The sequence below is a fragment of the Ensifer sp. LC384 genome, from assembly GCF_001695865.1.
Taxonomy (GTDB): domain Bacteria; phylum Pseudomonadota; class Alphaproteobacteria; order Rhizobiales; family Rhizobiaceae; genus Ensifer.
Genome location: NZ_MBST01000002.1, coordinates 1 through 57,198, shown reverse-complemented (window position 1 = coordinate 57,198; position 57,198 = coordinate 1). Strand labels below are relative to the sequence as shown.

Below are 57,198 nucleotides of genomic sequence, written 5' to 3'. Positions count from 1 at the left end.
CTGGCCGCCAGCCGGGCGCATCCCGCGCCAATCCCATCCGCCTCCACTGGCGGCTGACAGACCGTGCGTGACAGATGTCGCGCCGACCTAAGCCCGTTCACTAGGAAAATTCGATGCGTTGCGCCTCCCACGCGACGCGATTGCGCGACTTTGCATGTCGCGTGCCGAGGATCGACAGACATGAAATCGTCTAGGCAAATCGCAGAAACTGCGACATTTCAGAGCTTCGCCAACTGCTATCTCAGGGAGGTCAATCCCGGGGTACCAGTGATGCACCGAACTGCTGGCGGATCCTGCGACAGCATCGAATGGTCGCTTGCCAGCCAGCAAATGATGCTGCGCGTGGAGGTCACCTCATCGTCCGTTTGCGGGCCGCTTCACTTCGGCAGGGCCTGGGCGCGCCATGTCTCCGATCCGTCCTGGCGTCCGATCGAGCTGATGTCCGTGCTTCATATGTTGGTCCAGGCCGCCTATCGCCAGGACGATGCGGGGCAGCCAGATGCGTTGCGTAGCTTCGAACTTGAGCTTCTGATCCGGGTGCTCGAAAGCTATCAGCAGACCGCCCTCTACATTGACAAGGCGCCGCCGGATCCGGAGGACGCCGGCGAATTTCTCGAGGCCGAACAGTCGCTTGTCTTCGGGCACTGGCTGCACCCGACGCCCAAGAGCCGGCAGGGCATGACCTATTGGCAGCAGGAGAGCTATGCGCCCGAACTGCGCGGCCGGTTCAAGCTGCATTATTTCGCAGCGAAGGCGGAGCACGTCAGGCACGCTTCCGCCCGCTCGGCACAGGCGCCGGACATCGTCCGCTCGCTGTCGGGGCTCGATGCGGAAGACTTGGGCCTCGCCGGTGACGAGTGCCTGCTGCCGATGCACCCGCTGCAGGCGGAAGCCCTGCTCCTCGACCCCGGCATCCAGGCGATGCAACGGGCGGGCATCCTGCGTCACCTGGGCCCGGCCGGTTCACTCTTCAGCGCAACATCGTCAGTCCGCACGGTCTATGGCGCTGCGGAAGACTGGATGCTCAAGTTTTCGCTGCCGGTGCGCATCACCAATTCCGTCCGTCTGAACCGAAAGCAGGAACTGGAGGCCGGCGTCGCGATGGCCAAGCTGATCGACCGGATCGGCTTGGCCAAGCGCTCGGCAAACTTCCGGATCATCCAGGACCCGGCCTATATCACGCTCGATCGGCCGGGCCACAGCGAGAGCGGCTTTGAAGTCATCCTGCGCGAAAACCCCTTCGCCCATGGCAAGGGACAAGGCGTCATCACCGTAGCGGCCCTGACCGCCGACCCACGTCCGCAAACGCCGTCGCGGCTCGAAAAGCGCCTGCGCACACTCGCCACCAGGGATCGAGAGCCTCTCGCCGACGTCGGCATCGCCTGGTTCCAACGCTACCTCGCCTGCGCCGTCGAACCGCTGATCCGGCTCTACGACGACTACGGCGTCGCACTCGAAGCGCATCAGCAAAACAGCCTGCTCGATATCAGCGCCGGCTACCCCTCGGTGAGCTACTACCGCGACAACCAGGGTTTCTACCTCTCCGAACGTTATCGCAGCCTGCTGGTGAGCCACGTCCCGGAAACCGAGACGATCCCGTCGCTCTATTTTCCCGAAAGCGAGATCCGCGACCGCTTCGCCTACTACCTCATCGTCAACCAGGTCTTCTCGGTCATCAGCCGCATGGGGCATGACGGGTTGTGCGACGAAGGCACGCTTCTGCGGGTGCTGAGGAACCACCTGGAGCAATGCGCGCTCGGGATGACCGCCGCTGGACGGGATTTTGCCCGTCACGTCCTGGACCTGCCGACGATCGCGTCGAAGGCCAACCTGACCACCCGGCTGTTCAATGTCGACGAACTGCAATCCGACCACGCGCCGATCCTTTATCGCCCCGTGCCAAACCCTTTGCGCGCACCGGCAGCCCTGACTGTCTCGAGGACAAGCCATGCCATTGCCTCTTGATCTCCAGGGACGCCCCGACGACCGGGTGCTTCGCCAGCTTGTCGCCGCTCTTCTGTTCGAAGGCATCATCGAGGCGCATCAGAGCGACGGCGATGGCGCGACGCATTTTCACTGGACGCTCGGCGGCCGCGATTTTCGGTGCGACGCCGTGGTCGGAGCATTCGGACGAATTCGCCCATTGCCGGGATCGGTGCAGATGCGGACGAGCGACGACTGCTGGAGCGAGGCGTCGGTCTCGCTTGTGGTTTCAGCGCTGCCCGGCAGCGGCATCACCCGCGGCAAGCTCTTGAACGAGATGAAGCAGACGATTGCTTTTTCCGAGTGGAACGACCGCCATCTTATCGCCCGTCCCCGGCGGGAGATGTCCTTTGCCGAACTCGAAGGCGCCATTGACGAGGGGCACCCCTACCACCCCTGCTACAAGGCCCGCACCGGCTTCTCTCATGCCGACCATGCTTTCTTCGGTCCGGAAGCCGGTCAGTCGTTCCAGCTCGTCTGGCTGCTCGTCGCGCGCCAGCACCTGCGCCAGGCGTTGCCCGACAGCGAAGAGACGTTCTGGCAGGCCGAACTTGGCGAGGAAACCTGGGCGCACCTTCAAGGCATGCGGCAGCAGCTCGGTCTCTCCGCCGATGATTTCGGACTCGTACCCCTGCATCCGTGGCAATGGCGCAATCTCAGCGAGACGCTCCTTGCCGGCTGGATCTCGGCCGGGCAAGCCCATTGCCTCGGCCCTGTGGGCGATCGCTACACGGCGACCCAGTCGGTGCGTTCCCTCATCAACCAGGACCGGCCGCTCGCGGCAAGCGTCAAGCTGCCGCTCAACATCGTCAACACGTCCTCTCGGCGCATCCTGGAGCCACATTCGGTCTCAACCGCTCCGGTCATCTCCCACTGGATCGGCGAGATCGTCGCTTCGGACCCGCTGTTCCGCGAACAGTATCCGCTGACGATTCTGCAGGAATATGCCGGGATCATCGCCGATGCGGACGAGCCGCTGGCCGGGCAGGTCGGGGCGATCTGGCGCCAGAGCGCGCAGGCGACGCTCGAAGCCGGAGAAGCCGTCGTTCCCTTCACGGCGCTCATGATGATGGAGACGGACGGGCGGCCCTTTGCCGACGACTGGATCAGGCGCTTCGGCCTTATGCCATGGATCAACCGGCTGCTCGAGGTCGCCGTGCTGCCCGCCTGGCATCTGCTCGTCCATCACGGCATCGCCGTCGAGGCACATGGCCAGAACATGCTGCTCGTGCACCGTTACGGATGGCCGGTACGGCTGATCCTGCGGGACTTCCACGAGAGCATCGAATTTTCGCCGGGCTTCCTGCGCGAACCGGAAAAGGCACCCGATTTCCTATCCCTGCATCCGCTCTATCGGGATGCCGAGCCGGACCAGTTCTACTGGACGGACAATCTGGATTCGTTGCGCGAACTGGTGATGGACACCCTGTTCGTCTACAATCTGAGCGAGATCAGCCACCTTCTCGACCATTGCTACGATCTGCGCGAGCCGCTGTTCTGGCAGCGGGTCGAGCGCCTGCTGTCGTCCTATCCGCACAGCCGCGCAATGGCGGCTCGGCAGGCACAATTGGGCCACGACCGGCCCGAAATTCTCACCGAATCCCTGATGACGAGGAAGCTCTTCGCGCGCAAGCCGGAGTACCACCACGTGGTGCCCAATGCCTTGGCCGCGGACCGGCTTCAACGAAGGAGAAAGCCATGATCCGTATCGACAACAGGCTCTATGATCGCGCCTATTTCGACGAAACATCCGCACACCTGGCCGGGCAGATCGGCCTGAAAGACCGCGACGACGGACGCTACGCGGTCTACTTTGCCGAAACCGTCGATTGGCTGGCGCTGTTCTTTGCCATCCGCAGGGCCGGCGCCAGTGTATTGCCGATCCACCCGGGCACGCCCTATTCGGCCGCGCGAAAGCTTGCGGTCGGGGCCGGCTGCGACCGGCTGTTTTACAACAGCCTCACGGCCGAGGTGCTGGAACGGCCGTCGAACGCCTCGCCGGCCGGAACGCTTCTCCAGATGAGCTCGGGCACGACAGGCGCACCGAAATGCGTGGCGCGAAGCTGGGTGGATATCGACGCCGAGATCGAAAGCTATATCGGCACCTTCCGCGAGCCGGAAGACATGACCCCGGTCATCGCCTGCCCGACGACCCACTCCTATGGCCTGATCTGCGGCATCCTCGTGGCGCTCAGGCGTGGCCAGACGCCGGTGGTCGTCAGCACGGCCAATCCGAAATATCTCATGAAGGTTCTGCGCGAGGTCGGGCGGCCGCTGCTCTATTCGTCGCCGGCGATCCTGCACACGCTTGCCCGGCTCCTGCCGGAAGGCAAACAGATCCATGCGACGATGACGTCGGGTACGCTGCTGCCGGATCCCTGGTTCGTCCAGATCAGGGCCAAGAGCCGGCACATGTTCCAGCAATATGGCTGCTCCGAAGCCGGATGCATCGCCATCAATCCGGATGTCACTGCCGCCGGACACATGGGGCTCGTGCTGCCGCATCTTCTCCCGCAAACCGGAAGCAGTGTCGAGGATACGGGCGAGATCGTCGTGACGAAGGACGATGGCATCGCCATCCACACCCGCGATCTCGGCTATCGCCGCGATGACGGGATGTTGGTGTTCGTGTCGCGCATGGACGACATGATCAATGTCTCCGGTCTCAACGTCTATCCCAGGGATGTCGAGGATGCGGTGATAGCGATGGCGGGCGTGAGCGACGCCGTTGCCTTCCGCATGGGCGACCGCTTTGCCGGAGAGCGTGTCGCGCTGCTGTTCAGCGCCAGCGAAACCATCGCGCCGCAGGCGATCCGCGCATGGTGCAGCCTGAACCTCGCCAGCCACCAGCTGCCGATGGACATCCGCCAGGTCGATACCATCCCGCGCCAAGCCAACGGCAAGATCAGCCGCCGCGAGGTTGCCGCCCGGCACGCCGCCGGCGAGTTTGCCAAACCGATCGCCGGAGCAGCGTCATGACGAACGACGAAACCCTGCAGGCGATCCACAAGGTCCTCAGCGAACATATGATGCACCCGCATCTCGACGGCTTCGGTCCGCAAGCTCGCCTCAACGAGGACCTCTATCTGGATTCCGTGCTGATCCTGCAGATCTTTCTCAATCTCGAGCTGGAATATGGGCTGAGCGTTCCCGAAGAAGCGATCGCCCGGCAGGATGTCCAGACCGTCGCCGACCTCGCCGCGCTCTATGAACCGAAAGTGGCCGCGTCGATCGTCCCGTCGTTTCCGCTGACCGGCGGCACGACCGACGAAGGCGTTCATGGCGAAGCCTATTACGACATCAAGGTCCATTGCTTCGTCAGCTGCGTCTGCGACGGGCTGAAACGCCAGGGCCTGGATCACCGGCCGTTCTATTTCGGCGTCTGGGATGCGAAATTTGCCCTCAGCGATCGTTTCCAGCTTCTCTACCACGCACCCGAGATCAGCCAGGAATTCTTCCGCGGCTGGTTTCAGCGGCTATACGGCGTCACCGTGCGCGAATGGTACGACCCGGATTTGAGCAAGAACGAAAATCTCGCCGTGCTGCTCGATCTCGTCAGCCGGCGCGTAGATACCGGTTCCGTCATGGTCATGCTCGACATGTTCCATCTGCCGGAGCGCGAAAACAAGTTCAACCAGAACCCCTTCCCGCATTACCTCATGCTGCGGGAGACCGCCGATCCCGACACATGGTTCGTGCACGATCCGGATTATCGGTGGGAGGGTGAGATCGCGCGGGACAAAGTGATCCATGCGGTCATGCAGCCGACCGTTGGGGGCGGTTATGTCTTCGACAACGCCGAAGCCCGGCCGCCTGCCGCCGAAGACCTCAAGGCCTATTTCGAGGCTTGCTTCATCAGGAACAGCAATCCGCTGCCTGATACCGTGCGCACAATCGTCACGGCTCATATCGAGGGAGGCGGCGGCATCGATCTCGCCGATCTGACCAAAGCCGTGCGCGAGCTGCCCGTCATCACCATCCGCAAATACGCCTACGAGCATGGCTTTGCCTTCTTCTGGCGGGCGTTGAAACTGCCGGCGGCCGAGTTCGAAGGCTGGTGCGAAGAGATCGAGGCCCTCGTCCAGGCGCTGAAAACGCTGCACTACGATTGCATGAAGCTGAGCCAGACCGGCGACCGCGCGTTGGCCGCCCCGGTTTTCGAGCGGCTGGCGGAAGCCGACCGGCTCGAGACGAAGCTGAAAGGCAAGCTGGCAGAGATCTTCGATCTCTGGTGCGACCGGAACATAGCCGCTGACATTCCCATGCTGAAGAGGCCCATGCTGAAAAGGGTTGCGCGATGAACATATCGCTGTGCACGATCACGTTCCGACATCATCTGATTTCGCTCGGCGAAATCGCCGCCTGGGCGCAGTCGAACGATTTCCAGGGCATCGAGCTTTGGGGCGCGCATGCGCGCAACCTGGTGCAACAGCCCGACCGCAATGCCGATTGGCTCGACACCTTTGGGCTGAAGGTGCCGATGATCAGCGACTACCTGCCGCTCGATGGCGATCCGGAGACGCTTAGGCACAAGACTGTCGAACTCTGCAGGCTCGCGCGCCGTTGGCGAACCCGCAAGATCCGCACCTTCGCCGGCAATTGCGGTAGTCTCTCCGTCTCCGACGAAGAGCGGCAGCTGATAGTGGAGCGGCTGAAGGAGATATGCGCAATCACCGCCGGCTATGGCATTCAACTGCTGGCGGAGACGCATCCGAAGACGCTGGCGGATACCGCGGCTTCGACGCTGCGTCTCATCGACGAGGTCGACCATCCCGCCTTTGCGATCAACTTCGATACGCTCCACGTCTGGGAGGGCGGCGACGACCCCATCATCGTGCATCGCCAGATGAAGCCGCACGTCCGCCACTACCACCTGAAGAACATTCATGACCGGTCGGACCTCGCGGTTTTCGAGCCGGCAAACGTCTATGCCGCCGCCGGCCGCCGCGACGGCATGACGCCGTTGTTCGAAGGCACGCTCGATTATGTCGGTTTTCTCCTGGAGATCGCGGGCGACGGCCAGTCCGATGCATCGCTGGAATGGTTCGGCAATGATTGCCTCGATATCCTGCGCCGCGATCGCAGGCAGGTTCGCCGCGTGATCGAGGGGCGTGCGCCCGTTCGCAGAACAGTCAACTTTTAGTGATCGCCTTTGGCGGCGTCATCGGCCCGTGCCGGTGCGCCCCATAAAAAAATGGCCCTAGCTGTACATGCCGGGGCCCATTTTTTGTTTTTGTTTTCGTCTTGCAAATGCCTATCGATATAGTGTCGGAGCACCGAAATACTGCCTCGTTCGCGGCTTAGCTCATTTTTGACTTGAAGCGGACGAGCTGTGCTCTACCCCACCACTTTGGCGATCTTGCAACCGAAAATCAATCAACTTTTATGGGTCTATTTTTGGCTCCGCATCGTGCTGGAGCATGGGAGGTCATCGCGGTGTTTGCGAGCCCCCTTCCCCCTCGGCGAATGACTGAATAAGCATCTGCCGCCACGGCGGCCAGCGGCAAGGATCAAGGCGGACGATGAGTTTAACAGCAGTGTGGTCGGTCAGGCTCGCCAACGAGCGCAACGTCAAATCAAGGGGGCCGGTGCTTGCCGGCGGTGCCGTCTACCAACTGTTCCATTATGACAAGCGCGACTTCTTCGAAAGCAGGTTGATGGCGCTGGCATTGGCCACGGGCGAAGAGCTCTGGAATACGACCGTCGATCATGTCGCCAATCGCCCGGCAATCGGCGCGGACGGCACCGTCTTCCTGAGCAGCTTCGATGGAGCCGTGGCAGCCTATGATCCGAACGGCAACCAGATCTGGCGGTGCGACGCAATCGAGAGCAATATCGGTCCGCCCACGCTGGCAGGCAGCGACCACCTCGTTCTGGCGGAAATCCATGGCAGAGCCCGGCGAACCTGGTGCCTCGACGCCCGCACCGGGGCCGTTCTATGGACGTTCGACAACGGCGGGCACAGCTACACGCTGGCGGCAACGCAAGACGTGGTCGTTCACGCGACCGTCGTCAGCGGCGCGAACTTCGGCGAAAGCACCGTTCGCCTGTTTGCCCTTTCGGCATGGGACGGCTCTGTGCGTTGGTCGGTGACCCATACCGAATACATGTTCGTGCCCGTCATTATCGACGACACGGTCGTCGTCGGCGCCCGCGGCGCGGTGTTGGGCTACGATCTGGCGAGCGGCAAGGAGCGCGCGCGCCTCGCCTTGCCCGAGGGAACAGCCGCCATGCATCTGTTGGCACTCCCGGAAAACAGCATGGCCGCTGCCGACGATGCGACGACGCTCAGGTATCTGGAGCTACAGCGCCAAAGGCGTTTCTTTCGCAGCAATACGAAGCTGATGGAGCGCTGGGCAAGCCCCCTTTCCAACCCGGCTGTCGGCGGGCCGGTCGAACTCGGCGCCTCAGTTTCCATTCTGACGGAGAGCGGGCAGTTGGAGATGTTCGATGCGCGACAGGGTCACAGGACCGGCGCACTGGATCTGCGCACCGGCCATCACCAGTCCGGTGGTGCCGCGCGGTCCGGTGAATTCCTCGCTATTGCCCATGGCCGCACCGTGTGCGCCTACCGATACTGAGGTATCGGCTCGCCACCCTCCGTTGTTCACGTCGATCGCTAAAGAATCTGACAGCGACGCCAGCGTGCAGATGGTCTTCTCTGATGGTCGAAACCACGACCAAGAGGAGACGAAGACGATGAGCCAGAAAACCTGTGCGGCCTGCGACTGTGAGCTCGATCAGAACAGCATCAAGGTCAAGTTGGGCGGCAAGACGGTGGAAGTCTGCTGCGAGGAATGCGCCGCCGCCATCGGCGAAGCGGAAGCCGCAAGGACGGCTGCCACTTCAGCCGGAAAGTAAACGGGAGACCGGCCGTCACGGCGACCGGTCTCCGACCATAAGTCGGCGCCCTGAAGGTCGCCGTAACACTTTGAATTTCTGCATAATTTTTCCCTTGAATCGATTCCGATTTAAGGAATTATGCAGTAGCGCTCAGTGCCCCTTGAGCGCGGCAATTTCGGCCTGAAGCGCCGCGACAATCTCTTCCAATGTCTGCACGCGCTGCTCCAGCTCGGACAATCCGGTCCCGACAAAGGAGGACGTGCCCGGTGCGGCGGCAACCGTCTGATCGACCTCGCCACACAGCAGATGCGCAAACCGGTCCTCGCGCTGGCCGGCGCCACGGCTCAGCTGGACGATGAGCGGAGGCCGGCGCCCGATCATCAGATCGAGGTTGTCCTTGAGATCCTCCACCGATTGGAACCGCGCCATGCGCTCGCTGCGCGACCAGAGCTCGTAGGCGGTCTGCGGGCCGCGCAGCAAAAGCAGACCCAGCACGGCGATCTGCGGCGACGTCAGCGAAAAGCGGTTGGCGGCCAGATGTTCATAACGCTCGACACGCGACGCGAAGGCCTGCCGGACCAATCCCTTCTGGGTGAGCGAATTGAGCGCACGGTGCACCTCCATCTGTTCCAACGCCATGACCGGATCGCGCGCCGTCTTTTGGTTGGCGGCTGAGTGGAGGGAGTTGAGCGTCAGCGGATAGACGTCAGGCGTGGTTTCCTTCTTCTCGATCAAGCAGCCAAGAACGCGGGCTTCGATCGCATTGAGTTCGGGGAAATCGGTGTCTGGATTGGTGTTCATAAGGCTCACTCTTCTCGGCAACGCGTCCAACGGCAATCCGGGGTTCCACGACCGGATTGATCTTGCCCAGATCGTCCAACCGTCTTGGGGCGAACGTTCCGAAATCTCCAGCCAGCCGAACCGCGTCCCTCGATAAACCGTTGCGCGACCAAGGCCAAGTTGCTTTGCGCTTGCTGAGGTCGATATGTGGTCTGCTGTGACCGCCGCCAGGCGACAGGCCGAGGCCCATACGTCGCCTCGTTTTATTTCATCGACCACGGTCGGGGGCGCCCGGTCGATCACGATTGCGCCGCAGTTCGCGTCGATACGGTGCCGGTCAATTTCAAGCTGATTCCACCCACTGCCCTCCCTTGCCTCACGTCGTCACTTGCGCAGCTGTCACTCCATCCGGATCACCGCCGCGTCGATGGCCGACAGCTCTCGAAAACCATCATCACAGAAGCCGCCCATGTCCCGTATCAAAAAGAGGGTCGTACTGCATTTTCCCGGCTTTGAGCCCTTTGACGCCGAGGCACACCGCTTGCGTTACGCACGTTCTGCCCAACAGAGCGCCGAGGTATGGGACTTTAAGTCCGATATCGGGCCCTTGGTGAGCACGGGCGCTGCGGCGCATTTCGATGTCGATTGCGCCGGGTCGGATTGGCAGACGTCAAGCCGCATCCATCTCTTCGATCACGACGTGCTCGTCGACACCCTGAGCCGCCGGTCATTCGTTCGACGGCTGGCCGGGGGTTTTGCGAGCGCGCTGCATGTGGCGTTCAACGGCGGGCTCTGGGGTTACTTTCGCCACGCTTGGCGCTTCGCGCTGTTTTCCCTATTCCCCTTCCTGATGGCGAGCCTGATGACGGCAGCCACCCTCGTCGTCGCGTTCTTGCCAAACTGGCTGAACCTATCCAGCTGGAACCTGCTGTGGAGCCTGCCGCTTGCGGGTCTTCTGATGCAACGGTTCCTGCTGCCACTGGCCAGCAAGTTCCATACGCTGCATCTGTTTGCCGACTGGGAAATGGCCGTTGCGTTGGCGCGGCTGGATCGGCCCGAATTCAACCGGTGGCTCGACAGCTGTGTGAATGCTGCCCGCGAGGCGTTCAACGAAGAGGCGGACGAGTATCTGATCAGCTCGCACAGCATGGGCTCCAGCGTCGCCGCGCATGTCATCGGCATGCTGCTGGAGCGGCAGCCGGATATTCTGGCTGGCAAGCGGGTGGTCTTCGCAACACTTGGCGGCGCGATCCTGCAGTGTGCGCTGATGAGGCCGGCGCAGGCTCTTCGGGCCCGCGTCGGGGCAATCGCGCGCGCCAGGGAGATCTTCTGGTTCGAGGTCCATTGCCTGACAGATGTCGTCAACTTCTACAAGACGCGTGTCGTAACCCTGTCCGGGCATTCGAGGGAAAAACAGCCGCCCATCGCCTATATCAAGGTGAAACATCTGCTTTCGCCTGACCGCTACCGCAGGATCAGGCGCAACTTCCTGCGCGTTCATCGGCAATATGTGCTCGGCCCGGACGTTCGTGCATCCTTCGATTTTACCCTGATGACCGCAGGCCCGTTGCCTGCCGCGGCATTCGCGGATTTTTCGCGAACAAACATGCCGACGCTTTGATCCGAGGCCGGTGAAGGTCTACGGCCGGGCGCCTGCAGACGGGATGGGAACGCCGGAAGAGTTCGACGGCAACCACGATCGAAGGCGCATTGCGGTGGCTGGCAAGAATATCGCCGATCGTGTCGATCGTCCTTGCGGAAGTCTGATCGCGCTTACTGCATAATTCCTTAAATCGGAATCGATTTAAGGACGAAATTATGCAGCAACTCAAAGTGTTACAGCGACCTTTGCGCGTCTAAATAGACGCGCGGCGCTGTAAAGTGCCGCCCGTGCCGGTCATTGCCAAACGACGCCAATTTCCGGGAAACGACGCGATCCAAACCAGTGTCTATGCAGAGTTGATCCGACGCGCGGCGAGAAGTATTCATGGTGTCGACAAAAGGATTCTTGCAAATGACCGATACCGATTCCAGCCCGACACTCGAACGCAAGCGCGGTTCCGGCGTGAAGATGGTCTACGACCTCCTGCGCGACGAGATCCTCGACCTGGTGCTGCCGCCCGGCAGCCCGATCGATGAAGTACAGCTGGCCGAGCGCTTGAAGATGTCGCGCACGCCGATCCGCGAGGCGCTGGTGCGTCTCGCTGGCGAAGGGCTGATCGACACGCTGCCGAACCGCTCGACGATGGTGGCGAACATCGACTTCCTCAACCTGAACCCCTTCTTCGACGCGCTGGTGCTGATGTACCGTGTCACCACCCGGTTGGCGGCACAGAACCACAGGCCGGAAGATCTTTCTGTCATCCGCGGCTTCCATGAGGACTATGCGGCGGCCGTCGTGACGCGCGACGCGCTGGCGATGATCGCCACCAATGCCGCCTTTCACGCGGCCATCGCCGAAGCCGGTCGCAACCCCTATTTCACCAGCCTGTTCCGCCGATTGCTGGACGAAGGGCGCCGAATTCTCCGCCTCTATTATCAGTCCTACGAGGAACAATTCCCGCAGCGCTTCGTCGATGAACACGCGGCAATCATCGCCGCGATCGAGGCCCGCGACGTCGAGACCGCCGACCGTCTTGGCAAGGCACATGCCGAGCAGATCGTAGCGCAGGTGCAGAAGCTTTTTGCCCGCAACAGCAAGCTCGACATCGCCCTGTAGCGCCACTTGTATTTTTCTTGTCGACAAATAAAATACAAACAGCTATTGTCCTGATCAAAGGCATGGGAGACGTGCGCTGGCGACAGCGCGCAGGCCTCATGTCCTCGTGACAAGCCAAGAGGAGTTTCAAATGAAGGCGAAGATTTTCTCCGGCGTCATCCCCGCGCTGATGACCCCCTGCAAGGACGACCGCAGCCCCGATTTCGACGCGCTGGTGCGCAAGGGCCAGGAGCTGATTGCCCAGGGCATGTCCGCCGTCGTTTACTGCGGCTCGATGGGTGACTGGCCGCTCCTGACCGATGCGCAGCGCATGGAAGGCGTCGAGCGCCTGGTCAAGGCCGGCATCCCGGTCATCGTCGGCACCGGCGCCGTCAACACCGCTTCCGCCGTCGCCCATGCGGCTCACGCCCAGAAGGTCGGCGCCCAGGGTCTCATGGTCATCCCGCGCGTGCTTTCGCGTGGCTCGGTCGTCGCCGCCCAGAAGAACCACTTCAAGGCCATCCTCTCGGCCGCTCCGGACCTGCCGGCTGTCATCTACAACAGCCCCTACTACGGCTTTGCCACCCGCGCCGACCTGTTCTTCGCCCTGCGCGCCGAACATCCGAACCTCGTCGGCTTCAAGGAATTCGGCGGAGCCGCCGACATGCGCTATGCGGCCGAGAACATCACCAGCCGTGACGATGGCGTCTCGCTGATGATCGGCGTCGACACGGCCGTGTTCCACGGCTTCGTCAATTGCGGTGCGACCGGCGCGATCACCGGCATCGGCTGCGTGCTGCCGAAGGAAGTCATCCACATGTGCAACCTGTCGCGGGCAGCCGCCGAAGGCGATGTCGATGCACGCCTGCGCGCGCTGGAACTGGAACAGGCACTCGCCGTGCTCTCCTCCTTCGACGAAGGCCCGGACCTGGTCCTCTACTTCAAGCACATGATGGTGCTGAAGGGCGACAAGGAATACACGTTGCACTTCAACGAGACCGACGTGCTCTCGGACAGCCAGCGCGGCTATGTCGAAGCCCAGTTCAAGCTGTTCAACACCTGGTACGCCGAGTGGAGCAAGCTTCCGGGCGCAGTGCAGACATACAAGGCCTAATCATTGGTTGACCGCGCGCTAGAAAGAAGGCCCTCCCGTCCGGGAGGGTCCTTAGCTAAAGTGTGGAATTTTAGGTGAAGCTCCTGCCGAACCCCCTACGCCGCAAGGACTTAGGGGGTTCTTTTTGCTTAAATTTTTGAAGGAAGCGAGAACCAGCGTCTGTTCGGCCCTAAAGTTCGTGTCCCAGCGACGTCTGAGTTCGAATGATCGACGTTAGCTGCTCGGCACAGATCTTCAGGGGTGTCACGGACTGGGATGCCTTCGCCATCGCCATCGCACCGGAATAGGTTGCCACGACCAGGGTTGCCATAGCCTCAGAATCGAAGTCGCGAACGGGAGCCGCACGAAGGTCGGCCCGCAGCTTTTCGGCGATGGCGGTCCTCCAGCGTATGAAGATCGCCTCGATCGCGGCTTGGAAATCCTCGTCCTCACGCGACAGTTCAAGTGCGAGATTGTTCAGCGGGCAGCCCGAGACGGCCCCCTTCCGCTCCAGTTCGGAAATGATGGCTGCGAACACCGCCTGGATTCCATCGGCCGTTGTAGTGGCAAGATTGACTGGCGTGATCCACGTCAGCTCGACGGCTTCCGCAACACGATCCTGAATAACAGCAAGACCGAGGGCCTTCTTGGTGGGGAAGTGATGGGCGAGCGCGCCCCCCGTGACGTCCGCATCGCGTTTCAGGTCATGCAGGCCACTGGAATGGTAGCCGCGGGTCGAGAATGCCGCGTAGGCCGCATCCACAAGCCGCTGCCTTAGTCCTTCGGGATCGTTCACGCGCCTATGCGACGAGGTAGGTCGTTCCGACATGGGTCCTTCCTTTCCTCCGCGTTATAGCAGGTTGACAAAACAGGACAACTGTCCTGTAGTCAAAACGGGACGGTTGTCCTGTTTTGTAGAGGGGATGCACATGACGTCAATCACAATGGACAAATCAATGCCGCAGGCTGCGCACGATAGAACCAACTCGATCATTGAGCTGCGGCGGTATCGGCTTCGACCGGAAGCCAGGGAGACTTTGATCGACCTGTTCGACCGGGAGTTCGTCGACCCCCAGGAAGCACAGGGAATGAGCGTAATGGGACAATTCCGCGACCTTGATGATCCCAACAGCTTCGTATGGCTGAGAGGCTTTCGCGACATGCCGTCTCGCGCAGCGGCGCTGAACTCGTTCTATACCGGTCCGGTGTGGGCCGCTCACCGCGACCAGGCGAACGGTACGATGATCAATTCGGACAACGTTCTGCTCCTGCGGCCCGCATCGGCCGATGTCGGCTTTGCACCGTTGCGCACGATGCGCCCCGCGTTTGGCGCGGCGGATGTACGGCACGGTCTTGTGGTTGCGACAATCTGCTATCTCGCGCCACGCACGGACGACGAGTTTGCCGGATTCTTTGAAGCCGTTGTCAAGCCGCATCTGCAGCAAGCCTCGGCCACAGTGTTGGCCGCTCTGGTCACCGAGCAGAGCCCGAACACTTTCCCCAGGCTGCCTGTCCGCGAAGGCGAGACAGTTTTCGTCTGGTTCTCCGCTTTCCCCAGTTTGGCAGCGTACGAGACCCACCTGGCAGAGCTTGCGCGCTCCGAGACCTGGGCGACGGAGGTCGTTTCGGAGATGGAGCAGCGGACGTGGAGGCAGAACGAAGTGCTGCGCCTAACGCCAACGGCGCGATCACTGCTGCCGTGATCGCATTGTGCCGGACAGCGCATTGGCTGGTCTTCTTGCGAGGGTCGTAGAGATCTCCTGGCGGCTGCTACCGGATGCCCGTTCGATAAACCCGAACATCAGCAGAATCTGAAAATGTGGAACCAGAGCAACCTGGTTCCACATTTTGGTCGACGCCAGGCCCTCCGCGAGGGCCTTTCGTTTCGCCGAATGCCAGAAGGGACTGGATGCCCCGGGCTCAATTCTTACGCCACGGCATCCAGCCCAAGCGCGTAGAGCCGGTCGAGCTGCTCCATCTCCGCCTTGTTAAGGACGACGCCCTCGGCTTCCGACTTGGCGCGCGCCACGAAGCGCCGCTGCGAGGGAAGACGGGCGCCCTGGCCGACGATCGCTTCGAACAGCATCTCGGCACGTGCGAACGGGTCGCCCGGCCGTCCGGCGGCGAATTTCGCCGGCGAAAACGCGATTATCAACTCGCCATGGAACGGCGCCAGCGTCGTGGTGCCGAGATAATCGAGCACTTCAGGGCTCGTCAGGTCGCCGATCATGATGCCTGCGAGAAGTTCGACCATCGTACCGATCGCCGAGCCCTTGTGTCCGCCGAACGGCAGCATGGCGCCGGCAAGCGCCGCTTCCGGATCGGTCGTCGGATTACCCTCAGCATCGATCGCCCAGCCCTCCGGCAGCGGCTTGCCTGCGCGGCGGTGCAGCTCGATCTCGCCGCGCGCCGCAACAGAAGTGGCGAAATCGAAGACATAGGGTGGCTTGCCTTCGCGCGGCCAGCCGAAGGCGAAGGGGTTGGTGCCGAGCAGCGGCTTGTTGCCGCCCGTCGGCGCCACGGTTGCATAGCTCGGGCACATCACCAGGCCGGCAAGCCCCTCTCCGGTCAGCCCTTCAACTTCGGGCCAAAGCGCCGAGAAGTGGGTGCAGTCGTTGATGACAAGGGCGGCAATGCCGAGGGAACGCGCCCGTTCGGCGAGCACCGGCAGGCCAAGCTCGAAAGCCGGGTTGGCGAAACCACCCTTGGCGTTCACCTTGACGATGGCCGAACCTTCCTGCCGATCCACTTCAGGCACCGCGTCCGGCTTCACCTTACCGGCCTTCACTGTCCGCAGTGCCCCTTCGATGCGGTAGACGCCGTGCGATTTGCAGGCATCGCGCTCGCCGGCGACGATCACGCGCGCGAGCGCTCCAGCCTGAACGCCATTGAGCCCCGCCTTGCGGAAGATCGCCTCGACGCGCTCATAAAGCGCTCCGATCGTCAAGGTGTTGGTCTCGCTCATCTCTCTCCCTCTCAAAATCCGCGCCTGATCCCGATAGGCCAGTCAGGCGATTGATGTTCTGCATACATATAGTATACAAAGAACCGACAAGTGCAATTCAGCCATGACCCCCTCTGCCACAAAAGGCAATGCGGGATCGAGAGAAAGGATCGGCAGATGACCTTCACCCCCAAAGGAAAACACTTGGTTGCAGGCGAATGGCTCGACGGTGTCGGCACCTTCGCATCGACGCCTGCCCACGGTCCGGTCCATCAGTTTGCCGCCGGGACGGTAGAACTGGTCAATCGCGCTGCCGAAGCCGCCGAAGAGGCTTTCCTGAGCTACGGCTATTCGACGCGGGCCGAGCGCGCCGCATTCCTGCGTGCCATCGCCGACGAGATCGAGGCGCGCGCTGAGGCGATCACCGAGATCGGCAGCCAGGAAACCGGCCTGCCCGAGGCGCGGCTGCAGGGTGAACGCGGTCGCACCACCGGCCAGCTGCGGCTTTTCGCCGACCATATCGAGAAGGGCGAGTATCTCGATCGTCGTTTCGATGCAGCCCTGCCCGAGCGCCAGCCGGCGCCCCGTCCGGAGATCCGGCTGATCCAGCGGCCGATCGGCCCGGTAGCCGTCTTCGGCGCCTCGAACTTCCCGCTCGCCTTCTCGACGGCCGGCGGCGACACGGCAGCGGCGCTCGCCGCCGGCTGCCCGGTAGTGGTCAAGGGCCATTCGGCGCATCCCGGCACCGGTGAGATCGTCGCTGAGGCGATCGAAGCCGCCATTCGCAAGACCGGCGTTCACCCGGGCGTCTTTTCGCTGATCCAGGGCGGCAGCCGTGACGTCGGCCACGCACTCGTCAAGCACCCGCTGATCAAGGCCGTCGGCTTCACCGGCTCGCTGGCCGGCGGACGGGCGCTCTTCGATCTGTGCGCCGCCCGTCCCGAACCGATCCCGTTCTTCGGCGAACTCGGTTCGGTCAACCCGATGTTTCTGCTGCCCGAAGCGCTCGGCGCCCGCGCTGAAACACTGGGCCAGGGCTGGGCCGGATCGCTGACCATGGGCGCCGGCCAGTTCTGCACCAATCCCGGCATCGCCGTTGTCATCGATGGCGCTGCCGCCGACCGCTTCACGGCGGCTGCCGTCGAAGCTTTGGGTAAAGTCGCGCCGCAGACGATGCTGACCGACGGCATCGCCAAGGCCTATCACGACGGACAGGCGCGCTTCGAAAGCCGCAACGCCGTCAAGCCGCTGCTCACCACCCAATCCTCCGGCCGCGCCGTCTCCCCGAACCTGTTCGAGACAACGGGTGAGCAGTTCCTCGCCGATCACGCGCTTGGCGAAGAGGTCTTCGGACCGCTCGGCCTTGTCGTCCGCGTCGGCTCGACGAGCGAAATGGAGCAGCTTGCCCGCGGCTTCGAAGGCCAGCTGACCACCACCATCCACATGGATGAGGGCGATCTCGAAACGGCCCGCGGTCTGCGCCCGATCCTCGAGCGCAAGGCCGGCCGCGTGCTCGTCAACGGCTTCCCTACTGGCGTCGAAGTGGTGGATTCGATGGTTCATGGCGGACCCTATCCGGCCTCGACCAACTTTGGCGCAACCAGCGTCGGGACCCTGTCCATCCGGCGCTTCCTGCGTCCGGTCGCCTACCAGAACATGCCGGAAGCCCTGCTGCCCGAGGATTTCCAGGGCTAAGGACGCGACAGATCGCTTCGCAGGGGACCCGTTTGGCGAAACAAATGGGAACCCTGCGGGCGTTTCGCGTTCGGATGATATACTTTTTGTATACTAATTGTATTTTTCTGTTGATTTACGCTCTCCAACGCGGAATAGTGTGTCAGCCGTCAAACGGCACATCACTTCAGGGAGAGAGATAATGAAAACCTCGATGCTCGCGCTCGGCCTCGTTGCCGCCACCGCTCTGACCAGCCCGGCCCATGCCGACAAGCTGGATGATATCATCGGCTCGGGTACGCTGCGTTGCGCAGTGGTTCTCGACTTCCCGCCGATGGGTTCTCGCGACGAGAACAACAATCCGGTCGGCTTCGACGTCGACTACTGCAACGACCTGGCAAAGGCGCTTGGCGTCACGGCCGAGATCGTCGAGACCCCCTTCCCCGAGCGCATTCCCGCGCTGATGTCCGGACGCGTCGACGTCGGCGTCGCTTCGACCTCCGACACGCTGGAGCGCGCCAAGACCGTCGGCATGACCGTTCCTTACTTCGCCTTCGAAATGGCCGTTACCGCCAATGACAAGACCGGCATCAAGTCCTTCGAGGACATGAAGGGCAAGGTTGTCGGCGCCACCGCCGGCACCTTTGAAGCCATCGCTCTGGAAAAGCAGGTCAAGGAATGGGGTGCGGGCGAATTCCGTCCTTACCAGACGCAGGCTGACGTGTTCCTCGCCCTCAGCCAGGGCCAGATCGACGCAACCGTATCGACCTCGACCGTGGCGCAGGCCAATGTCAAGACCGGCAAGTTCGCCGGCATCTCGGTCGTCGGCAAGGCGCCGTTCGACACCGACTACGTGGCTCTCTTCACCAACCGCGAAGAGTACGGCCTCATCAACTATCTCAACCTCTTCATCAACCAGCAGGTCCGCACCGGCCGCTATGCCGAACTCTACGAAAAGTGGGTCGGCGGCGAGCTGCCTTCGCTGGCGGTGAACGGCGTCTACCGCTAAACTGTCCGTTTCTCTGACGGCGCGAGGCAAACGCCTCGCGCCGTTACTCATTTTCGTAAAGGTGAGACGGCAATGTTCAATTACACCTTCCACTGGAACCAGGCGCTGAAAGCATTGCCGCAAATGCTTGACGGCGCGCTGATCACGCTGCAGATCGCGCTGCTGTCGATGCTCATCGGCGTGGCTTGCGCGCTCGCCCTGACGGGGTTTCGCCTGTCCGGCAACCGCGTCCTCAGCGGCTTTGCCACCACCTGGATCGAGATCGCGCGTAACACGCCCGCGCTGTTCCAGATCTACATGGCCCATTTCGGCCTCGGCAATTTCGGCATCCATCTGAGCCCCTACACGGCGCTGCTCGTCGGCATTGCCTTCAACAATGCGGGTTATCTGGCCGAAAACTTCCGCGGCGCCCTGAAAGCGATACCGGATACGCAGACCCGTGCCGGCCGTTCGCTCGGCATGACGGCGCTGCAGGCCTTCCGGTTCATCGTTCTGCCGCAGATGCTGCGTGTCGCCTTCCTGCCGACGACCAACCAGATGGTCTGGGCAATCCTAATGACCTCGCTCGGCGTCACCGTGGGCATGAACACCGACCTTGCCGGCGTCACCCAGGAACTGAACGCCCGGTCGTTCCGCACCTTCGAATTCTTCGCCCTGGCCGCCGTGATCTACTACGTGATCGCCAAGGCCGTGACCCTAGCTGCCCGAGCAATCGCCTCGCGCATGTTCCGCTACTGAGAGAGGTGAGAGATGTTCAATACCGCCCTCACCTGGAGTGATCTCGCCTTCCTGGCACAGGGTGCGGCGATGACGCTCGCCGTCACCGCCGTCTCCGTTACCGCCGGTACGTTGCTCGGCATCCTCTTTGGGGTGATCCGCGTTCAGGCCGGCACCTATTGGTCCGTGCCGCTGACCTTCGTGCTCGACGTGTTTCGCTCCGTTCCGCTCCTGATCCAGCTCGTGCTGGCCAATGCCTTCCAGTCCATCGCCAAACTGGGCTGGGGTCCGTTTTCGACCTCCTGCGTGGTGCTGTCGCTCTACACGGCCGCCTATTGCACCGAGATCGTGCGCGGCGGCATCTCGTCCGTGCCGGCAACCACACGCCGCGCGTCGCGGTCGCTCGGCATGACCTGGTGGCAGGACATGCGTTACATCGTGGCGCCGCTCGCCACCCGCGTTTCGCTTCCGTCCTGGATCGGCCTCACGCTCGGCGTCATGAAGGATTCCGCGCTCGTGCTCTGGCTCGGCCTGATCGAGCTTCTGCGCGCCTCGCAGATCCTCGTCACCCGCCTGCAGGAACCGCTTTTCATTCTTCTGATCTGCGGTGCAATCTATTTCCTCATCAGCTTCCCCATCGCCCGGCTTGGTGGGTATCTCGAAAAACGGTGGTCCCCCAATGATTGAGATTGAAAACGTCCGCAAATCCTTCGGTACGCTGGAAGTTCTGAAAGGCATCGACCTCACCGTGAAGAAGGGTGAAGTCGTCACCGTCATCGGCGGTTCCGGTTCCGGAAAATCGACCCTGCTCACCTGCATCAACGGACTTGAGCCGATCGATTCCGGTCGGATCAAGATCGACGGCACAGAAGTCCATGCCAAGAGCACGGACCTCAACAAGCTGCGTAGCAAGGTCGGTATCGTGTTCCAGCAGTGGAACGCCTTCCCGCACCTGACCGTGCTTGAAAACGTCATGCTCGCTCCGCGCAAGGTGCTTGGCCTGTCCAAGCAGGCTGCCGAGGAGGTCGCCGTCAAGCAGTTGACCCATGTGGGTCTCGGCGAAAAGCTGTCGGTCTATCCCAACCGGATGTCGGGCGGCCAGCAGCAGCGCATGGCGATTGCCCGCGCACTCGCCATGTCGCCGGAATACATGCTGTTCGACGAAGTGACCTCGGCGCTCGACCCGCAGCTCGTCGGCGAAGTGCTCGACACGCTGCGCATGCTCGCCTCCGAAGGCATGACGATGATCTGCGTCACGCACGAGATGAAGTTCGCCCGCGAGGTATCCGACCGTGTGGCCTTCTTCCACAAGGGCGTGATGGCCGAGATCGCCCCGCCGGAGGCGCTATTCGGTGCACCGAAGGATCCGGAACTGCAGAAGTTCCTGGCAGCGACGCATTGAGCCGACCATGAAGGAAGCAGCTCAGCCTGATGTCATCGTCATCGGCGCCGGCGTTGTCGGCCTTTCCGCCGCGATTGCGGCTCAGGCACGGGGGTTTTCGGTCACCGTGCTCGACCGCGAAGGCCCGGCGGCCGGAGCCTCGGCGGGAAATGCCGGGGCCTTCGCCTTCACCGACATCCTGCCGCTTGCTTCGCCCGGCATCCTGAAGAAGGCGCCGAAATGGTTGCTCGATCCGCTCGGGCCGCTGAGCGTCCCGCCCGCCTACGCGCTGCAGATCGCGCCGTGGATGTTCCGCTTCTGGCGCGCCTGCTCGCCGAAGCGGGTGGCGCATTCGACGGCCGCTCAGACTGCGATGATGGACCTCTCCAAGGTCGAGCTGGAGCCGTTCCTTGCCGCAACAGGCACCCTGCCGATGCTGCGCAAGGAGGGCAATCTTCAGGTTTATGAAAGCAACGCCGAGCTCAAGGCTTCGCTGCCCGGATGGAAGGCACGCGCGGAACACGGCATCGCCTTCCAGCATCTCGATGCCGCCGCGATGGCCGAAATCCAGCCGGGTCTCGCGCCGCGCTTCACCCATGGCACGTTTACGCCGGGTTGGTACTCGATCGCCGACCCAAAGTTATACACCCTCGCACTCGCCGAGCATTTCCGCGCCAGAGGCGGCGTGATCGAGCGCGCCGAGGTAACTGCTCTTGCGCCCGTCGATGGCGGCGTCGAGATCCGAACGACAAGCGGCAACACCCGGCGGGCGGCCCAGGTCGTGCTCGCGGCCGGTGCCTTCTCCCACCGGATTGCCAAGTCTCTCGGCGAAAGCATCCCGCTCGAAACCGAGCGCGGCTACAATACCACCCTGCCGGCAGACGCCTTCGACCTGCGCACGCAGGTTACCTTCGGCGGCCATGGCTTCGTCGTCACGCGCCTGTCGACCGGCATCCGTGTCGGCGGCGCGGTGGAGCTCGGCGGGTTGACGCTGCCGCCGAACTACCGCCGGTCCGAGGCCATGCTGCAGAAGGCGCGCGCCTTCCTGCCGGGGCTCAAGCCCGAGGGCGGAGTGCAGTGGATGGGCTTCCGCCCGTCGCTGCCCGACAGCCTTCCGGCAATCGGCCAGGCCCGCGCCACACCGCGGGTGATCTACGCATTCGGTCACGGCCATCTCGGCCTGACCCAATCGGCGGGCACCGCCAGGCTTGTCGCGGATCTGCTGACCAGCCAGGCGCCAACGATTGACATCGCCCCCTTCTCGCCTCAACGGTTCTGACAGAGGTTTCGACCATGGCCACCTACACCTTCTCCTGCATTGACGGGCACACCTGCGGCAATCCCGTCCGCCTCGTTTCCGGCGGCGGTCCTCGTCTGGAGGGCGCCAACATGCTGGAAAAACGCGCCCATTTCCTCAGGGAATTCGATTGGATCCGCACTGGCCTGATGTTCGAGCCGCGCGGGCATGACATGATGTCCGGCTCGATCCTCTATCCCCCGACGCGGCCCGACTGCGATGTCGCCGTGCTGTTCATCGAGACCTCCGGCTGCCTGCCGATGTGCGGCCACGGTACGATCGGCACGATCACCATGGCGATCGAGAACGGCCTGATCACGCCGCGCGAGCCCGGCAAGCTGTCGATCGACGCGCCGGCCGGCAAGGTCGACATCAGCTATCGCCAGGAGGGCCGCTTCGTCGAGGAAGTGCGCCTGACCAACGTTCCCGGCTTCCTCTATGCCGAAGGCCTGAGCGCCGAAGTCGAGGGCCTCGGCGAGATCGTCGTCGACGTCGCCTATGGCGGCAACTTCTACGCCATCGTCGAGCCGCAGAAGAACTTCCGCGACATGGCCGACCACACGGCCGGCGAGCTGATCGGCTGGAGCCCGAAACTGCGCGCCGCCCTGAACGCGAAATACGAGTTCGTCCATCCCGAGCATCCGGAGATCAAGGGGCTGAGCCACATCCAGTGGACCGGCAAGCCGACGCAGGCAGAGGCTCATGCCCGCAACGCCGTGTTCTACGGTGAGAAGGCGATCGACCGCTCGCCCTGCGGCACCGGTACCTCGGCGCGGATGGCGCAGCTCGCCGCCAAGGGCAAGCTGAAGGTCGGCGACGAATTCGTCCATGAATCGATCATCGGCTCGCTGTTCAAGGGCCGGGTCGAGGCGGCGACCAAGGTCGCCGACCGCGATGCCATCATCCCCTCCATCGCCGGATGGGCGCGCATGACCGGCATCAACACGATCTTCATCGACGATCGCGACCCCTTTGCCCACGGCTTCGTCGTAAAATGAAAAATCCGATCTCCGCTCGCAGCATCCTTGGCGGCACGGCCGAGGGACCAATCATTGCAGCACCGGAAGCGCTGAGCTTCTGGGGTGGCGTCGATCCGGCTACCGGAGCGGTGATCGATGTGCACCACCCGCTGCACGGGACCTGCCTGACAGGCAGCATCCTGATGATACCGTCGAGCCGGGGCTCATGCACCGGCTCCGGCGTGCTGCTCGATCTGGCGCTGACCGGCCGTGCGCCGGCAGCACTTATCTTTTCCGAGGCCGAGGACGTGCTGACCCTCGGCGCGCTGATTGCAGCCGAGATGTTCGGCAAACCGCTGCCCGTCGTGCGCCTCTCGCCGGATGCCTTCGCAGCACTCGCCAAGGCGAAGACTGCGCGCATAAGCGATACGGCGATCGAGGCCGATGGCCTGACGATCCCGATCGCGCCGTTCGCCACCGCGGCGCTCGATCTTGATGAAGCGGACCTCGCCATGCTGGATGGCCGCGACGGCGTTGCGGTCGAGGTCGCCATGCGCATCATCTGCGCCATGGCAGCGCAGCAGGGCGCGACGCGGCTCGTCGACGTGACCCAGGGCCACATCGACGGCTGCATCTACGCAAGCCCCGCCAACCTGACCTTCGCCGAGAAAATGGCTGACATGGGTGCGCGGGTCCGGTTACCGACGACGATGAATGCCATTTCCGTCGACCGCGCAAACTGGCAGGCGCAGGGTGTGCCGGCTGCTTTCGGCGACCCGGCGGCGCGGCTCGCCGACGCCTATGTCCGCATGGGCTGCCGACCGACCTTCACCTGTTCGCCCTATCTGCTCGACAGCGCGCCGCAGGCCGGTGAGGCGGTCGCATGGGCGGAATCCAACGCCGTCATCTATGCCAATACGGTGCTCGGCGCCCGTACCGCGAAGCACCCGGATTTCCTTGACCTCTGCATCGCGCTGACCGGCCGTGCACCGCTCTCCGGCGTCTATCTCGACGAACACCGCAAGGCCCGCCGCATCATCGACGTGGATCTGCCAGTTGGGGTGGACGACGCTTTCTGGCCGCTGATCGGCTATCTCACCGGACGTGCCGCGCCCGATCGCATTCCTCTGTTGCGTGGCCTCGCCGCTGCAAAGCCTTCGTCCGATGACCTGAAGGCGCTCTGCGCCGCCTTCGGCACCACATCGGCGGCGCCTATGCTGCATATCGAAGGCGTGACCTCGGAGGCCGAAGGTGCGGCAACAACCGAGACTGACACCGTATCAATCACCCGCGCGGAGATGGCCGCCGCCTGGACGGTCTTGAACGAGGGACCGGAGGGCGTGGACCTGGTTGCCATCGGCAGCCCCCATGCGTCGCTCAACGAGTGTCGAGCCTTGGCCGCCGCGTTTGCCGGTCGCACACGGCACAAGGACGTCGCTGTCATCGTCACGGCGGGCCGTGAGGTGATTGCCGCTGCCCGCACCGAAGGCGTACTTGCCGAACTGGAGGCAAGCGGCATTCAGGTCTTGCCCGACCTCTGTTGGTGCTCGATCTCGGAACCGGTTTTCCCGACGCGAACCCGCGCGCTGATGACAAATTCCGGCAAATATGCCCATTACGGCCCCGGCCTCTCCGGGCGTGTGGTGCGCTTTGGAAACCTTGCGGATTGCGTGACGGCGGCGCTGGCCGGTCGCGTACCTGCGCGGCTGCCGGACTGGCTCTCCCCGGCAGGGCGCCCCGCATAATTCCTTAAATCGGAATCGATTTCAGGGCAAAATTATGCAGCAACTCAAAGTGCTGCAGCGCTGCGCGTCTAAACAGACGCGCAGCGCTGTAACGGCAGCCGCGAACACGCGCCTACAGATCAGCGGCGCGATCAACAAGGGTTTGGAACAACACGTTTGCAGCCTCTTGGGGCGTCGAAGCCGCAAACCAGACCGGATCGGTCGTCAGGACGGCATGCTCCCTTCTGGAGGCGGTTCCGGATGCCTCGCACTCGTAGACGCCGCAGGCACGGCGCTGCTCGCGATTGAGCGCGATTTCGAGAATGCCCGAAGGCCGCGCGCCCGGCGCATCGAAAATCTGCAGGACGTAACCGCGGAACCCGGCTCTGCCACCGTTGAAGTCGATCTCATCGAGAACGGACGGGCAGAGTTCCTCCTGCCCCACCGGAATAGGCCGTGTCCAGAACGGCCCCTGGTCGCCTTGATCTGCGCTCAGCATCTCACTCGCCTTCGTTCCCTCGGGGTCGCAAGCTTAACACTTGATCAGTGCGAGTTCAGCCGACCCAAAATAGAATGAGGCCGGACACTGCGACATGCTGGGTTGCAAGGCGTGCCAGTTCAGAGTCAGGATCGGGATAGTGCCTACCCTGCTCCGGCTGCTGCGGGCAGTAGAGCATGCGACAAGCGTCACAAGGCCGATGCGGGCCTATGCGATTGTTTACCGTGCCCCAGCAACATGAGGTTGGAACAATGCGCAGATTGCTCAGCGGACTTTCAGTCATTGCATTCATGGGAATTACGATCGGCATCGGCGCCATGGATCCCGCCGCAGCGGGAAACACGGCCCAAGAACAGTCAACGCGCAATGCCGATACGTCGGGGAAAACCGCAATTGCACCCGCAAGAAACAAGCGCTCCACCGCTGTCGTCAACCACCCTCCTCCCAGGAACGGAGCCTATTACAAGGGCATATTCCGCAACTGATGATGGCGCGCTGTGGCCGATGCTTCCTGTGGTCGCGTCAGGCGGCGTGGTTCTCATCGGTCTGCCAAGCTGACCCTTCGGCGGCTCCGCATCGCTGATCGGACGGGCGACAAATACCGCTGCGAAACTGCAGGCTTGATTGGCGCAAGTCCCAGCCGAGCGTTTTCCGTCGGGTCGATCGGGTCGGGGGTGCGGGCCTTCCCCCTGTAACGCAAGCTGGATGCCGCCGCGTTTTTGCGCGGCGACGTCCAGTGAAAGGGCGAGAAGCCGGATGGTCTATCGCGGCGTGACGTCGAAGCCGAACCACTTTTCCGAAAGCGTCTTGATCGTGCCGTCCGCCTTGGCGGCGGCGATCGCTTCGTTGAACAGGGCCTTCAGCTCCGGATCGGTCTTGCGCAGGCCGACGGAGCTGCCGCGACCGAGAAAGCCGCCCTGGAACCGCGGTCCGGTGGTGGTCATGTCCTCATTGCCCGGCTTTTCGGCAGCCGTCGTCAGATAGGCCATCGAGGCCATCACCAGGTCGACGCGGCCGGCGGCAAGATCGAGATCGTGTTCCTCGGTGGTCTTGTATTCGCGCACTTCGACCACGCCCTTCAGATACTTGTCGACGAAGGCGGCACCCGTCGAGGCGATCTGGACGCCGATCGTCTTGCCTTCGAGCAGCGGCTTCAGTTTCTCGATCTCGGCGATAGCACCTGCCTCGTTCGAAGCGAGCGAAAACACCACGCCCTTTTCAGGCAGTGCTGCGAGCGGACCCGACTTCGATGTTGCGAAGGCCTGGCCTGTCGAGCCGTAGGAATCGCTGAAGTCGATGACCTGTTCGCGCTTGGCCGTTGCCGACATGCCGGAAATGATCGCATCGAACTTGCCGGCGTTCAGCGCCGGGATCATGCCATCAAAATTCTGGACGTTGATCTCGCATTCGACCTTCATGTGGGCGCAGAGATATTTGCTGAGCTCGATCTCATAGCCGTCAAGCGTGCCGTCGGGCTTGGTGAAATTGTAAGGCTTGAAGCCGCCTTCGGTGGCGATCGTCACATGCGTCCATGCCTTGTTTTCCGCCTGCGCGCCGCTGGCGGCGAACAGCACCGTCGCCAGGCACAAAGCCTTCATTGCCGATTTCGTATAGTTCATGCGTAGTTCCCCTTTTTTGAGTGGTTAGAGCCGGCGGTTCACGCTTTGATGAACCGCCGGAAGCGTTCGGATTTGGCGTTGCCGAAGACTTCGTCCGGTCGACCGTCTTCCTCGATCTGACCCTGGTGAAGAAAAATGACCCGGTTCGAGACATCGCGGGCGAAACCCATCTCATGGGTCACGACCAGCATCGTGCGCCCCTCTTCGGCGAGCGCGCGCATGACGCGCAGCACCTCGCCGACGAGTTCCGGATCAAGCGCGGATGTCGGCTCGTCAAACAGCATCACGGCCGGACGCATCGCCAGCGCCCGGGCGATTGCCGCGCGCTGTTGCTGGCCGCCGGAGAGGTGCGCCGGATAATGATTGCGCTTGGCCGCGATCCCGACCTTGGCAAGAAGCGCTTCGGCTTCCTCGATGCACTCGGTGCGAGGGCGCTTCTGCACGTGGATCGGCGCCTCGATGACGTTTTCCAGCACCGTCTTGTGAGACCAGAGGTTGAAGCTCTGGAACACCATGCCGAGGCGCGAGCGGATGCGATCCACCTGGGCGCGATCCCTCGGACGGCTCTTGCCGTTTGCGGCCGCAAGCATCTCGATGGTTTCGCCGGCAACCGTAACTTCGCCGCGATCCGGCGTTTCGAGCATGTTGATGCAGCGAAGCAGCGTCGACTTGCCCGAGCCGGACGAACCGAGAATGGAAACGACCTCGCCTTCGCGCGCATCGAGCGAGATGCCCTTCAGGACCTCGATCGGGCCGAAGCTCTTGTGGATGTCCCGGACGCTGATGGCGACGGGCGCAATGGACGACGCGGGCGAACTCAATGCGCTTCTCCTTCGATGATGGCGGGCAACACCGCGACCGGCTGCCTGAGATGCGGGCTCAGCCGGAACTCGACGAACTGCACCAGGCGGGTGAGCAGGAAGTTGATGGTGAGGTAGATGGCACCGGCGACGACGAACACTTCGATCGCGCGATAGCTCTCGGAGATGATGCGCGCCGCAACGCCGGTCACTTCCATCAGGGTGATGATCGACGCCAATGACGTTGCCTTGACCATCGAGATCATCTCGTTGCCGTAACCGGGCAGTGCCTGCCTGACGCCGAGCGGCGTCGTGATGCGCCGGAAGATCATGAAGCGCGACATGCCGCATGCCCTTGCGGCTTCGACCTGGCCGAAGGGCACCGAAAGCAGGCCGCCGCGGATGATCTCGCTGGCATAGGCGGCGGTGTTCAGCGCAAGCGCCAGCACCGCGCACCAGTATGGCTCCCGGAGCACGGGCCAAAGCAGGCTGTGGCGGATGGCGGGAAACTGGCTGAGGCCATAATAGATGATGAAGATCTGGACGAGCAGCGGCGTGCCGCGGAAGACGAAGACATAGGCCTGCGCCAGCCAGCGCAGCGGAGCGATGGCTGAAAACCGGGCGACGGCGATGCCAACCGCCAGGATCGCGCCAAGGGCGATCGAGTTTGCCGCCAGCAACAGCGTCAGGGGAACAGCCGAAACGAGACTGACAAAGGTCTCCTGAAGGAAGGTCCAGTCCATCAGCTTCTCCTCACGCCGCGGCTGAAATGACGCTCGGCCCGGTGCAGGACGGCGCTCGATACCGTCGAAATCGCGAGATAGATGCCGCCGGCAATCAGGTAGAAATCGAAGGGCAGGCCGGTGGAGCCGGCGGCGATCTGCGCCTGGCGCAGCAATTCGGCCACACCGGTGATCGAGACGAGCGCGCTCTCCTTGAGCACCACCTGCCAGACGTTGCCGAGGCCCGGCAGCGCGTGCCTCAGGGTCAAAGGCGCGACGATGCGCCTGAAGCGGAGCCACCGCGGCATGCCGCAGGCGATCGCGGCCTCTATCTCTCCGGGATGCACTGCCCTGAACGCGCCACGGAAGACCTCGGTATGCTGCGCGCCGGAGGTGATCCCGACCGCCAGCGTACCGGCAAGGAACCCGGGAAAGCCGATAAAGCCTTCGGCGCCGAAAAGGTGCCCGATGGCCGTGATTGCGGCGGAGCCGCCGAAATAGAGCAGATAGATCACCAGCAGATCGGGAATGCCGCGCAGCACCGTCGTGTAGACGTCGGCAACGAGGCGCGTTCCTGCCCCGCCCCGGACCTTGGCCCAGGCGCCGAGCACGCCGATGACGGCACCGGTCGCGTAGCCCGACAGCGCGATCAGGATCGTCATCGTGGCGCCGGCAAGGAGGATATTTCCCCAGCCGCCGGGGCCGAAACTTAAGAGTTCGAAGATACCGGGTTGGGTCACAACGCCTGAACTCCCTGTTCGGCGGACCCGGCCGCGCGCGAAGGAAGAGGCGGGTTCACACCATCAGGAATGGGGTTGACGAAGGGCGTTCCGTCGAGGCGACTGCGATGATCCGCCTTGGCGGCCGCCACCAGCTCCGCATCCGACATCAGGTCGATGGCAAGGCTCGCCATGGCCTTGGCCGCATGCGCCATGCCCTTGTGTGCGGCCGGCAGTTTCCCTTGCGCGACCAGTTGCCAGGAATGGCCCGGCGTGCCGATCGCATAGGTCGCACCACGCATCTGCACCGTCGGAACGACCCAGCTCACCGTCCCGACATCGGTGGAGCCGACGATGCTGCCGTCACCGCCATAGAGCGGGTAGATCATGTCGCACAGCGGCTGTTCCTTGCGCTGAGAGAGACCGAAACGCGCATAGGACGCGGCGATATCGTCGGGCGAATAGGTTGCCTGAAATTTTCGCGCCGTCTCCAGGTCGGCGGCATCGAAGGCGGCCGGCCCAAGATGTTCGAGGCAAGTGTGGAGCCGTGCCTCCAGCGGGCCATTGCCGACGAGATTGGCATCGCCGCTGATCACCTCATGGCGCACGCTGGTCTCCGTCATCAGTGCCGCACCCTCGGCGATCTTCTTGACGCGCTCGATCAGGCCGAGCAACTCCGGCAATGTGCGGGCACGGATGAGATAGCGCACGGTGGCCCGGGCCTGCACGACATTCGGCGCATCGCCACCGGCATCGGTGATCGCATAGTGGACGCGGGCGCTCGATGGCATGTGTTCGCGCATGTAGTTGACGCCGACGTTCATCAGCTCGACGGCATCGAGCGCGCTGCGGCCGAGATGCGGCGTCGCCGAGGCGTGAGAGGCGCGACCGGAGAAGTGGAAGTTGATCTCGTTGCAGGCAAGCGAGATCGGATTGTTGACGCCGGAAAAGGCGGCCGGATGCCAGGAAATGGCGATGTCGACATCGTCGAAGGCGCCGGCCCGCACCATGAAGCCCTTCGACGAGCCGCCCTCTTCGGCGGGGCAACCGTAGTAGCGCACCCGCCCTTTCAGGCCGTTCGCCTTGAGGTAATCCTTGACGGCGGCAGCGGCGAGCATCGAGCCGGAGCCGAGCAGATTGTGGCCGCAACCGTGGCCGTTGCCGCTGGGAACGACCGGCCGCTCTTCGGCAAGACCGGCGACCTGGCTCAAGCCCGGCAGCGCATCGAATTCGCCGAGGATGGCGATCACCGGGCCGCCTTCGCCCGCCTCACCCATCAGAGCCGTCGGCAGGCCGGCGACATTGCGCTCGATGCGAAATCCCTCCGCCTCGAGCAGGCGGGCATGTTCGCTGGAGGATCGAAACTCCTCGTAATTGGTCTCGGGACTGTCCCAAACGCGGTCGCTGAGTTCGAAGAATGCCGGGCTCTTTTCTTCGACGATCGACCATACGCGTTCCGTATTCTTCATTGGCGTTTAGCGTCCCATATGCGATAGTTACCAAAATTGGCGCCAATTTAGGATACAAAAATAAATTGCGCAATGGGCGGCGATGGATATTTTCGGTATCCGTCGCAGGCTGAAAAACAGACGATCGCGGATGCGAACGAAGCAGGCCCGCAAGACCTGCCGGCAATCGAGCAAACAGGAATGTCCATGACCGAAATGCAAAGCGTGACCGAGACTGCGGCCAAGGAGCGGGATGTTACTGATCTCGTTCTCGAGGACATTCTGACCGGGGTGCTGCCGGCCGGTACCTGGCTCAAGCAAATCGATCTCGAAAAGCGGTACGATTGCACCCGCCCGGAGGTTCGCCGGGCTCTCGACCGGCTGTCGCAAAAGCGGCTGGTCGAACACGTGCCCAACCGCGGCTATCACGTCTATCTGCCGGACGGCCGACGCGCGCAGGAAGTCAGCGATATCCGCGTCATCCTCGAAACCGCGGTGGCCAACCTGATGGTGGAACGCGCCACGCCCGAAAGCATCGCCAGGCTGCGCGCACTCGCCAACCATTTCGATGAGATGACCATGGTCGGCACGGTGCTGGAGCATTACGAGGCGAACCTCGCCTTTCATCGCGAACTGCTGCTTCTGTCCGGCAACAACGAGCTTGTGGACCTCGTCTCCGAAATCCGCCAACGCACCTCATCGGCACCGGTCTCGCAGTGGCGCACAAGAGCCCGCGTCGAGCGGTCCGCACGCGAACACCATATGATGGTCGATGCGCTCGAAGCCCACGATATCGCCGGCCTCAAACGCCTGATCGAGGCGCACATCCGTCAGACCGGGGATGTCGCGCCCGCTGAAAGCGCTGCCCGCCAGGCATGACACCCAGTTCCTTCTACAGCGCCGCGCGCCTATTTAGACGCGCAAAGGTCGCTGTAACACTTTGAGTTGCTGCATAATTTTGTCCTTAAATCGATTCTGATTTAAGGAATTATGCAGTAGGGGAAAAACTGCCGAATTCCCCTGATTTCTCAGAGTTGTGACGGAGTCGTGCAGGACCTAAGCTTGAGCCGAAACTGAGGTTCGGCCATGACAGACATACGCAATCCGCCTGTAACCGATATCGTAGAGATGCGTGAGGCACTGACGGAGTGGTGCACCCAGAACAACTGCACCCAATCGGATCCCCCCGCCAACAGGATCGCGCTTCGGATTTTCGACGTCGCCAGCGGGAAGAAGCTCAATCGCGCCGAGATCCTGGCTCTCCTGTCAAACGGGTAGCACGCGTTCAAACCGTCGCCTTCCTGCCCTGCCGCAGCCGCCGATCGTCCACATAAGCGAGAGCCTTTCAGGACTGCGCCATCCTGCTTGCCGTCAGCTTGACGCCTTCGGCAATTCGGTCTCTGCCGATCGACGAGTATCCCATGCGGAAGAAGCGGCAGCTTTCCTCATCGGTCGGGAAGAACGGCGATCCGGACTCGATCAGAACTCCGTCTTCCCGCAAGTCGGTCATCAGCTTGTCGGCATCGAGACCGTCGGGACCCTCGATCCAGAAGGAGGTTCCGCCGAACGCCGCCGATCCGGCGATCTTCAGTCCGTTGGCGTTGAGCGCGTCTGCCATCACCCGGTGACGCAAATGGTACTCCTCCCGCATCCTGTGAAGCACGGCGTCGTAGTGGCCGAGCGCCAGAAAATAGGCGGCCGTCCGCTGCAGGTGCCCGGGTGGGTGGCGCAGCATCAGGGCGCGCAGTGCCCGCGCCTCCCGGATGACCTGCGCCGGCGCGACGAGATAGCCAAGCCGCAGACCGGGGAAAAGCGACTTCGAAAAGCTGCCGATGTAAAACACCCGCCCGTTTCTGTCGAAGGCCTTCAGCGCCGGTGACGGCGGCGCCAGGAAGCTCATTTCGAACTCGTAATCGTCCTCGATGATGACGAAGTCCCTGCTTGACGCGGCTTCGAGCAGCGCGACGCGGCGATCCATGGGCATCGTCGCGCCCGTAGGGGAATGATGGCTCGGCGTCACGAACACGGCATCGACCTGCTCAGGCAGGCTGGCCGGCGGCAGCCCGCCGTCGTCGACATCGAGCACCGTGACCTTTGCGCCGCTCAGCCGCAGCGAGGCGCTCATATCCGGATGGCAGGGATTTTCGCAGACGGCATGGGAGCCGCGCCGAAGCAACAATTGAATGACGATCCAGAGCGCATTTTGCGCCCCCACTGTCACCAGGATCTCGTCGGGATTGGCGCGGATACCGCGCCCCGGCAGCGTGCGCGAACAGATGTAGTTCACCAGTTGCACGTCATCCGACGCAGCGAAATCGCCGGCCATCAGCTCAAAATCTTCGCGCGCCAGCGCCCGCCGGGCGCAGTCTCGCCAGGCGGTGAGATCGAAGAGCGACGGATCCATCTGGCCATAGAGGAAAGGATAGGGATAACGCCGCCAATCAAGCGGTTTGTGCATCTGCTTGGCCACGCGAAAGGTCGAGCGCAGCTTCGCCGACCAATCCACGGCTTCAGCATCCGGCAACGCCACATCCGCATCGAGAACATTGAACGGCGGCTTGTCGGCGACCCGGTAGCTGCTGCGGTCGGCCGCGTCGAGATAGCCCTGGGTCGCCAGCTCCTGATAGGCCAGCGTGACGGTGAGGCGCGAGATGTTGAGATAGACTGCAAGCTTGCGGGTCGACGGAAGCTGGGCGCCGGGCGGCAACCGCCCTGACAGCACGGCGGAGACGACCGTCTCCCGGATCTGCGCCTGCAGGCTCGTGCGGCTCGACCGGTCGACGAAGAACACGGTTTCCGGAACAGAGATGCGCGCCAAATCCGATCCCCCACGATCAAAACTGGACTTATCTAACTTTCAATCTGGCTATAAAGCAAACGGGAAAGCTGCTTTATCCCTTATGGTCGAAAATGAGATCGGCATAACAGTCGACAGATCCCGAAAAACGGGGTCGGAACCAGAGGGAAACAAATGTTCTATTCCAACGCCTTGAAAACCATGGCGGGGGCAGCCACGATTGCGGCCGGCCTCCTGACCTCCAGCCTCGCCCGCGCCGAGACCAATGTAATCATCGGCTATCAGCAGATCGTCGGTCCGTTCATTGCCGCCATCGCCGACGGCCGTTTCGACGCAGCCGCAAAAGAGGCGGGCTACCTCGTCGACTGGCGGCAGTTCAGCTCCGGCGGTGACATCTCGACGGCACTTGCATCGGGCAACGTCCCGATCGGCGTCATCGGCTCGACCGGCACAACGGCGGCGGCGACGCGCGGCGTCGACCTCGAATTGTTCTGGATCCTCGACAACATCGGCAAGTCGGAAGCGCTTGTCGCCCGCGAAGGCTCGGGCATCGAGAAGCCGGAAGATCTGGTCGGCCGCTCCGTCGGCGTCCCCTTCGTGTCGACCTCGCATTTCCATCTGCTCGTCGGTCTTGAGCAGGTCTGGAAGGTCGATCCGCGCGAAGTCAACATTCTGAACATGAAGCCGCCGCAGATCGTCGCAGCCTGGCAGCGCGGCGATATCGATGCCGCCTATGTCTGGCCACCGGCCCTGTCGGAACTCTTAAAGACCGGCAAGGTGATCTCCGATTCCGAGGCGATCGGCGCGGCGAGCGTCCCGACCTTCGACGGACTGGTCGTCGACAAGAAATGGGCGGTCGAAAATCCGAAGTTCATGGCCGCCTTCACCAAGGTGCTGGCCGAAGCCTACGCCGACTACAAGGCAAACGGCGCGAGCTGGACGGCGGACTCCGCACCGGTCCAGAACATCGTCAAGCTCATCGGCGGCGATGGTGCCGGCACCGTCGAGGCCCTGAACCTCTTGTCCTTCCCGACGGCTGAGGAGCAGGCCTCCGAAACCTGGCTCGGCGGCGGCGCAGTGCGCGCGCTGTCGGAAAGCGCAAAATTCCTTGCCGACCAGAAGCAGATCGACAAGGCGCTCGACGACTACGCGCCTTACGTCAACAGCGCCTACGCGAAAGAGGCTTCGAAGTAGCCGACGCCCGCTCCTGACCGCCGGTCGGTCAGGAGCGCCGCCAACGCAACTCAACAGCCATTTTTCGAAAGGCCTGCACAATGGAAACTCTGAATGTCAGCAATGTGAGCCTGACCTATCCTGGGCTCTATACGGACGAGGCGGTCATCGCGCTCAAGGGCGTCAATCTCGAGATCAAGAGCGGCGATTTCGTCGTCGCGCTCGGCGCCTCGGGCTGCGGCAAGACCACGCTGCTCAATCTGATGGCGGGCTTCATGGCCCCGAGCGCCGGTGAAATCACGCTGGGAAGCCGTCGTGTCTCGGGCCCCGGCGCCGATCGTGGGGTCGTGTTCCAGAAGCATGCCCTGCTGCCCTGGCTCAATGTCATCGACAACACCGAATTCGGGCTGAAACTGCGTGGTGTCGACAAGGCGAAACGCCACGAAGTGGCCGCCAGGAACCTCGCCCTCGTCGGCCTGCAGGATTTTCACCGGCACATGATCTACCACCTGTCCGGTGGCATGCAGCAACGTGTCGGCATCGCCCGGGCCCTGAGCTGCGATCCGTCGATGCTGCTGATGGACGAGCCGATGGCAGCCCTCGACGCGCTGACCCGCGAGACCATCCAGGAGTTGCTGCTGAAGGTCTGGCAGCTGACCAACAAGATGTTCTTTTTCATCACTCACAGCGTCGAGGAGGCGTTGTTCCTGGGGTCGCGCCTGATCGTCATGTCACCGCGACCGGGACGGATCACCCACACCTACGAGCTCGATTTCAACAAACGGTTCCTGGAAGAAGGCAATGCCCGTGCAATCAAATCCAGTCGCGACTTCATCGACATGCGTGAACAGATCCTCAGCATCATCTACGGCGACGAACGCCAGTCCGGAAACCCGGAGCTCCTCCATGCTTGAGCGCGTGACGAAAGCCAAGCCGGTACGGCCGGGCCGGATCTACGGCGCACCCGGCGAAGGCATGAGCGGGCATATCAGCCTCTTGACCGCGCTGACCCTGGTGGCGCTCTGGCTGCTGGTCACCGAGATGCAATGGGTCCGGCCGCTTTTCCTGCCATCGCCGCTTTCGGTCTGGGACAAGTTCGTGATCGCGCTGACGGAGGGCGTCTCCAACTCGACGCTCGCCCAACACACGCTGGCAAGCCTTGGCCGCGTGCTCGGTGCCTTTGCGCTGGCCCTTGTCACCGCCGTTCCCATCGGCATTCTCATGGGCGTGAACCGGGTGATGCGCGGGCTGTTTGATCCGATCATCGAGTTCTACCGTCCCTTGCCGCCGCTCGCCTACCTGCCGCTGATCATCATCTGGCTCGGCATCGGCGAGTTCCCGAAGGTGTTCCTGATCTACCTCGCGATCTTCGCGCCGATGGCGATTGCCGCCCGTGCCGGCGTCCGGTCCGTCTCGATCGAGCAGATCCATGCGGCCTATGCGATGGGCGCAAGCCGCCGCCAGGTCATCAGCCACGTCATTCTCAAGGCGGCGCTGCCCGAGATCTTCACCGGGATGCGCATCGGCATCGGCGTCGGCTGGACGACGCTTGTCGCGGCCGAAATGGTTGCGGCCCACAGGGGCCTCGGCTTCATGGTCCTGAACGCCGCCGAGTTCCTGGCCAGTGACACCGTGATCATGGGTATCATCGTCATCGGCGTCTTCGCCTTCGCCTTCGATCTCCTGATCCGCCACCTCGAGAAGGCGCTCATTCCCTGGAAGGGCAAGGTGTGACGATGCGCCGTTCGCCAAGACCGCGGCCACCGAGCTGATGGCCGCCCGGTCCTAACAGGATCCCGTACCGCACAAACAAGCCGATCTGGCCGGTTCGCCCGGCCACGGCGAAGCCATGCCCGAAACATCGCCTGCAACACTTAGGGAACATAAGCCATGACCGCCCCGATGACCGCCAACGACCTCTCCGACCTTTTCGACGCCTTCAACCGGCACGACATCGACGGCGTCATGTCCTTCTTTTCTGAGGACTGCGTCTTCAACACGGTGGCCGGCAGCGAAGCGCACGGCACGCGGGTCGAGGGCACCGAGCAGATCGCAACCGCCTTCAGCGGCGTGTGGCAGACGATGACGGACGCCCACTGGGCCCACCACGGCCACTTCGTCCACGGGGACCGGGCCGTATCGGAATGGACCTTCTCCGGCACGAACGCCGACGGCAGCCGCGTCGAGGCGGAAGGTTGTGACCTCTTCACGCTCCGCGACGGCAAGATCGTCCGCAAGCAGGCCTTTCGCAAGAACCGGCTGCTGATTGCGGCTCCCTTCCGCTACTGAGCTCGAGCCAGGTCAGGAAACCGACATGGAACAGCTTGTCAGAACAGCACGGCCGAGCAAGCCCTTCGATCCGGCATACGATCCCAATCGCGCCGCCAATCCCGGCGACGGCAAGGATTATGCGCCGACCTACTGGATCGCAACGGCCGGGCCACCTCCGGCCGACGATGGCCCGATCCTTGGGGATGTCGACGTCGACGTCGCGATCGTCGGCTCGGGATACACCGGCCTCTCCTGCGCCATCCATCTTGCCAGGGAGCACGGCATCAAGGCGACCGTGCTTGAAGCCAACGGCGTCGCCTGGGGCTGCAGCACCCGCAACGGCGGCCAGGCGCAGATTTCCGCCGGCCGGCTCAAGCGCTCGCAGTGGATCGAGCGCTGGGGCGTCGATGTCGCCAAGAAGCTGCACGTCGAAATCAGCGAAGCCTTCGATCTCTTCCGCGATCTCATCGCCTCGCCGGAGATCGCCTGCGACCCGCAGGATGGTGGACACCTTTACATTGCCCATCGCAACAAGGTGATGCCGTCGCTGGAGGCGGAGTCCCGCGTGCTCAACGACGTGTTCGGCTACCGCACGCGCATCCTTGGCCGAGACGAAATCCATCGCGACTTCGTCCGAGACAGCGAGGCGGTGGGCGCCCTCTACGAGCCGGACGGCATGGGCATCCATGCGGCCAAGCTCGCCTTCGGCTATCTCACTCTGGCGCGCAAGCTCGGCGCCCGCGTTCATACCTCCAGCCCGGTTCTCAGCTGTGATCAAAAAGGCGGCGTCTTCCACCTTCGCACCCCCGGCGGGATCGTGCGGGCAAGGGCGGTGTGTTTTGCGACCGCCGGCTACACCTCACCCGGCCTGCATCCGCTGACGAAGCATCGGCTGATGCCGATCCTCTCCAACTCGATCGTCACCCGCGTGCTCACCGACGAAGAGCGGGCGGCGCTGAATTTTCAGACGCACATCCCGCTCACCGACACGCGCACGCTGCGCCACTACTACCGGCTGATGCCGGACGGACGCGTGCAGATCGGCAGCCGCAGCGCGATCACCGGCACGGACGCGGTCAACCCCAAACACCTCGACCGCCTGCTCGAGGGCCTCTACCGCAAGTTCCCGGTGCTCACCGGCATCAAGGTCGACTACTCCTGGTGGGGCTGGGTCGATGTCAGCCACGACATGATGCCGCGGATCTTTCGCCCCGATCCGAAACAGGCGCTGTTCTACGCCATGGGCTATGGCGGCAACGGCGTCATGTATTCGGCCCAGGCCGGACGGCGCATGGCGCAGATGGTCGCCGGCAAGGGCGGCACCCTCGACCTGCCGATCTTCACCTCCCCTCTCCCCAGCCATGGGCTGCTGACGCCGTTCCGGCGCATCGGCCAGTGGGGGATGTACCGCTGGTACTACCTCAAGGACGAGATCCTCTAGCCGCTCGGTCGGCCCCAAAACCAACATGAAAGGAACCAGACAATGAAAATGACGACCGAAGAGGCTTTCGTAAAAGTCCTCCAGATGCACGGCATCGAACATGCCTTCGGGATTATCGGCTCGGCGATGATGCCGGTGTCCGACCTCTTCCCAAGAGCCGGCATCACCTTCTGGGACTGCGCCCATGAAACCAACGCCGCGTTGATTGCCGACGGGTACACCCGCGTCACCGGCAACATGTCGATGGCAATCGCCCAGAACGGCCCCGGCGTCACCGGCTTCGTGACGGCGGTCAAGACCGCCTACTGGAACCATACGCCGATGCTTCTCGTCACGCCGCAGGCGGCAAACAAGACGATCGGCCAGGGCGGCTTCCAGGAAGTCGACCAGATGGCGCTGTTCGAGGAGATGGTCTGCTATCAGGAAGAGGTGCGCGACGCGAGCCGCGTTCCCGAAGTGCTCAACCGGGTCATCGAGAAAGCCTGGCGCGGCTGCGCCCCGGCGCAAATCAACATCCCGCGCGATTACTGGACCCAGGTCATCGACGTCGAGTTGCCGAGCATCGTTCGCCTGGAGCGCCCGTCCGGCGGCAAGCAGGCGATTTCCGAAGCAGCAAGATTGCTGTCCGAAGCGAAATTCCCGGTGATCCTCAACGGCGCCGGTGTCGTCATCGGCGGCGCGATCGGTGAATCCATCGCGCTTGCCGAGCGTCTCGACGCCCCGGTCTGCTGCGGATACCAGCATAACGATGCCTTCCCCGGCGGCCATCGCCTGGCGGCAGGCCCGCTTGGCTACAACGGTTCCAAGGCGGCCATGGAACTGATCGCCAAGGCCGACGTGGTGCTGGCGCTCGGCACCCGCCTCAACCCGTTCTCGACGCTCCCGGGCTATGGCATCGACTACTGGCCGAAGAATGCCGCGATCATCCAGGTCGACATCAACTCCGATCGCATCGGCCTGACCAAGAAGGTGTCGGTCGGCATCTGCGGCGATGCCAAGCAGGTGGCAAGCCAGATCCTCGAGCAACTGTCGCCGTCGGCCGGCGATATCGGGCGCGAAGAGCGGAAGGCGCTGATCCACACGACCCGCTCGGCCTGGCTGCAGCAGCTGTCGTCGATGGACCATGAGGACGACGATCCGGGCACCGAATGGAACGCTGCGGCGCGCCGCCGGGAATCCGACCGCATGTCGCCGCGCCAGGCATGGCGCGCGATCCAGGCGGCCTTGCCGAAGGACGCCATCATCTCGACCGACATCGGCAACAATTGCGCCATCGGCAACGCCTATCCGAGCTTCGAACAGGGCCGGAAATACCTCGCCCCCGGCATGTTCGGGCCCTGCGGCTACGGCTTCCCGTCGATCGTCGGCGCCAAGATCGGCTGCCCGGATGTGCCGGTGGTCGGCTTTGCCGGCGATGGCGCCTTCGGCATCTCGATGAACGAGATGACCTCCATCGGCCGTGCCGGCTGGCCGCCGATCACCATGGTGATCTTCCGCAACTTCCAGTGGGGAGCCGAGAAGCGCAACACGACGCTCTGGTACGACAACAACTTCGTCGGAACCGAGCTCAACCCCAACCTCAGCTACGCGAAGGTGGCCGACGGCTGCGGCCTCAAGGGCGTCACGGTCGACACCCAGGCGGACCTGACGGCCGCCCTGCAGCAGGCACTTGAGGACCAGTCACAGGGCGTGACCACTTTCGTCGAAGTCATCCTCAACCAGGAACTGGGAGAGCCCTTCCGCCGCGACGCGATGAAGAAGCCTGTGCAGGTGGCAGGCATCCAGCGCTCCGACATGCGGCCGCAGCGGCACATCTGACGTGCAGCCCATGCCCGGCGGCTGATGTCGCCGGGCATGGGTCTCAGACTTGGCGTTCTCAGACGGGAAATTTGACATGAATGCGGTATCCGAAACGACGCGGCGGTTTCAATGGCTGCCCTCGACCCTGTCGACCTATGGTCCTGGCCTGCTGGTGACGGCTGCCGTTGCCATGGCCGCGCAGTTCCTGTCGGATCATTATGGCGCCCCCGCCATGCTGATGGCACTGCTGCTCGGAATCGCGTTCCACTTCCTCTCCGAAGAAGGCCGGTGCGTTGCCGGTATCGAGCTTTCGGCGAAGAAGATCCTCAGGATCGGCGTCGCTTTGCTCGGCATGCGCATCAGCGTCGACCTCTTGATCGGGCTCGGGAGCGGCACCATCCTCCTGCTGGTCGCAGCGATCGCAGCGACGATCCTGTTCGGGCTGGCCGCTGCCCGCATCCTTGGAAGAGGCTGGCGGCTTGCCCTTCTCACCAGCGGCGCGGTCGCGATTTGCGGTGCCTCCGCGGCGATGGCGATTGCCGCTGTCCTGCCGAAGAACGAGTTTTCCGAGCGCAATCTGATCTTCACCGTGCTTTCGGTGACCGTTCTCAGCACGCTCGCAATGATCGGCTATCCAATCCTCGCCCAGTCGCTCGGATTGGACGCACGCGCCACCGGCATCTTCTTCGGCGGCACCATCCATGACGTGGCGCAAGTGGTCGGTGCCGGCTTTTCGGTGTCGCCGGAAGCCGGCGAAACGGCGACGCTCGTCAAGCTCATCCGGGTGACGATGCTGGCGCCGGTTGTGCTCATCTTCTCGATCGCGCTCAGGAACGTTCCGCAGGAGGGGGTGGAGGCCGGCAAGCGACCGCCATTGCTGCCCGGTTTCGTCGTCGCCTTCCTGATCCTTGCCGCCATGAACTCCGGCGGGATCGTCCCGGCCGCAGTCGCCGAACTCGGCATGGAGGCGTCGCGCTGGGCGTTGCTGGCGGGCATTGTCGCCGTCGGCATGAAGACATCCCTGCGGCGTGTGCTCGATGTCGGCGGCGATGCGGTCGCGCTCATCGTCGCAGAAACGATCTTCCTCGGCGTCTTCATCCTCGGCGGCATGCATTATCTGGGGCATCTCTAATGAAACCACTCGATCGGATTATCGAAACCGCAAGGAAGGCACCGCGCCACATCGTCCTTGCCGAAGGCGAAGACGCGCGGGTCGTCGCTGCAGCCATGCGTGCCCGCGCCGAAGGCCTTGCCGAAATCACGCTCGTCGGCCGGCGCGAGATCATCGCCGAGCGCCTGCGCGATTGCGGGGCCGATGAGCATGCCTTCCGGATCGAAGACCCGGCGACGTCAGTGCTGACGGAGCGGTTCGCATCCCGGTATCATGAACTGCGCCGGAGCAAGGGGATCGACCGGGAAGCGGCCGAAAAGGCGGTGCGCGAAGACCTGGTCTTTGCCGCCATGATGGTTCGCGAGAACGAAGCGGACGGCACCATCGGCGGAGCGGTGGCGACCACGGCCGATACCGTACGCACCGCCCTGCAGATCATCGGCCGCGCGCCTGGCGCCAGCCTCGTCTCCAGTTTCTTTCTGATGATGCTGTGTCAGCCGCATCACGCCAAGAAGGGCGCCTTCGTCTTTTCCGACTGCGGCCTCGTCGTCGATCCAGACGCCGCCGGGCTCGCCGATATCGCCCGCATGTCGGCGCAGTCCTACACGTCGTTGCTGGGGGATCGGGCCAAGGTCGCGATGCTCTCCTTCTCAACCAATGGCAGTGCCGCGCACGATCGCGTCTCCAAGGTGGTCGAGGCGACGCACATTGCCCGCGCCGCCAATCCCGGCCTGCTGATCGACGGCGAATTGCAGTTCGACAGCGCCTTCGTCGAGGCCGTATCGTCGTCCAAGGCGCCCAACTCGACACTGCACGGGCAGGCGAACGTCTTCGTCTTTCCCAATCTCGACGCCGCCAATATCGGCTACAAGATCGCCCAGCGCATCGGCGGCGCGACCGCCATCGGCCCGGTGCTTCAGGGGCTCGCCAAGCCCGCCAACGATCTTTCGCGCGGCTGCACCGCCGATGACGTCTTCCACATGATCGCCGTCACCGTAGTGCAGGCCGCGTCGCAATAAAGGTGCTGTCGAACCCGCCTGATGGCCGCATCTGCGGCGATCGGGCCGAACGTCATTACCGTTCCCAAACCGAAAACAACTTCAAATCACCCGCATGCAATGATGCCGCCGATCACGGCCTATAGTTCGAGGCTTGCGTTTTCGACACGCTTTAGGTCGCCGCGAATTATCCAGTAGGCGCCGCCGAGAAATTTCGGCTACGAAGCATCGATTGATGCGGTTGCGTTGCGGAATGCGCCATGGGCGGCACCCCATGGACCATGCGGGAGAGGGCGATGGAAGGACTGTTCGTCATACTGGTCTGTCAACTGATCGGCGAGATCGTTGTCAGAACGCTTGACCTGAGCATGCCAGCTCCCGCACTCGGCATCGTGCTTCTGCTTGTCTATCTCTGGCTTGCCGACAGGAGAGCGGGGTCGGGCGATGGCGCGGCCGACATCCGCGTCAGCGGCGTAGCCGACACTCTCCTCAAGAACCTCGGCGTGCTGTTCGTGCCCCTCGGCGTCGGGGTGATGCAGAACTATCGGTTGATCTACGACTATGCCGGCACGATCGTTATCGCCGTCGTCGTGTCCACCATTGTCACATTGATGGTGACGGTGGGAGCGTTCCTGCTCGCCAGCAGGTTGTTCGGCGCGGAAGGGACCGGCGATGGACACTAGCGGTCGCGTGTTCGAGCTTTGGGTCTACCTCTCGACCAGCCCCCTTACGTGGCTGACCGTGACGATCGGAGCCTATATCGCCGCTCAACGGCTTGCGGCGCTCAGCGGTTTCAACCCCATCGTCAATCCCGTCCTGATTTCCGTCGTCCTGGTGATCTCGATACTGGCGGCAACCGGAACATCCTATTCGACCTATTTCGACGGGGCGCAGTTCGTGCATTTCGCACTGGGGCCGGCGACGGTGGCGCTTGCCGTTCCTCTTTACCGGAACCGGACACTGATCAGGCAGAACTTCGTGCCCGTGATCGTCGCGCTTATCGCAGGCAGCCTGACGGCGATCGTTTGCGCCACGGGTGTCGCCCTCCTGCTCGGCGCACCCGATAGCGTTGCCATATCCCTGGCGCCGAAGTCGGCAACGGCAGGCATCGCCGTCGGCATCTCGCAGCAGCTCGGCGGCGACCCGGCCCTGACCGCACTTTTCGTCATCTTCACCGGCGTGCTAGGGGCGATCATCGTCACGCCGCTGATGAACCTTCTTCGCATCCGCAACTACGCGGCACGTGGGTTCGCGGCAGGCCTGACATCGCACGGCATCGGCACTGCGCGCGCCTTTCAGGTCAACGAGATTGCCGGCACGTTCTCGGGCCTCGCGATGGCGCTCAATGGCATATTCACCTCCGCCATCGCAGCCGTTGTCCTCGGGTTGCTGCTCTGATCGCACCTGGCCGGGCCTATGTCGACGGGAACACGTCTGTAAACCCGGTCACGGCTCGCCCGAACGGACATGGCGCACTTGCATTGTAACTGCTCCGTGCACTAGCATCCCGAGAACAAGACAGGACGCCGGCTGGGGACTGCTTGCACTGCACTGTGACTGGGGGATGTGATGAGCAGGAAAACTGGCGGCGTGAGGTGCAATGCGCCTCTTGAACGAGTTCGAACCGGCGCAATGCTCGGCATACTCGTCTTTGTGCTGGCCGCATGCGGCGGGCATCCGAAGGGCGTGCTGACGCCGGTCGCGGACACCGCACCGGATTCGAGCCGGGTCAACATGCTGATCACGACGACACGAAGCCGGTCGGCAAATCCTGGAGAGATGTATAGCGGCGAACGCGCCCAAGCGGCCACCTTCGCCGACATGACCGTCTCCATTCCACCAGACACGGTGCGCAAGGCAGGCGAGGTTGCCTGGCCGAAACGGATGCCGCCCAATCCGGCAACCGATTTTGCGACGCTGAAGGCGGATGATCTGGACATGGCCGGTGCCAAATCATGGTTGAGCGCAAGCGTTCGCAAAACTCCTGACAGAAGCGTCTTGGTGTTCGTGCACGGCTTCAACAACCGCTTCGAAGATTCGGTCTATCGCTTCGCCCAGATCGTCCATGATTCCGGCGTCCGCAGCGCCCCCATTCTCGTGACGTGGCCGTCGCGCGGCAGCCTGCTTGCCTACGGCTACGATCGCGAAAGCACCAACTACACGCGCAATGCGCTGGAAAACCTGTTCCAATACCTCTACCGCGACCCGGAAGTGAAGGAGGTCTCGATCCTTGCGCACTCCATGGGCAACTGGCTGGCGCTGGAGGCGCTGCGCCAGATGGCGATCCGCAACGGTGAGCTGCCCGAAAAATTCAAGAACGTCATGCTGGCGGCACCCGATGTGGACGTCGACGTCTTCCGCCAGCAGATCGACGACATGGGCAAGAAACACCCGAACTTCACGCTGTTCGTCTCCCGCGACGACCGTGCGCTGGCGGTCTCGCGCCGGGTCTGGGGCGACGTATCCCGGCTGGGGGCCATCGACCCGGAGCAGGAGCCGTACAAGAAGGAGCTCGAGGACAACAAGATCATGGTGATCGACCTGACGAAGATCAAGGCGGGCGACCGCCTCAACCACGGCAAGTTCGCGGAATCACCGGAGATCGTTCGCCTCATCGGTTCGCGTATCTCCGACGGCCAGACTTTGACCGACAGTCGGGTCGGCCTCGGCGACCAGATCCTGGTGGCCACGACCGGAACGGCCGCGGCCGTCGGCAACGCGGCAGGCCTGGTTCTTGCAGCGCCAGTGGCCGTCGTCGATCAGAACACCCGCGACAACTATGCCGGCCACCTCGGCGGTTCGGCGGCGAGAACCGGCGGTCGCGCGGCAACGACTGGCGGATGCGACCGGACACGCCCGACAGCGCCGGGATGCCCCCGCTAAAGACATGCGTGAGAAACCGGCACCCCTTCCATATCGCTGTACGGAGTGCCCTATAGAAGCTGAGGTATAGTTGAGGTCGATCCGTCGACGGCAAGATCTCGCATAGACTTTGGTCTTGCAGGGCGGGCACCTACGTCGAAAACCTCGCGGAACCTAAGTCTGTGTCCCGCCGCCTCTGAAAACCCTACCATACGAGAGCTCGAAATCGACCATCCTGGACGGATCGAGCCGACAGCAACGGGCAACCAAGGCTGAGGAGGGGGCAATGGACTACGGTGTCTTTTTTACCAACGCCCTGGAGGGACTGCGCCAGGAAGGGCGATATCGCATCTTTGCCGATATTGAACGTATGGCCGGCGCGTTTCCGCATGCAAGGCTCCACGAGGGAGACCGTGCGCGCGAGGTGATCGTCTGGTGTTCGAACGATTACCTCGGGATGGGACAGCACGAAAATGTCCGTCGCGCCATGCACCAGTCGCTGGACCTTTCCGGCGCCGGCGCCGGCGGCACGCGCAACATCGCAGGCACGAACCACGCGCACGTCTTGCTCGAGCGCGAACTGGCGGACCTTCACGGCAAGGAGGCCGCACTGCTGTTTACGTCCGGCTATGTCTCGAACTGGGCGGCGCTATCGACGCTCGCGGCCAAGCTGCCCAATTGCGTCGTTCTGTCCGATGCCGGAAATCACGCTTCGATGATCGAAGGCATCCGCCATTCGCGGGCGGACTACCGGATTTTCAAGCACAACAATCCGGACGATCTCGCCCGCTGCCTGGGGCAAGTGGAGCCGGATCGGCCCAAATTGGTCGCGTTCGAATCCGTCTACTCGATGGACGGTGACATCGCCCCCATCAAGGAGCTTTGCGACGTTGCCGACGACTACAACGCCATGACCTATCTGGACGAAGTCCATGCGGTGGGGCTCTATGGCCGCCACGGTGCCGGCGTCGCCGAACGCGACGGCGTCATGGATCGCCTGACGATCGTTCAAGGCACGCTTGGAAAGGCGTTCGGGGTCGTCGGAGGCTATATTGCCTCCACGGGACCGATCGTCGATTTCGTGCGCTCTTTCGCCTCCGGTTTCATCTTCACGACCGCGCTGCCGCCGATGCTGGCAGCCGGCGCCCTGGCTTCGGTGCAACATCTGAAAAACAGCCAGAGCGAGCGCAGGGCGCAGCAGGACAGGGTGCGTGTGCTGCGCGACAAGCTCGACGCAGCCGGTATCCCGCATATGCACAATCCGAGCCATATCGTTCCGGTCGTCGTCGGCGACGCGGCGAAATGCCGGGCCGTTTCCGATCGGTTGCTCGATGGCTTCGACATCTACATACAGCCGATCAACTATCCAACCGTCCCGCGCGGCACCGAAAGGCTGAGGATCACCCCTTCGCCGCTGCACAGTTACGAGGACATCGACTATCTCGTCGACGCGCTGGATGCGGTCTGGTCGGAGCATCATCTCGCCCGCACCCGGCCGATCGGACCGACTATACCCCGCTGGCGGATTGCAAACCGGCAGCCTCTGCCCGACCCCGCACCATGCCAGGGCTGTCGAAAGGTGATGGCGCTGATGCCCGCAACGGTGACTGAAGAAGTGGCCGTCCACGAGATGCACCCATAGGCGCAAGAGGTGTCGTCATGATCCGCAGACGACCAACACGTTTCGATGCATCACCGTCAGCCGGAAAGCCCGGAGTGGCGCCGGGGGCGGAACGCGGGCGGCGCCGAAGGGCCAGCTATGTCGCACTCGTCGCCCTTGCGACCCTGGTTGCGGCGGTATGCCCGATGGTTGTCGGCAACCTCTCCTCGACCGCAGGCTCGGCAGTGGCAGTCGCCACGGGATCAACCGGGCCGGCCTCGGCCCTCGATGGTGCCGGCGCCGCGGTCATGAGCGTATCGGTCGTCAATGCTTCACCCGGTGCCCTCACGACGACAAGCACCGTTTCCGGCTCGATCGTGGCCCGAGAAGACGTGCTCGTGGGAACGGAAAGCGAGGGCGCCGGCATTCGGTCCATCCTGGTCGAAGAAGGCGATACCGTACAGGAGGGCCAGGTGCTGGCCCTCCTGACGTCCGATCTGGATGAGATCGCCCTGTCGATGAATGACGTCGAGATCGAGCGCGCCAACGCCCTGTTGACCCAAAGCGACAGCGCCATCGCGCTTGCGCAAACGAATCTCAATCTCGCCAGAAAAGCACTGGCGCGCGCCCACCCGCTGTCAAAATCCGGGGTGACGCCCCTCGACGTTCTGGAGCAGCGCGAGGCAGATGTGCTTGTCGCCGAGGCCAAGCTCGCAACCGCGCAACAGGCAAAACGCGTAGCCCTGGCGGAGCGGGCCATCGCGCTGGTCAAACACCGCGAACTGACCACCCATCTCGAGAGAACGCGCGTGCGCGCGCCCACTGCAGGCATCATCGTCGAGCGGTTCGCGCGTGTGGGCGACATTGCCACGGGCAAGGCGCCACTGTTTCGCATCGCCAAGGATGGGCTTTTCGAGCTTGAGGCATTGGTGCCCATGCGCATGGTGGATCGGGTCGGGCCTGCCACGGCGGCGTCCGTTTCAATCTCCGGCATAGAAGAGCCCCTCGCCGGCACCGTCCGGCATCTATCGCCGCGGATCGAGCAGACGACCAGAATGGCGCGGGTCCGCATTGCGCTTCCAGCGGCCGCCACGCCCAGGCTCGGCGCCTTTGCGCGCGCGGAAATCCGGACGACGGAGCAGATGCAGATCGTCCTGCCGCTCAGCGCCGTCCAATCCACCACCGATGGCAGTCAGGTGCTGTTGGTTGCAAACGGAACCGTCGAAACGCGCGCTGTCGTCACCGGTCGCAGAACAGCCGAGGCTGTTCAGATCGTGTCCGGGGTGTCCGCTGGCGAGCAGGTCATCCTGCGGCCGGGCGGTCTGGCGCGCGCCGGCATGCGTGTCACGGCAGTTCTGCCCGCCGCCGTCATCGCCTCCAGACTGTGAGGCATCCGATGGCGATCAACGTCTCGAAATGGTCGATCGAGCGTCCCGCCGTCGGTATCGCGCTGTTTCTCGTGTTGACGGCGATGGGGTGGCTGTCTCTGACCTCGCTGCCGATCAACCGCTTCCCGGACATGGAGCTTTCTGTCGTCACCGTCCAGTTGCACCAGCAGGCGGCATCGCCGAGCGACCTCGAAATGCAGGTGGCGCAAAAGGTCGAAGACGCCTTCGAGGACATCGAAGGGCTTGAGCGGCTGGATGCCACGATCGGCGACGGCAGCGTCATGTTGAATGCAGAATTCGCCGCCCATGTTTCGCCCGATGTCGCCCTGGACCGGATACAGGCCGCGATGCTGGCGATCCGGAGCCAGCTGCCGGCGACACTGGACGAGCCTTCGATCGAGCTTTCCAACATACGCAGGCTGGCAATAGCGACCTATGCTGTGCGCTCCGACCAGTTGTCGCCGCCGGCGATCTCCAGGCGCGTCGATGACCGCATCCGCCCCGCTCTGGAGAAAGTACCGGGTGTCGGCAGGATTGCCCGGGTGGGCGGCAGCGAACGCGAGATCAGGGTCTGGCTGCAGCGAGACGAAATGGTCGCCCGTGGCCTGGCGCCCCAGGACGTCAGTCGGGCGCTGCGCGCGGTGAGCGACAACCAGGCGGCCGGTACGGTGAAGACCGCCGGTTTCGATGAGCCGGTCCGCACCCTGTCGGCACCGGTTTCAATCGAGGACCTCGGGACGTTTCCTGTCAGAAACAGCACCGGCTCCAGCGACCGGCTCTCGGACATAGCCAGGATCGAAGATGCCTGGAGCGAGCCTTCGGGTTTCGCCACGCTCGATGCCGATCCGATCGTCGCCCTGTTGATCTTTGCCGAAAAGCGGGCCAACGAGGTGGAGACGTTCGAGCGGATCAAAGACGCAGTTCAGCGTATCGACGATGCCGACACCATGGTGCAGCTGACGCTGCTCGACGAGAACGCCAGCTACATCAACAACAATTTTACCGGCACGATGCGAACCATGGCTGAAGGCGCACTGTGCACCATCGCGGTCGTCTTTCTGTTCCTGCGAGATCGTCGCTCGACGCTGATAGCAGCCATCGGTCTGCCACTGACCGTGATCCCGACCTTTCTTGCCATGGAAGCGCTCGGCTTCTCTCTCAATCTCGTTTCGCTGCTCGGCCTGACGCTGGCGATCGGTCTTCTGGTCGACGACACCATCGTCGAGATCGAGAACGTGTCGCGCCACCGTGAGATGGGAAAGACAATCTGGCGCGCGGTCATCGATGCGACGGAAGAGATCGGCGGCTCGGTCATCGCCATATCGCTGACGGTTGTCGCGGTTTTCCTGCCGCTTGCGCTGATCGAGGGCTTGCCCGGTCGATACTTCCGGGAGTTCGGAATGACCGTTGCCGTTGCGACGCTTCTCTCGTTGCTGGTCGCACGACTGATCACGCCCTTGCTGGCGGTGACGCTCCTGAAGACTGTGCCGCCCGGCAAGCACGGCGAACCGGGAAACCTCCATAGGCTCTATTCGCGGCTGCTGCGGCGATCGACCCGCCGGCAGGCCATCCGATTCGGGCGGCGCGGCATCCATGTCGACATGACGCATGTGACCGTCGCGCTCGGCCTGCTTTCGGTCGCGATACCGTTCCTGACGGTGCTGCCGGCCCTGCCGCGCGGGTTCATCCCCACGGAAGACGGCGCGCGCCTGACTTTTGCAATCGACATGGCGGACGGTGCCAGCGCAACGTCGATGATGCAGAAGTCCCTGGAGGTCGCACGCTCGCTGAAGAGCGACGCCGACATTCGGCACGTCTACGCCTACCGTGATGGCTCCAGTGCCGGTCAGGCAAGCCGGCAGTCGTTCGTCATCCAGTTGATGCTGACCCCGCCCGGTGAGCGTATTCGGACCCGCCAGGACGTGGCGGCGGACGTCGCCCGGCGGCTCGCAAGCATTGCCGATATCCGCGGCAGCGAAGTGGGGTTGACCGGCAGCCGGCAGTTTTCGCTGACGCTCCTGGGAAACGAGCCCGGCAGCCTGGAGCAGGCAAGTGACAGCCTATCGTCGGCGATGGCGCAAATGCCTGCATTTCGAACCGTGACGTCTCTTCGCCCGGCCCTTCGGCCGGAACTGCAGATCATGCCGGACCGGGACCTCGTTTCCGAGCTCGGCATCAGCCTCGACGCGCTGTCGGACGCAGTGCGCGTCGCCACCGTCGGAGATATCAGCCGCGAACTTGCACACATCGATCTGCAGGGCCGCCGGGTCCCCGTTCGGGTTCAGGTGGAGGGTGGAGATGGAGGCGACATTTCGCTGCTAGAAAGCATGCCGCTCAGGACGGCCGACGGAAACATCGTGCCGCTGGCCGCAGTCGCGGAGATTGTAGCAGGTTTCGGCCCAGACGAGATCACACGGCGCGACGGGTTGCGGCGCATCGATCTTGTGGCTGACCTGAACGGATCGGCTTCGTCAGGCACTGCCCTATCGGCAGTGATGACCTGGATCGAAAAGAACCCCTTGCCGGAGGGCGTCAATCTGCAGCCAACGGGAGAGACCCTCTCGATGCAGGACTTCTTTTCAAGCTTCGTCCGGGCGGCGCTGCTGGGGCTCGCCGCGGTGTTCGCAATCCTGCTGGTGCTCTTCGGCAATCCCTTCCAACCGCTGACAATCCTCTTGTCTCTGCCGCTGGCCCTGTCCGGCGGGATCCTGGCGCTTGCCGTCACCGGAAACGGCGTGACAATGCCGGTTTTGATCGGCGCGCTGATGTTGATGGGCATCGTCGCCAAGAACGCCATCCTGATCGTCGATCTCGCGGGCCGGCTGATCAGGGAGGGCCGCGCCTCCCGCGAGGCTGTGGTTTCTGCGGCCGAACAGCGCGCACGCCCCGTGGTCATGACCACGGCGGCGATGATAGCCGGGATGATCCCCGTATCCCTCGGCATTGGCGACGGCGGTGCGTTCCGCGCACCGATGGCGATCGTCGTCATCGGCGGCCTGCTCGCTTCGACGGCCCTTTCGTTGCTTTTCGTGCCGGCACTCTTCCTGCGCGTTCACGCGCTGCAGGTCCTTTTCGCAAGGCTTGTCAGCGCCACGGCGCGCACGTCCGCCACCCGATCGCGCAGCTGACGGCTGTCTCTCCCCAACGTTCCCTCACCCATTCGGTAGGGATCGCGCGCGCAACGACACGCAGCCGGTACTCCGCATGATTGCGCCACCACCAACGAAACAGCTTCACGTATTTCTTGTGAATGAGGAACGCGGAATTCAGCTAGCTTTTCGCCGCGCACCCAACGTTGGAGGACGGCGGGCGTCGCACCGAATGTTTCGAGACATTCGGCGATCGACAAGGAGGAACAATGTCCAAACTTTCAGCGGATCACCGGACGTCGGAATCGCGCACACCGAACCTGCTCGGCACCCCGACCCAGGGCCGACGCGCATGAACATACACAATCCCACCGCCGCGCCGATACGGCCGACCGAACTCGTCCTCGGCCTTGAAGATCGCCCCTCGCCGCCGATCGCCTTTCTAGCAGCATTGCAGCATTTGCTGGCGATCATCGTACCGATCGTCACGCCCGGTCTGCTGATCTGCCAGGCACTCGGCGTCTCCCTTCGCGACACGAACATGATCGTGTCGATGTCATTGGTCATCTCGGGGATCGCGACCTTCGTGCAATGTCGCCGCTTCGGCCCGCTCGGCGCGGGACTGCTGATCGTTCAGGGCACGAGCTTCAACTTCGTCGGCCCGCTGATCGCCGGCGGCGTGTTGATGGTCAAGCAGGGCACGCCGGTCGAAACCGTGATGGCATGCATATTCGGCGTCGTCATCGCCGGATCGTTCATCGAGATGGGCCTTTCGCGTGTGTTGCCCTTCGTCAAACGCCTGATCACCCCTCTCGTCACCGGCATCGTCGTCCTGATGATTGGCCTCACCTTGATCAAGGTCGGCCTGATCAGCATGGGCGGTGGCTTTGCCGCCATGTCGCAGGGCACCTTTGCCAACGGCGAAAACCTGCTGCTCTCGGGTGTCGTGCTGGCGCTTATCATTGCGCTCAACCGCATTCCGATCGTCTGGGTCCGCAGCAGCGCCATCATGCTCGCGCTCGGCGCCGGCTATCTGCTGGCGGCATGGCTGGGTCGCCTCGATTTTGCCGGCGTGCATCAGGCAGCCTGGTTCCAGGCACCGGTGCCGTTTCACTTCGGCCTGAATTTCTCGTGGTCGCTGTTTGCGCCGATGGTGGTCATCTATCTCGTCACGTCGCTGGAGGCGATCGGCGACATCACCGCAACCAGCAAGATCTCGCGCCAGCCGGTCGAAGGTCCGCTGTGGATGGAAAGGATCAAGGGCGGCGTTCTCGTCAACGGCGTGAACTCGCTGCTGGCGGGTATCTTCAACACCTTCCCAAGCTCGGTGTTCGCTCAAAACAACGGCATCATCCAGCTGACCGGGGTCGCCAGCCGTCACGTCGGGATCTACATCGCCGCGGTCCTGGTGCTGCTCGGGCTGTTCCCGACGGTTGCCGGCGTCATACAGGCCGTGCCCGAACCGGTGCTTGGCGGCGCCGTCATCGTGATGTTCGGCGCGGTGGCAGCCTCCGGCATCAACATCCTTGCCGGCGTCCACTTGGACCGTCGCGCGCTTCTGATCATCTCGATCTCACTGGCCTTGGGCCTCGGCGTCTCGCAGGTTCCCGAGTTCGTCACCCATATGCCCCGGGCTCTGGCGGACGTGCTGGAATCCGGTGTGGCAACCGGCGGCATCTGCGCGGTCTTCCTCAACTGGCTTCTGCCCGAACGCCAGGAGGAGGCTATCCACTGACGATCCAAGGGATCGGCGCCCCGACCAGCCGGCTGCCATCAGCGGCAGCCGGCTGGTCGGCCTTCGAAAGGTCAGTGCCTGACCGGCGCGAAGTCAGCCGCTGCACCGTCAATGGCGGAGGCGGCAGCTACAAGACCTATCAAGGGCGAAGGCTCCTGCGAGCTCACGTCGTAAATGCAGGGTGCCGCAAAGACGGCGGCGCCGAGCGCGATGATGATCATCAGCTTCATTGGTCCCTCCGGTGGCGAAGCAAGAGCTTCTGCCGTTTCCTGTTTCAGCTCCGGTCTCAAACATTGCTCGCCGCGACGCGAAACGGTTGAGCGGCGAGCAACGCTCATCGGTTAAGCGATCGTCAGCTCGACATTGATGTTGCCGCGCGTCGCCTTCGAATAGGGGCAGGTCCGGTGCGCCTCTTCGACGAGCGCATGTGCCAGCGCCCGCTCGATACCCGGCATGTTCACCTTCAGCCGCGCCTGCAGCAGATAGGCGCCGTCGGTGGTTGCGAGATCAACCTCGGCAGCCACGGAGAGATCGGTCGGAAGCTTGACGTCGCGCTTTCCCGCCGCCTTGCCAATGGCGCCGATGAAACAGGCGGACCATCCGGCCGCGAAGAGCTGCTCGGGATTGGTCCCGGGGTGCGCGCTTCCCGGTGGCGAGAGCTTGACGTCCAGCCGACCATCGTCGCTGCGCGAGTCGCCATCGCGACCGCCGCTGGTGTGCGTCCTGCCGGTGTATAGAACCTTGTCGACCTGTGTCATGGAACACTCCGTTTCTGTGTCGCTCCTGGCGACTGCGTTGACGGAGAAAGATTTGACCTGTCGAGGTATCCGGCATGTTTCCGAAATCGCCGGAAATGTACCAAAGCGTAGCGGTGGCCATGCCTGATACCCGGCGGTACAAACCGCTTACAGCGCCGCGCGTCAAACATGACGCGCTAAGGACGCTGTAACACTTTAAACTTGCTGCATAATTTATCCTTAAATCGATTCCGATTTAAGGAATTATGCAGTAGGCGCACTTCGCCCGCGATGTCAGCGGATAGCGACTTCCGCCGCCAAACCGCCGCCGGCGCGATTGTAGAGCCGGACCGAACCGCCGATCGCCGTGGCCAGTTGCTGGGCGATCGCAAGGCCGAGCCCGGTGCCGCCCGTTTCCCGATTGCGGGATTGCTCGAGCCTGAAGAACGGCTGCATCGCAGCCTCGAGCATATCGTCCGGAATGCCAGGGCCGCGGTCCATCACCGTGATGGCGACCGCTCCCTCTTCGCTTCGCTCAACGCTGATCTCGGCAGCCCCGGCGAATTTCAGCGCGTTGTCGATGAAGTTGGACAGGATCCGGCGCAACGCATGCGGCTTGGTGGATATGGTGCCTTCAACGGCGCTGACGACGCTCACGGACTTTCCGGTGTCCTGATAATCGTAGGCCAGGCTGTCGATGAACGAGGCGAGATCGATGCGGGAGGTCTTCTCGACATTGCCGTGCGCGCTCCTGGCATAGGCGATGCCGTCCTGAACCAGGCGTTCGATCTCGCCGAGGTCCTGCACCAGCTTGTCCCTCTCGGGCGTGTCATCCGCCATGTCGGCGCGAAGCCGCATGCGCGTGATCGGCGTCTGGAGATCGTGGGAAATGGCGGCAAGGATCTGTACGCGTTCTTCGAGATAGTGGGCGATCCGATCGCGCATGGCGTTGAAGGCTCGGGCGGCATACGCGACTTCGCGTGGGCCCGTCTCGCTCAAGGGCGCGGCCTGCCTGTTCGGGTCCAGCGCATCGGCGGCGGCGGCAAGGTCGCTTAGGGGGCGGATGACCTGGCGCACGGCAAACCAGACGCAGAGAAGCAGAAGCGCCATCTGGATCGCCAGCACATAGGGCAGCCATTCGGCGATCGGCATGACGCCCCTTGGCGTCACGTCTATGGTCAGGGGCGCGCCGTCGCTCAGCGTCAGATGCGCCTGCAATCGCTTGTCGTCACCGGGGATCGCCTCCACCCGCAGCGGAAAACGATGCCCTGCCGCCTCCTCGATCTTAGCAGCGACCTCCGCGCCGCGGCTGGACAGATCCGGCACGCCGGGAAGGCCCGGTCCCAGTACGAAACGGTAGCTTCCGCGGCTGAGGCGATCGAGCCAACCCGCCCTCTCCTCCGCCGGCAGCCGATCGAGAATGGCGATCGATGTTGCAATGTCGGTTTCCAGCGTGCCGAGCATGACCGCCTTGGCGGACATGTAGCGTTCAAGAAAGAGAATGCTGAAGGAAAGGCCGTAGGCGATTGCCAGGCCTGCGAGCAAAACGAGGAAAAGCCGGGCCCGCAACGTGCTTGGCCAATACCAACTGGCGTTCGGTGCAACATCCAGGCTCATTGCCTGGGCTCCGAGATCTCGACCGGAACGGAGAAGACATAACCTTCGCTGCGCAGCGTCTTGATATAGGTCGGTTCGCGGGCATCGTCGCCGAGCCGCTGGCGAAGACGGCTGACGAGAAGATCGATCGAGCGGTCGAACAGCTCGGCATCGCGCCCCTGGGTCAGGTTGAGAAGCTGGTCCCGGTTGAGCACCCGTTGCGGATGATCGATGAAGACGCGCAGCAGCCGGTATTCGGCACCGCTCAAGGCAATCTCGGTGCCTTGCCGGTCGAGAAGGCGGCGCCCGACCGTGTCGAGCTGCCAGTCGCCGAAGGTCAGCAATTGGCCAGCCTCGCTGATCTGCAGGTTCGGCGGCAGCATTCGGGTTCGGCGCAGCACCGCCTTGATGCGTGCCAGCAGTTCGCGCGCGGCAAACGGCTTCGGCAGGTAGTCGTCCGCTCCCATTTCCAGCCCGATGATCCTGTCCACATCATCGCTGCGGGCCGTCAGCATCAGGATCGGCGTTGCCTTGTGCTTGCCGGCGCGCAGTTCCCGGCACAGGACCAACCCGTCGTCGCCGGGCATCATCACATCGAGCACGATCAGGTCGACGGTGTTGGTCTCCAGGAAGGCGCGCATCTGGCGGCCCTCGGCGGCAACGGCCGTGCGCAGCCCGTTCTTCCTGAGATAGCCCGACACCAGTTCGCGAATTTCGCGATCGTCGTCGACGATAAGGATGTGATCGGCATGCTCCATATCCGACTTCCCACTCCCCTGTGTCTTCAGCGGCAACGCCGCCTGATGCCTTTAGACCCAAGCCGGTTTGCGCGAGGCACACATCCGCGCACCCTGTTGCCGGCCCATCGTCGGTCTAAAACCGATCGACGTCCATAACCGCCTGTGCGAATGCCTGCGGCGCTTCCTGCGGCAGGTTGTGCCCGATGCCGCCGGTGATGGTGCGGTGTTCGTATTTCCCCGAAAACTTACCGGCATAGGCGGCTGGCTGCGGGTGCGGCGCGCCGTTGGCATCGCCTTCCAGCGTGATGGTGGGAACCAAGATCGTCGGTCGCTCGGCGAGCCGCTTTTCATAGGCGTCGTACTTACGTTCACCTTCGGCCAGACTCAGCCGCCAGCGATAATTGTCGATGACAACGGCGACGTGGTCGGGATTGTCGAAGGCTTCAGCCGAGCGATCGAAGGTCGCGTCGTCGAATTTCCAGGTGGGCGAAGCGGTCTGCCAGATCAGCTTGGCAAAGGCGCGCCGATTCTCCTCATAGCCCAGCCGACCGCGCTCGGTGGCGAAATAGAACTGATACCACCAGGCAAGCTCGGCGCTGGGCGATAGCGGCTTCCTGTTGATTTCCTGGCTTCCGATGAGATAGCCGCTCACCGACACCATCGCCCTGCAGCGCTCCGGCCAAAGTGCCGCCATGATGTTGACCGTGCGCGCACCCCAGTCGCAACCGCCAAGCACCGCCTTTTCGATACCCAGCGCATCCATCAGCGCGATAATATCCGCGGCAATGGCTGATTGCTGGCCGTTGCGCAGCGTGTCCTGCGAAAGGAACCGCGTCGTTCCGTAACCGCGCAGGTAAGGCACGATCACGCGGTAGCCGGCTTGAGCAAGCAATGGCGCGACGTCGACATAGGTGTGGATGTCATAGGGCCAGCCGTGCAGCAACAGAACCG

At 63.1% G+C, this 57,198-nt stretch carries 52 protein-coding genes; 37 read left to right on the top strand and 15 right to left on the bottom strand.

Annotated elements, in window-relative coordinates:
• Positions 1-270: 270 nt before the first annotated feature.
• The 7 genes from BC363_RS03515 to BC363_RS35310 all read left to right on the top strand — a co-directional run bounded on the left by BC363_RS03515 (position 271) and on the right by BC363_RS35310 (position 8,844).
• Positions 271-1,965, top strand: a complete 1,695-nt coding sequence (locus tag BC363_RS03515; RefSeq protein WP_244519793.1) for an IucA/IucC family protein — start codon at positions 271-273, stop codon at positions 1,963-1,965.
• Positions 1,949-3,685 (top strand): IucA/IucC family protein, encoded by a 1,737-nt coding sequence (locus BC363_RS03510; RefSeq protein WP_065786159.1) that lies wholly within the window; start codon positions 1,949-1,951, stop codon positions 3,683-3,685. The genes BC363_RS03515 and BC363_RS03510 overlap by 17 nt, the downstream gene beginning before the upstream one ends.
• Positions 3,682-4,962, top strand: coding sequence for an AMP-binding protein (locus tag BC363_RS03505; RefSeq protein WP_065786160.1), 1,281 nt, complete (start codon positions 3,682-3,684; stop codon positions 4,960-4,962). Before BC363_RS03510 ends, BC363_RS03505 begins: the two co-directional genes overlap by 4 nt.
• Positions 4,959-6,284, top strand: coding sequence for a DUF6005 family protein (locus BC363_RS03500; RefSeq protein ID WP_065786161.1), 1,326 nt, complete (start codon positions 4,959-4,961; stop codon positions 6,282-6,284). Before BC363_RS03505 ends, BC363_RS03500 begins: the two co-directional genes overlap by 4 nt.
• The gene (locus tag BC363_RS03495; RefSeq protein WP_065786162.1) at positions 6,281-7,126 is read left to right on the top strand and encodes a sugar phosphate isomerase/epimerase family protein; all 846 of its coding nucleotides are present in this window, start codon (positions 6,281-6,283) and stop codon (positions 7,124-7,126) included. The genes BC363_RS03500 and BC363_RS03495 overlap by 4 nt, the downstream gene beginning before the upstream one ends.
• 379 nt (positions 7,127-7,505) lie before the next feature.
• Entirely contained in the window at positions 7,506-8,564 is a 1,059-nt protein-coding gene (locus BC363_RS03490) for a PQQ-binding-like beta-propeller repeat protein (protein ID WP_083223694.1), read from the top strand.
• Positions 8,565-8,682: 118 nt separating this feature from the next.
• On the top strand, positions 8,683-8,844 hold the full coding sequence (locus BC363_RS35310; RefSeq protein ID WP_167590844.1) for a hypothetical protein: 162 nt from the start codon (positions 8,683-8,685) through the stop codon (positions 8,842-8,844).
• Positions 8,845-8,976: 132 nt separating this feature from the next.
• Here BC363_RS35310 and BC363_RS03480 read toward each other — a convergent pair whose 3' ends face one another.
• The gene (locus BC363_RS03480) at positions 8,977-9,627 is read right to left on the bottom strand and encodes a DUF480 domain-containing protein (protein WP_065786165.1); all 651 of its coding nucleotides are present in this window, start codon (positions 9,625-9,627) and stop codon (positions 8,977-8,979) included.
• A 448-nt stretch (positions 9,628-10,075) separates the two neighbouring features.
• Between BC363_RS03480 and BC363_RS03475 the strand changes: the two genes are divergently transcribed.
• The 3 genes from BC363_RS03475 to BC363_RS03465 all read left to right on the top strand — a co-directional run bounded on the left by BC363_RS03475 (position 10,076) and on the right by BC363_RS03465 (position 13,418).
• A complete protein-coding gene (locus tag BC363_RS03475; protein WP_065786166.1) occupies positions 10,076-11,227 on the top strand; it encodes a hypothetical protein in 1,152 nt (383 codons plus the stop codon).
• A 393-nt stretch (positions 11,228-11,620) separates the two neighbouring features.
• The gene (locus BC363_RS03470) at positions 11,621-12,325 is read left to right on the top strand and encodes a GntR family transcriptional regulator (RefSeq protein WP_065793281.1); all 705 of its coding nucleotides are present in this window, start codon (positions 11,621-11,623) and stop codon (positions 12,323-12,325) included.
• Between the two features lie 130 nt (positions 12,326-12,455).
• On the top strand, positions 12,456-13,418 hold the full coding sequence (locus BC363_RS03465) for a dihydrodipicolinate synthase family protein (RefSeq protein ID WP_065786168.1): 963 nt from the start codon (positions 12,456-12,458) through the stop codon (positions 13,416-13,418).
• Between the two features lie 169 nt (positions 13,419-13,587).
• Here BC363_RS03465 and BC363_RS03460 read toward each other — a convergent pair whose 3' ends face one another.
• The gene (locus BC363_RS03460; RefSeq protein ID WP_065786169.1) at positions 13,588-14,226 is read right to left on the bottom strand and encodes a TetR/AcrR family transcriptional regulator; all 639 of its coding nucleotides are present in this window, start codon (positions 14,224-14,226) and stop codon (positions 13,588-13,590) included.
• A 127-nt stretch (positions 14,227-14,353) separates the two neighbouring features.
• On the opposite strand from BC363_RS03460, the gene BC363_RS03455 reads away from it, so the two are divergent.
• Entirely contained in the window at positions 14,354-15,100 is a 747-nt protein-coding gene (locus BC363_RS03455; protein ID WP_065786170.1) for an NIPSNAP family protein, read from the top strand.
• A 224-nt stretch (positions 15,101-15,324) separates the two neighbouring features.
• Here the strand turns inward: BC363_RS03455 and BC363_RS03450 are convergent, their stop codons facing one another.
• Positions 15,325-16,362, bottom strand: a complete 1,038-nt coding sequence (locus BC363_RS03450; protein ID WP_065786171.1) for an Ldh family oxidoreductase — start codon at positions 16,360-16,362, stop codon at positions 15,325-15,327.
• A gap of 156 nt (positions 16,363-16,518) precedes the next feature.
• On the opposite strand from BC363_RS03450, the gene BC363_RS03445 reads away from it, so the two are divergent.
• The 8 genes from BC363_RS03445 (at position 16,519) to BC363_RS03410 (ending at position 25,123) form a co-directional block, all read left to right on the top strand.
• Complete coding sequence (locus tag BC363_RS03445) at positions 16,519-18,036, top strand: aldehyde dehydrogenase (NADP(+)) (RefSeq protein ID WP_065786172.1); 1,518 nt, start codon at positions 16,519-16,521, stop codon at positions 18,034-18,036.
• A gap of 181 nt (positions 18,037-18,217) precedes the next feature.
• On the top strand, positions 18,218-19,024 hold the full coding sequence (locus BC363_RS03440) for a transporter substrate-binding domain-containing protein (RefSeq protein WP_065786173.1): 807 nt from the start codon (positions 18,218-18,220) through the stop codon (positions 19,022-19,024).
• Between the two features lie 72 nt (positions 19,025-19,096).
• Positions 19,097-19,762 (top strand): amino acid ABC transporter permease, encoded by a 666-nt coding sequence (locus tag BC363_RS03435; RefSeq protein ID WP_065786174.1) that lies wholly within the window; start codon positions 19,097-19,099, stop codon positions 19,760-19,762.
• 12 nt (positions 19,763-19,774) lie between these two features.
• Positions 19,775-20,428 (top strand): amino acid ABC transporter permease, encoded by a 654-nt coding sequence (locus tag BC363_RS03430; RefSeq protein ID WP_065786175.1) that lies wholly within the window; start codon positions 19,775-19,777, stop codon positions 20,426-20,428.
• On the top strand, positions 20,421-21,143 hold the full coding sequence (locus BC363_RS03425) for an amino acid ABC transporter ATP-binding protein (RefSeq protein WP_065786176.1): 723 nt from the start codon (positions 20,421-20,423) through the stop codon (positions 21,141-21,143). Before BC363_RS03430 ends, BC363_RS03425 begins: the two co-directional genes overlap by 8 nt.
• Before the next feature lie 7 nt (positions 21,144-21,150).
• Positions 21,151-22,401, top strand: a complete 1,251-nt coding sequence (locus BC363_RS03420; protein ID WP_065786177.1) for an FAD-binding oxidoreductase — start codon at positions 21,151-21,153, stop codon at positions 22,399-22,401.
• Positions 22,402-22,415: 14 nt separating this feature from the next.
• Positions 22,416-23,417, top strand: coding sequence for a 4-hydroxyproline epimerase (locus tag BC363_RS03415; RefSeq protein WP_065786178.1), 1,002 nt, complete (start codon positions 22,416-22,418; stop codon positions 23,415-23,417).
• Positions 23,414-25,123 carry an aconitase X gene (locus BC363_RS03410; RefSeq protein WP_065786179.1) on the top strand — a complete coding sequence of 570 codons (1,710 nt, stop codon included), beginning with the start codon at positions 23,414-23,416 and terminating at the stop codon, positions 25,121-25,123. The genes BC363_RS03415 and BC363_RS03410 overlap by 4 nt, the downstream gene beginning before the upstream one ends.
• Before the next feature lie 112 nt (positions 25,124-25,235).
• Here BC363_RS03410 and BC363_RS03405 read toward each other — a convergent pair whose 3' ends face one another.
• Positions 25,236-25,601: a hypothetical protein gene (locus BC363_RS03405; protein ID WP_065786180.1), complete on the bottom strand. Its 366-nt coding sequence runs from the start codon at positions 25,599-25,601 to the stop codon at positions 25,236-25,238.
• A 251-nt stretch (positions 25,602-25,852) separates the two neighbouring features.
• Between BC363_RS03405 and BC363_RS34120 the strand changes: the two genes are divergently transcribed.
• Positions 25,853-26,086 carry a hypothetical protein gene (locus BC363_RS34120; protein WP_141690210.1) on the top strand — a complete coding sequence of 78 codons (234 nt, stop codon included), beginning with the start codon at positions 25,853-25,855 and terminating at the stop codon, positions 26,084-26,086.
• Positions 26,087-26,362: 276 nt separating this feature from the next.
• On the opposite strand, the gene BC363_RS03400 is transcribed toward BC363_RS34120, so the two are convergent.
• Genes BC363_RS03400 through BC363_RS03380 form a run of 5 tightly spaced genes read right to left on the bottom strand, consistent with a single transcriptional unit; the run spans position 26,363 to position 30,930 of the window.
• The gene (locus BC363_RS03400; protein WP_065786181.1) at positions 26,363-27,220 is read right to left on the bottom strand and encodes a transporter substrate-binding domain-containing protein; all 858 of its coding nucleotides are present in this window, start codon (positions 27,218-27,220) and stop codon (positions 26,363-26,365) included.
• A gap of 38 nt (positions 27,221-27,258) precedes the next feature.
• Positions 27,259-28,041, bottom strand: coding sequence for an ATP-binding cassette domain-containing protein (locus BC363_RS03395; protein WP_065786182.1), 783 nt, complete (start codon positions 28,039-28,041; stop codon positions 27,259-27,261).
• Positions 28,038-28,763, bottom strand: coding sequence for an ABC transporter permease (locus BC363_RS03390; RefSeq protein WP_065786183.1), 726 nt, complete (start codon positions 28,761-28,763; stop codon positions 28,038-28,040). The genes BC363_RS03395 and BC363_RS03390 overlap by 4 nt, the downstream gene beginning before the upstream one ends.
• The gene (locus tag BC363_RS03385) at positions 28,763-29,482 is read right to left on the bottom strand and encodes an ABC transporter permease subunit (protein ID WP_065786184.1); all 720 of its coding nucleotides are present in this window, start codon (positions 29,480-29,482) and stop codon (positions 28,763-28,765) included. The genes BC363_RS03390 and BC363_RS03385 overlap by 1 nt, the downstream gene beginning before the upstream one ends.
• Positions 29,479-30,930, bottom strand: a complete 1,452-nt coding sequence (locus BC363_RS03380; protein WP_065786185.1) for a M20 family metallopeptidase — start codon at positions 30,928-30,930, stop codon at positions 29,479-29,481. Before BC363_RS03380 ends, BC363_RS03385 begins: the two co-directional genes overlap by 4 nt.
• 180 nt (positions 30,931-31,110) lie before the next feature.
• On the opposite strand from BC363_RS03380, the gene BC363_RS03375 reads away from it, so the two are divergent.
• Together BC363_RS03375 and BC363_RS03370 are read left to right on the top strand one after the other, a co-directional pair.
• Complete coding sequence (locus BC363_RS03375; RefSeq protein WP_065786234.1) at positions 31,111-31,788, top strand: GntR family transcriptional regulator; 678 nt, start codon at positions 31,111-31,113, stop codon at positions 31,786-31,788.
• Positions 31,789-31,995: 207 nt separating this feature from the next.
• Positions 31,996-32,187 (top strand): hypothetical protein, encoded by a 192-nt coding sequence (locus tag BC363_RS03370; protein ID WP_065793279.1) that lies wholly within the window; start codon positions 31,996-31,998, stop codon positions 32,185-32,187.
• 67 nt (positions 32,188-32,254) lie between these two features.
• On the opposite strand, the gene BC363_RS03365 is transcribed toward BC363_RS03370, so the two are convergent.
• Entirely contained in the window at positions 32,255-33,727 is a 1,473-nt protein-coding gene (locus BC363_RS03365) for a PLP-dependent aminotransferase family protein (RefSeq protein ID WP_065786186.1), read from the bottom strand.
• Between the two features lie 153 nt (positions 33,728-33,880).
• On the opposite strand from BC363_RS03365, the gene tauA reads away from it, so the two are divergent.
• The 15 genes from tauA (at position 33,881) to BC363_RS03290 (ending at position 53,174) form a co-directional block, all read left to right on the top strand.
• Entirely contained in the window at positions 33,881-34,900 is a 1,020-nt protein-coding gene (gene tauA, locus BC363_RS03360) for a taurine ABC transporter substrate-binding protein (RefSeq protein WP_065786187.1), read from the top strand.
• A gap of 80 nt (positions 34,901-34,980) precedes the next feature.
• Positions 34,981-35,793, top strand: a complete 813-nt coding sequence (locus tag BC363_RS03355; RefSeq protein ID WP_065786188.1) for a taurine ABC transporter ATP-binding protein — start codon at positions 34,981-34,983, stop codon at positions 35,791-35,793.
• Positions 35,786-36,613 (top strand): ABC transporter permease subunit, encoded by an 828-nt coding sequence (locus BC363_RS03350; protein ID WP_065786189.1) that lies wholly within the window; start codon positions 35,786-35,788, stop codon positions 36,611-36,613. The genes BC363_RS03355 and BC363_RS03350 overlap by 8 nt, the downstream gene beginning before the upstream one ends.
• Before the next feature lie 168 nt (positions 36,614-36,781).
• Positions 36,782-37,168, top strand: a complete 387-nt coding sequence (locus BC363_RS03345; protein ID WP_141690214.1) for a nuclear transport factor 2 family protein — start codon at positions 36,782-36,784, stop codon at positions 37,166-37,168.
• Positions 37,169-37,193: 25 nt separating this feature from the next.
• Positions 37,194-38,591 (top strand): FAD-binding oxidoreductase, encoded by a 1,398-nt coding sequence (locus BC363_RS03340; protein WP_065786191.1) that lies wholly within the window; start codon positions 37,194-37,196, stop codon positions 38,589-38,591.
• A 42-nt stretch (positions 38,592-38,633) separates the two neighbouring features.
• A complete protein-coding gene (gene xsc / locus BC363_RS03335) occupies positions 38,634-40,409 on the top strand; it encodes a sulfoacetaldehyde acetyltransferase (protein ID WP_065786192.1) in 1,776 nt (591 codons plus the stop codon).
• 76 nt (positions 40,410-40,485) lie between these two features.
• A complete protein-coding gene (locus BC363_RS03330) occupies positions 40,486-41,523 on the top strand; it encodes a YeiH family protein (RefSeq protein ID WP_065786193.1) in 1,038 nt (345 codons plus the stop codon).
• The gene (pta, locus tag BC363_RS03325; protein WP_065786194.1) at positions 41,523-42,521 is read left to right on the top strand and encodes a phosphate acetyltransferase; all 999 of its coding nucleotides are present in this window, start codon (positions 41,523-41,525) and stop codon (positions 42,519-42,521) included. The genes BC363_RS03330 and pta overlap by 1 nt, the downstream gene beginning before the upstream one ends.
• Positions 42,522-42,796: 275 nt before the next feature.
• Complete coding sequence (locus BC363_RS03320; RefSeq protein WP_065786195.1) at positions 42,797-43,183, top strand: CidA/LrgA family protein; 387 nt, start codon at positions 42,797-42,799, stop codon at positions 43,181-43,183.
• Entirely contained in the window at positions 43,173-43,898 is a 726-nt protein-coding gene (locus BC363_RS03315; RefSeq protein ID WP_065786196.1) for an LrgB family protein, read from the top strand. The genes BC363_RS03320 and BC363_RS03315 overlap by 11 nt, the downstream gene beginning before the upstream one ends.
• A 234-nt stretch (positions 43,899-44,132) precedes the next feature.
• Entirely contained in the window at positions 44,133-45,383 is a 1,251-nt protein-coding gene (locus BC363_RS03310; RefSeq protein WP_065786197.1) for an alpha/beta hydrolase, read from the top strand.
• A 265-nt stretch (positions 45,384-45,648) separates the two neighbouring features.
• Complete coding sequence (gene hemA / locus BC363_RS03305; protein WP_065786198.1) at positions 45,649-47,004, top strand: 5-aminolevulinate synthase; 1,356 nt, start codon at positions 45,649-45,651, stop codon at positions 47,002-47,004.
• Positions 47,005-47,078: 74 nt separating this feature from the next.
• Positions 47,079-48,350 carry an efflux RND transporter periplasmic adaptor subunit gene (locus BC363_RS03300; protein WP_065786199.1) on the top strand — a complete coding sequence of 424 codons (1,272 nt, stop codon included), beginning with the start codon at positions 47,079-47,081 and terminating at the stop codon, positions 48,348-48,350.
• Between the two features lie 8 nt (positions 48,351-48,358).
• Entirely contained in the window at positions 48,359-51,478 is a 3,120-nt protein-coding gene (locus BC363_RS03295; RefSeq protein WP_065786200.1) for an efflux RND transporter permease subunit, read from the top strand.
• 313 nt (positions 51,479-51,791) lie between these two features.
• A complete protein-coding gene (locus tag BC363_RS03290; protein WP_065786201.1) occupies positions 51,792-53,174 on the top strand; it encodes a nucleobase:cation symporter-2 family protein in 1,383 nt (460 codons plus the stop codon).
• Between the two features lie 71 nt (positions 53,175-53,245).
• Here the strand turns inward: BC363_RS03290 and BC363_RS35305 are convergent, their stop codons facing one another.
• From BC363_RS35305 to BC363_RS03270, 5 genes are all read right to left on the bottom strand, one after another.
• Complete coding sequence (locus BC363_RS35305) at positions 53,246-53,404, bottom strand: hypothetical protein (protein WP_202618530.1); 159 nt, start codon at positions 53,402-53,404, stop codon at positions 53,246-53,248.
• A 111-nt stretch (positions 53,405-53,515) separates the two neighbouring features.
• On the bottom strand, positions 53,516-53,932 hold the full coding sequence (locus BC363_RS03285) for an organic hydroperoxide resistance protein (RefSeq protein ID WP_065786202.1): 417 nt from the start codon (positions 53,930-53,932) through the stop codon (positions 53,516-53,518).
• Between the two features lie 273 nt (positions 53,933-54,205).
• Positions 54,206-55,528 (bottom strand): HAMP domain-containing sensor histidine kinase, encoded by a 1,323-nt coding sequence (locus tag BC363_RS03280; RefSeq protein WP_065786203.1) that lies wholly within the window; start codon positions 55,526-55,528, stop codon positions 54,206-54,208.
• Positions 55,525-56,265, bottom strand: a complete 741-nt coding sequence (locus BC363_RS03275) for a response regulator (protein WP_065786204.1) — start codon at positions 56,263-56,265, stop codon at positions 55,525-55,527. Before BC363_RS03275 ends, BC363_RS03280 begins: the two co-directional genes overlap by 4 nt.
• Positions 56,266-56,380: 115 nt before the next feature.
• On the bottom strand, positions 56,381-57,198 hold an 818-nt coding region (locus BC363_RS03270), incomplete at its 5' end, for an alpha/beta hydrolase (RefSeq protein WP_065793278.1).

Excerpts from the sequence above, each read along its gene's own strand:
- BC363_RS03515 (WP_244519793.1), top strand. The coding sequence starts at position 271 with ATGCACCGAACTGCTGGCGGATCCTGCGACAGCATCGAATGGTCGCTT.
- BC363_RS03510 (WP_065786159.1), top strand. The coding sequence starts at position 1,949 with ATGCCATTGCCTCTTGATCTCCAGGGACGCCCCGACGACCGGGTGCTT.
- BC363_RS03505 (WP_065786160.1), top strand. The coding sequence starts at position 3,682 with ATGATCCGTATCGACAACAGGCTCTATGATCGCGCCTATTTCGACGAA.
- BC363_RS03500 (WP_065786161.1), top strand. The coding sequence starts at position 4,959 with ATGACGAACGACGAAACCCTGCAGGCGATCCACAAGGTCCTCAGCGAA.
- BC363_RS03495 (WP_065786162.1), top strand. The coding sequence starts at position 6,281 with ATGAACATATCGCTGTGCACGATCACGTTCCGACATCATCTGATTTCG.
- BC363_RS03490 (WP_083223694.1), top strand. The coding sequence starts at position 7,506 with ATGAGTTTAACAGCAGTGTGGTCGGTCAGGCTCGCCAACGAGCGCAAC.
- BC363_RS35310 (WP_167590844.1), top strand. The coding sequence starts at position 8,683 with ATGAGCCAGAAAACCTGTGCGGCCTGCGACTGTGAGCTCGATCAGAAC.
- BC363_RS03480 (WP_065786165.1), bottom strand. The coding sequence starts at position 9,627 with ATGAACACCAATCCAGACACCGATTTCCCCGAACTCAATGCGATCGAA.
- BC363_RS03475 (WP_065786166.1), top strand. The coding sequence starts at position 10,076 with ATGTCCCGTATCAAAAAGAGGGTCGTACTGCATTTTCCCGGCTTTGAG.
- BC363_RS03470 (WP_065793281.1), top strand. The coding sequence starts at position 11,621 with ATGACCGATACCGATTCCAGCCCGACACTCGAACGCAAGCGCGGTTCC.
- BC363_RS03465 (WP_065786168.1), top strand. The coding sequence starts at position 12,456 with ATGAAGGCGAAGATTTTCTCCGGCGTCATCCCCGCGCTGATGACCCCC.
- BC363_RS03460 (WP_065786169.1), bottom strand. The coding sequence starts at position 14,226 with ATGTCGGAACGACCTACCTCGTCGCATAGGCGCGTGAACGATCCCGAA.
- BC363_RS03455 (WP_065786170.1), top strand. The coding sequence starts at position 14,354 with ATGCCGCAGGCTGCGCACGATAGAACCAACTCGATCATTGAGCTGCGG.
- BC363_RS03450 (WP_065786171.1), bottom strand. The coding sequence starts at position 16,362 with ATGAGCGAGACCAACACCTTGACGATCGGAGCGCTTTATGAGCGCGTC.
- BC363_RS03445 (WP_065786172.1), top strand. The coding sequence starts at position 16,519 with ATGACCTTCACCCCCAAAGGAAAACACTTGGTTGCAGGCGAATGGCTC.
- BC363_RS03440 (WP_065786173.1), top strand. The coding sequence starts at position 18,218 with ATGAAAACCTCGATGCTCGCGCTCGGCCTCGTTGCCGCCACCGCTCTG.
- BC363_RS03435 (WP_065786174.1), top strand. The coding sequence starts at position 19,097 with ATGTTCAATTACACCTTCCACTGGAACCAGGCGCTGAAAGCATTGCCG.
- BC363_RS03430 (WP_065786175.1), top strand. The coding sequence starts at position 19,775 with ATGTTCAATACCGCCCTCACCTGGAGTGATCTCGCCTTCCTGGCACAG.
- BC363_RS03425 (WP_065786176.1), top strand. The coding sequence starts at position 20,421 with ATGATTGAGATTGAAAACGTCCGCAAATCCTTCGGTACGCTGGAAGTT.
- BC363_RS03420 (WP_065786177.1), top strand. The coding sequence starts at position 21,151 with ATGAAGGAAGCAGCTCAGCCTGATGTCATCGTCATCGGCGCCGGCGTT.
- BC363_RS03415 (WP_065786178.1), top strand. The coding sequence starts at position 22,416 with ATGGCCACCTACACCTTCTCCTGCATTGACGGGCACACCTGCGGCAAT.
- BC363_RS03410 (WP_065786179.1), top strand. The coding sequence starts at position 23,414 with ATGAAAAATCCGATCTCCGCTCGCAGCATCCTTGGCGGCACGGCCGAG.
- BC363_RS03405 (WP_065786180.1), bottom strand. The coding sequence starts at position 25,601 with ATGCTGAGCGCAGATCAAGGCGACCAGGGGCCGTTCTGGACACGGCCT.
- BC363_RS34120 (WP_141690210.1), top strand. The coding sequence starts at position 25,853 with ATGCGCAGATTGCTCAGCGGACTTTCAGTCATTGCATTCATGGGAATT.
- BC363_RS03400 (WP_065786181.1), bottom strand. The coding sequence starts at position 27,220 with ATGAACTATACGAAATCGGCAATGAAGGCTTTGTGCCTGGCGACGGTG.
- BC363_RS03390 (WP_065786183.1), bottom strand. The coding sequence starts at position 28,763 with ATGGACTGGACCTTCCTTCAGGAGACCTTTGTCAGTCTCGTTTCGGCT.
- BC363_RS03380 (WP_065786185.1), bottom strand. The coding sequence starts at position 30,930 with ATGAAGAATACGGAACGCGTATGGTCGATCGTCGAAGAAAAGAGCCCG.
- BC363_RS03375 (WP_065786234.1), top strand. The coding sequence starts at position 31,111 with ATGTCCATGACCGAAATGCAAAGCGTGACCGAGACTGCGGCCAAGGAG.
- BC363_RS03370 (WP_065793279.1), top strand. The coding sequence starts at position 31,996 with ATGACAGACATACGCAATCCGCCTGTAACCGATATCGTAGAGATGCGT.
- tauA (WP_065786187.1), top strand. The coding sequence starts at position 33,881 with ATGTTCTATTCCAACGCCTTGAAAACCATGGCGGGGGCAGCCACGATT.
- BC363_RS03355 (WP_065786188.1), top strand. The coding sequence starts at position 34,981 with ATGGAAACTCTGAATGTCAGCAATGTGAGCCTGACCTATCCTGGGCTC.
- BC363_RS03350 (WP_065786189.1), top strand. The coding sequence starts at position 35,786 with ATGCTTGAGCGCGTGACGAAAGCCAAGCCGGTACGGCCGGGCCGGATC.
- BC363_RS03345 (WP_141690214.1), top strand. The coding sequence starts at position 36,782 with ATGACCGCCAACGACCTCTCCGACCTTTTCGACGCCTTCAACCGGCAC.
- BC363_RS03340 (WP_065786191.1), top strand. The coding sequence starts at position 37,194 with ATGGAACAGCTTGTCAGAACAGCACGGCCGAGCAAGCCCTTCGATCCG.
- xsc (WP_065786192.1), top strand. The coding sequence starts at position 38,634 with ATGAAAATGACGACCGAAGAGGCTTTCGTAAAAGTCCTCCAGATGCAC.
- BC363_RS03330 (WP_065786193.1), top strand. The coding sequence starts at position 40,486 with ATGAATGCGGTATCCGAAACGACGCGGCGGTTTCAATGGCTGCCCTCG.
- pta (WP_065786194.1), top strand. The coding sequence starts at position 41,523 with ATGAAACCACTCGATCGGATTATCGAAACCGCAAGGAAGGCACCGCGC.
- BC363_RS03320 (WP_065786195.1), top strand. The coding sequence starts at position 42,797 with ATGGAAGGACTGTTCGTCATACTGGTCTGTCAACTGATCGGCGAGATC.
- BC363_RS03315 (WP_065786196.1), top strand. The coding sequence starts at position 43,173 with ATGGACACTAGCGGTCGCGTGTTCGAGCTTTGGGTCTACCTCTCGACC.
- BC363_RS03310 (WP_065786197.1), top strand. The coding sequence starts at position 44,133 with ATGCTCGGCATACTCGTCTTTGTGCTGGCCGCATGCGGCGGGCATCCG.
- hemA (WP_065786198.1), top strand. The coding sequence starts at position 45,649 with ATGGACTACGGTGTCTTTTTTACCAACGCCCTGGAGGGACTGCGCCAG.
- BC363_RS03295 (WP_065786200.1), top strand. The coding sequence starts at position 48,359 with ATGGCGATCAACGTCTCGAAATGGTCGATCGAGCGTCCCGCCGTCGGT.
- BC363_RS03290 (WP_065786201.1), top strand. The coding sequence starts at position 51,792 with ATGAACATACACAATCCCACCGCCGCGCCGATACGGCCGACCGAACTC.
- BC363_RS35305 (WP_202618530.1), bottom strand. The coding sequence starts at position 53,404 with ATGAAGCTGATGATCATCATCGCGCTCGGCGCCGCCGTCTTTGCGGCA.
- BC363_RS03285 (WP_065786202.1), bottom strand. The coding sequence starts at position 53,932 with ATGACACAGGTCGACAAGGTTCTATACACCGGCAGGACGCACACCAGC.
- BC363_RS03280 (WP_065786203.1), bottom strand. The coding sequence starts at position 55,528 with ATGAGCCTGGATGTTGCACCGAACGCCAGTTGGTATTGGCCAAGCACG.
- BC363_RS03275 (WP_065786204.1), bottom strand. The coding sequence starts at position 56,265 with ATGGAGCATGCCGATCACATCCTTATCGTCGACGACGATCGCGAAATT.